Annotated in this window: 46 protein-coding genes (1 of these 46 running past the window's edge); 15 read left to right on the top strand and 31 right to left on the bottom strand. The window is 67.4% G+C overall.

What is annotated here, in order from left to right:
* The 4 genes from N1028_RS18610 to N1028_RS18595 form a co-directional block, all read right to left on the bottom strand.
* Nucleotides 1–1255 carry the beginning of a cutinase family protein gene (locus N1028_RS18610; RefSeq protein WP_259531012.1) on the bottom strand. 2414 nt of this gene lie to the left of the window's left edge, so 1255 of the gene's 3669 nt are visible here — the first part of the coding sequence; its start codon is at nucleotides 1253–1255; its stop codon lies beyond the left edge, outside the window.
* Between the two features lie 264 nt (nucleotides 1256–1519).
* A complete protein-coding gene (locus N1028_RS18605; protein WP_259531011.1) occupies nucleotides 1520–2350 on the bottom strand; it encodes a glycoside hydrolase family 26 protein in 831 nt (276 codons plus the stop codon).
* Between the two features lie 391 nt (nucleotides 2351–2741).
* Entirely contained in the window at nucleotides 2742–3275 is a 534-nt protein-coding gene (locus N1028_RS18600; protein WP_259531010.1) for an LPXTG cell wall anchor domain-containing protein, read from the bottom strand.
* Between the two features lie 106 nt (nucleotides 3276–3381).
* The gene (locus N1028_RS18595; protein WP_259531008.1) at nucleotides 3382–4980 is read right to left on the bottom strand and encodes a DUF4012 domain-containing protein; all 1599 of its coding nucleotides are present in this window, start codon (nucleotides 4978–4980) and stop codon (nucleotides 3382–3384) included.
* Between the two features lie 199 nt (nucleotides 4981–5179).
* On the opposite strand from N1028_RS18595, the gene N1028_RS18590 reads away from it, so the two are divergent.
* Nucleotides 5180–5476, top strand: a complete 297-nt coding sequence (locus tag N1028_RS18590) for a hypothetical protein (RefSeq protein WP_259531007.1) — start codon at nucleotides 5180–5182, stop codon at nucleotides 5474–5476.
* Nucleotides 5477–5479: 3 nt separating this feature from the next.
* Here the strand turns inward: N1028_RS18590 and N1028_RS18585 are convergent, their stop codons facing one another.
* From N1028_RS18585 to N1028_RS18570, 4 genes are read right to left on the bottom strand one after another with little or no spacing between them, the layout of a single operon-like run.
* Nucleotides 5480–6787: a UDP-glucose dehydrogenase family protein gene (locus N1028_RS18585; protein WP_259531005.1), complete on the bottom strand. Its 1308-nt coding sequence runs from the start codon at nucleotides 6785–6787 to the stop codon at nucleotides 5480–5482.
* A 12-nt stretch (nucleotides 6788–6799) separates the two neighbouring features.
* On the bottom strand, nucleotides 6800–7780 hold the full coding sequence (locus N1028_RS18580; RefSeq protein ID WP_259531003.1) for a GDP-L-fucose synthase family protein: 981 nt from the start codon (nucleotides 7778–7780) through the stop codon (nucleotides 6800–6802).
* Nucleotides 7777–8808 (bottom strand): GDP-mannose 4,6-dehydratase, encoded by a 1032-nt coding sequence (gene gmd / locus N1028_RS18575; protein WP_259531001.1) that lies wholly within the window; start codon nucleotides 8806–8808, stop codon nucleotides 7777–7779. The genes N1028_RS18580 and gmd overlap by 4 nt, the downstream gene beginning before the upstream one ends.
* 33 nt (nucleotides 8809–8841) lie before the next feature.
* Complete coding sequence (locus tag N1028_RS18570) at nucleotides 8842–10086, bottom strand: glycosyltransferase (protein WP_259531000.1); 1245 nt, start codon at nucleotides 10084–10086, stop codon at nucleotides 8842–8844.
* Between the two features lie 153 nt (nucleotides 10087–10239).
* Here N1028_RS18570 and N1028_RS18565 point away from each other — a divergent pair, with 153 nt between their 5' ends.
* The 7 genes from N1028_RS18565 to N1028_RS18535 all read left to right on the top strand — a co-directional run bounded on the left by N1028_RS18565 (nucleotide 10240) and on the right by N1028_RS18535 (nucleotide 17916).
* Nucleotides 10240–10737, top strand: a complete 498-nt coding sequence (locus tag N1028_RS18565; RefSeq protein WP_310795623.1) for an LbetaH domain-containing protein — start codon at nucleotides 10240–10242, stop codon at nucleotides 10735–10737.
* Nucleotides 10738–10744: 7 nt separating this feature from the next.
* Nucleotides 10745–11887, top strand: coding sequence for a glycosyltransferase (locus N1028_RS18560; protein WP_259530996.1), 1143 nt, complete (start codon nucleotides 10745–10747; stop codon nucleotides 11885–11887).
* On the top strand, nucleotides 11884–13077 hold the full coding sequence (locus tag N1028_RS18555) for a glycosyltransferase family 4 protein (protein WP_259530995.1): 1194 nt from the start codon (nucleotides 11884–11886) through the stop codon (nucleotides 13075–13077). Before N1028_RS18560 ends, N1028_RS18555 begins: the two co-directional genes overlap by 4 nt.
* A complete protein-coding gene (locus tag N1028_RS18550; RefSeq protein ID WP_259530994.1) occupies nucleotides 13070–14296 on the top strand; it encodes an oligosaccharide flippase family protein in 1227 nt (408 codons plus the stop codon). Before N1028_RS18555 ends, N1028_RS18550 begins: the two co-directional genes overlap by 8 nt.
* Nucleotides 14293–15357 (top strand): polysaccharide pyruvyl transferase family protein, encoded by a 1065-nt coding sequence (locus N1028_RS18545; protein ID WP_259530993.1) that lies wholly within the window; start codon nucleotides 14293–14295, stop codon nucleotides 15355–15357. Before N1028_RS18550 ends, N1028_RS18545 begins: the two co-directional genes overlap by 4 nt.
* 141 nt (nucleotides 15358–15498) lie before the next feature.
* The gene (locus N1028_RS18540) at nucleotides 15499–16800 is read left to right on the top strand and encodes a Coenzyme F420 hydrogenase/dehydrogenase, beta subunit C-terminal domain (protein WP_259530991.1); all 1302 of its coding nucleotides are present in this window, start codon (nucleotides 15499–15501) and stop codon (nucleotides 16798–16800) included.
* A gap of 45 nt (nucleotides 16801–16845) precedes the next feature.
* Nucleotides 16846–17916, top strand: a complete 1071-nt coding sequence (locus tag N1028_RS18535) for a polysaccharide pyruvyl transferase family protein (protein WP_259530989.1) — start codon at nucleotides 16846–16848, stop codon at nucleotides 17914–17916.
* 38 nt (nucleotides 17917–17954) lie between these two features.
* On the opposite strand, the gene N1028_RS18530 is transcribed toward N1028_RS18535, so the two are convergent.
* From N1028_RS18530 to N1028_RS18500, 7 genes are all read right to left on the bottom strand, one after another.
* Nucleotides 17955–20138 (bottom strand): cell wall-binding repeat-containing protein, encoded by a 2184-nt coding sequence (locus N1028_RS18530; protein ID WP_259530987.1) that lies wholly within the window; start codon nucleotides 20136–20138, stop codon nucleotides 17955–17957.
* Nucleotides 20139–20373: 235 nt separating this feature from the next.
* The gene (locus N1028_RS18525) at nucleotides 20374–21438 is read right to left on the bottom strand and encodes a glycosyltransferase family 2 protein (protein WP_259530985.1); all 1065 of its coding nucleotides are present in this window, start codon (nucleotides 21436–21438) and stop codon (nucleotides 20374–20376) included.
* A 27-nt stretch (nucleotides 21439–21465) separates the two neighbouring features.
* Nucleotides 21466–22788: a hypothetical protein gene (locus N1028_RS18520; RefSeq protein WP_259530983.1), complete on the bottom strand. Its 1323-nt coding sequence runs from the start codon at nucleotides 22786–22788 to the stop codon at nucleotides 21466–21468.
* Between the two features lie 83 nt (nucleotides 22789–22871).
* Nucleotides 22872–24323, bottom strand: coding sequence for a sugar transferase (locus tag N1028_RS18515; protein WP_259530981.1), 1452 nt, complete (start codon nucleotides 24321–24323; stop codon nucleotides 22872–22874).
* 79 nt (nucleotides 24324–24402) lie between these two features.
* Nucleotides 24403–25326: a hypothetical protein gene (locus tag N1028_RS18510; RefSeq protein WP_259530979.1), complete on the bottom strand. Its 924-nt coding sequence runs from the start codon at nucleotides 25324–25326 to the stop codon at nucleotides 24403–24405.
* Between the two features lie 3 nt (nucleotides 25327–25329).
* Nucleotides 25330–26745: a tyrosine-protein kinase domain-containing protein gene (locus tag N1028_RS18505; RefSeq protein WP_259530978.1), complete on the bottom strand. Its 1416-nt coding sequence runs from the start codon at nucleotides 26743–26745 to the stop codon at nucleotides 25330–25332.
* A gap of 198 nt (nucleotides 26746–26943) precedes the next feature.
* On the bottom strand, nucleotides 26944–28062 hold the full coding sequence (locus N1028_RS18500) for an acyltransferase family protein (protein ID WP_259530977.1): 1119 nt from the start codon (nucleotides 28060–28062) through the stop codon (nucleotides 26944–26946).
* A gap of 288 nt (nucleotides 28063–28350) precedes the next feature.
* Here N1028_RS18500 and N1028_RS18495 point away from each other — a divergent pair, with 288 nt between their 5' ends.
* Nucleotides 28351–29139 carry an SGNH/GDSL hydrolase family protein gene (locus tag N1028_RS18495; protein ID WP_259530975.1) on the top strand — a complete coding sequence of 263 codons (789 nt, stop codon included), beginning with the start codon at nucleotides 28351–28353 and terminating at the stop codon, nucleotides 29137–29139.
* Between the two features lie 59 nt (nucleotides 29140–29198).
* Nucleotides 29199–31214 carry an acyltransferase family protein gene (locus N1028_RS18490; protein WP_259530973.1) on the top strand — a complete coding sequence of 672 codons (2016 nt, stop codon included), beginning with the start codon at nucleotides 29199–29201 and terminating at the stop codon, nucleotides 31212–31214.
* A gap of 11 nt (nucleotides 31215–31225) precedes the next feature.
* On the opposite strand, the gene N1028_RS18485 is transcribed toward N1028_RS18490, so the two are convergent.
* Both N1028_RS18485 and N1028_RS18480 read right to left on the bottom strand, forming a co-directional pair.
* On the bottom strand, nucleotides 31226–31786 hold the full coding sequence (locus N1028_RS18485) for an SGNH/GDSL hydrolase family protein (protein WP_259530971.1): 561 nt from the start codon (nucleotides 31784–31786) through the stop codon (nucleotides 31226–31228).
* 1070 nt (nucleotides 31787–32856) lie between these two features.
* On the bottom strand, nucleotides 32857–38016 hold the full coding sequence (locus N1028_RS18480) for a cell wall-binding repeat-containing protein (RefSeq protein ID WP_259530965.1): 5160 nt from the start codon (nucleotides 38014–38016) through the stop codon (nucleotides 32857–32859).
* A gap of 829 nt (nucleotides 38017–38845) precedes the next feature.
* Between N1028_RS18480 and N1028_RS18475 the strand changes: the two genes are divergently transcribed.
* Nucleotides 38846–39031 carry a hypothetical protein gene (locus N1028_RS18475; RefSeq protein ID WP_259530963.1) on the top strand — a complete coding sequence of 62 codons (186 nt, stop codon included), beginning with the start codon at nucleotides 38846–38848 and terminating at the stop codon, nucleotides 39029–39031.
* A 55-nt stretch (nucleotides 39032–39086) separates the two neighbouring features.
* Here the strand turns inward: N1028_RS18475 and N1028_RS18470 are convergent, their stop codons facing one another.
* Nucleotides 39087–40136, bottom strand: a complete 1050-nt coding sequence (locus N1028_RS18470; protein ID WP_259530962.1) for a hypothetical protein — start codon at nucleotides 40134–40136, stop codon at nucleotides 39087–39089.
* A 200-nt stretch (nucleotides 40137–40336) separates the two neighbouring features.
* Between N1028_RS18470 and N1028_RS18465 the strand changes: the two genes are divergently transcribed.
* Together N1028_RS18465 and N1028_RS18460 are read left to right on the top strand one after the other, a co-directional pair.
* Nucleotides 40337–42193 (top strand): O-antigen ligase family protein, encoded by a 1857-nt coding sequence (locus N1028_RS18465; RefSeq protein ID WP_259530961.1) that lies wholly within the window; start codon nucleotides 40337–40339, stop codon nucleotides 42191–42193.
* 130 nt (nucleotides 42194–42323) lie between these two features.
* Nucleotides 42324–43406, top strand: coding sequence for a cell wall-binding repeat-containing protein (locus N1028_RS18460; RefSeq protein ID WP_259530960.1), 1083 nt, complete (start codon nucleotides 42324–42326; stop codon nucleotides 43404–43406).
* Nucleotides 43407–43520: 114 nt separating this feature from the next.
* Here N1028_RS18460 and N1028_RS18455 read toward each other — a convergent pair whose 3' ends face one another.
* From N1028_RS18455 to N1028_RS18420, 8 genes are read right to left on the bottom strand one after another with little or no spacing between them, the layout of a single operon-like run.
* On the bottom strand, nucleotides 43521–44057 hold the full coding sequence (locus N1028_RS18455) for a cupin domain-containing protein (protein ID WP_259530959.1): 537 nt from the start codon (nucleotides 44055–44057) through the stop codon (nucleotides 43521–43523).
* Nucleotides 44054–45247, bottom strand: a complete 1194-nt coding sequence (locus N1028_RS18450; RefSeq protein ID WP_259530958.1) for a fumarylacetoacetate hydrolase family protein — start codon at nucleotides 45245–45247, stop codon at nucleotides 44054–44056. Before N1028_RS18450 ends, N1028_RS18455 begins: the two co-directional genes overlap by 4 nt.
* Nucleotides 45244–46632: an amidohydrolase family protein gene (locus N1028_RS18445; RefSeq protein ID WP_259530957.1), complete on the bottom strand. Its 1389-nt coding sequence runs from the start codon at nucleotides 46630–46632 to the stop codon at nucleotides 45244–45246. The genes N1028_RS18450 and N1028_RS18445 overlap by 4 nt, the downstream gene beginning before the upstream one ends.
* Nucleotides 46629–47981: an ABC transporter substrate-binding protein gene (locus tag N1028_RS18440; protein ID WP_259530956.1), complete on the bottom strand. Its 1353-nt coding sequence runs from the start codon at nucleotides 47979–47981 to the stop codon at nucleotides 46629–46631. Before N1028_RS18440 ends, N1028_RS18445 begins: the two co-directional genes overlap by 4 nt.
* Nucleotides 47978–49021: a branched-chain amino acid ABC transporter permease gene (locus N1028_RS18435; RefSeq protein WP_259530954.1), complete on the bottom strand. Its 1044-nt coding sequence runs from the start codon at nucleotides 49019–49021 to the stop codon at nucleotides 47978–47980. The genes N1028_RS18440 and N1028_RS18435 overlap by 4 nt, the downstream gene beginning before the upstream one ends.
* Nucleotides 49014–49895 carry a branched-chain amino acid ABC transporter permease gene (locus tag N1028_RS18430; protein WP_259530953.1) on the bottom strand — a complete coding sequence of 294 codons (882 nt, stop codon included), beginning with the start codon at nucleotides 49893–49895 and terminating at the stop codon, nucleotides 49014–49016. The genes N1028_RS18435 and N1028_RS18430 overlap by 8 nt, the downstream gene beginning before the upstream one ends.
* A 9-nt stretch (nucleotides 49896–49904) precedes the next feature.
* Entirely contained in the window at nucleotides 49905–50642 is a 738-nt protein-coding gene (locus N1028_RS18425) for an ABC transporter ATP-binding protein (RefSeq protein ID WP_259530952.1), read from the bottom strand.
* Between the two features lie 2 nt (nucleotides 50643–50644).
* A complete protein-coding gene (locus N1028_RS18420; RefSeq protein ID WP_259530951.1) occupies nucleotides 50645–51355 on the bottom strand; it encodes an ABC transporter ATP-binding protein in 711 nt (236 codons plus the stop codon).
* Nucleotides 51356–51438: 83 nt separating this feature from the next.
* Here N1028_RS18420 and N1028_RS18415 point away from each other — a divergent pair, with 83 nt between their 5' ends.
* The gene (locus N1028_RS18415) at nucleotides 51439–52065 is read left to right on the top strand and encodes a TetR/AcrR family transcriptional regulator (protein WP_259530950.1); all 627 of its coding nucleotides are present in this window, start codon (nucleotides 51439–51441) and stop codon (nucleotides 52063–52065) included.
* A 21-nt stretch (nucleotides 52066–52086) separates the two neighbouring features.
* On the opposite strand, the gene N1028_RS18410 is transcribed toward N1028_RS18415, so the two are convergent.
* The 4 genes from N1028_RS18410 to N1028_RS18395 are packed head-to-tail and all read right to left on the bottom strand — an operon-like array spanning nucleotide 52087 to nucleotide 56769.
* Entirely contained in the window at nucleotides 52087–53088 is a 1002-nt protein-coding gene (locus N1028_RS18410) for a helix-turn-helix domain-containing protein (RefSeq protein ID WP_259530948.1), read from the bottom strand.
* A 38-nt stretch (nucleotides 53089–53126) separates the two neighbouring features.
* Nucleotides 53127–53600 carry a (2Fe-2S)-binding protein gene (locus N1028_RS18405; RefSeq protein WP_259530946.1) on the bottom strand — a complete coding sequence of 158 codons (474 nt, stop codon included), beginning with the start codon at nucleotides 53598–53600 and terminating at the stop codon, nucleotides 53127–53129.
* Nucleotides 53597–54409 carry an FAD binding domain-containing protein gene (locus N1028_RS18400; protein WP_259530943.1) on the bottom strand — a complete coding sequence of 271 codons (813 nt, stop codon included), beginning with the start codon at nucleotides 54407–54409 and terminating at the stop codon, nucleotides 53597–53599. The genes N1028_RS18405 and N1028_RS18400 overlap by 4 nt, the downstream gene beginning before the upstream one ends.
* Nucleotides 54406–56769 (bottom strand): xanthine dehydrogenase family protein molybdopterin-binding subunit, encoded by a 2364-nt coding sequence (locus N1028_RS18395; RefSeq protein ID WP_259530940.1) that lies wholly within the window; start codon nucleotides 56767–56769, stop codon nucleotides 54406–54408. Before N1028_RS18395 ends, N1028_RS18400 begins: the two co-directional genes overlap by 4 nt.
* A 272-nt stretch (nucleotides 56770–57041) precedes the next feature.
* Between N1028_RS18395 and N1028_RS18390 the strand changes: the two genes are divergently transcribed.
* Entirely contained in the window at nucleotides 57042–57263 is a 222-nt protein-coding gene (locus N1028_RS18390) for a hypothetical protein (protein WP_259530939.1), read from the top strand.
* 19 nt (nucleotides 57264–57282) lie between these two features.
* Here N1028_RS18390 and N1028_RS18385 read toward each other — a convergent pair whose 3' ends face one another.
* Nucleotides 57283–57459 carry a hypothetical protein gene (locus N1028_RS18385; RefSeq protein ID WP_259530937.1) on the bottom strand — a complete coding sequence of 59 codons (177 nt, stop codon included), beginning with the start codon at nucleotides 57457–57459 and terminating at the stop codon, nucleotides 57283–57285.
* Nucleotides 57460–57671: the final 212 nt, after the last annotated feature.

Below are 57671 nucleotides of genomic sequence, written 5' to 3'. Positions count from 1 at the left end.
AGCTGTACCGCAGGGACGACGGGGACCATCGGCCGAGGTTGACGCTCAGCACCTCACCCACGACGGTCTTACCGTCGATGACGAGGGGGCCGTCGGACGTCACCTCGAGGGGTTCGACCATCGCCGTGGCCACGCTGGTCGTCGTCTTGGAGGTGTAACCCGCTTTCGAACCCGTGACCGCCACCGTGACGGTCTTCCCCGCGGCCTCAGCAGGCAAGACGAAGGTCTTGTTCGTCGCACCGGACACCCCCATCCCCGCGACGATCCACTGATATGCCACGGCCACGGGCGCCGGCGCCCAGGAGCCGGCATCTGCTGTGAGGACTGATCCGACTCTCGCCGTTCCGGTGACGATCGGCACCGGCGTAGCGGTCAGCGACTTGTCGGCCGTCACCACGGGCGCGGTCGCCGCACTCGTTTTGGATGTCGTCGTCACACCCGTCTTCTGACCGGTGACCGTCACCGTGAGCGTCTTCCCGACGTCAGCCGCCACGGGCACATACGTGCTCTTCGTCGCACCACTGATCCCGACCCCAGCCCGCTTCCACTGATACGAGAACGCGGGCACCGGACTCCACACACCCGGCTTCGCCGTCAGCGTCGCCCCGACCTTCACGGCGCCCGAGACAGTCGGCACCGGCGCCACCTTGAACGGCACATCCTTCGCGGCAACCGGCACAGTCGCCGCACTCGTCTTGGACGTCGTCGTCACACCGGTCTTCTTGCCCGTGACCGTCACCGTGAGCGTCTTCCCGACGTCAGCGGCCACGGGCACGTACGTGCTCTTCGTCGCACCACTGATCCCGGCCCCAGCCCGCTTCCACTGATACGAGAACGCGGGCACCGGACTCCACACACCCGGCTTCGCCGTCAGCGTCGCCCCGACCTTCACGGCGCCCGAGACAGTCGGCACCGGCGCCACCTTGAACGGCACATCCTTCGCGGCAACCGGCACAGTCGCCGCACTCGTCTTGGACGTCGTCGTCACACCGGTCTTCTTGCCCGTGACTGTGACCGTGAGCTTCTTGCCGACGTCAGCGGCCACGGGCACGTACGTGCTCTTCGTCGCGCCACTGATCCCGACCCCAGCCCGCTTCCACTGATACGAGAACGCCGGCACCGGACTCCACACACCCGGCTTCGCCGTCAGACTCGCCCCCACCTTCACCGACCCCGAAACAGTCGGCACCGGCGCCACCTTGAACGGCACGCCCGCCGATCGCGTCGTCGGGTCTGACGGAATCGAGGCTCCCACGTTGTGAGTGGACACGACTCGCGACTCTGCCGCTGCGACAGACAGAGGCGAGATCGACGAAGACACCACGATGAGGGCGGCGAGAGCAACCAGCGCGCGGCGGAGGAGCTGTGAAGACGTGTTCATTCGGCAGTGGCTTTCGGCGGGCGGTCGGAGTTCGGCGGCTGCCCCATGGGCCAGACGGTGTGGCGGCGTTCCGCCGAAGTCTGACAGACAGCCGTCGACCAGCGCCCTCCCCCAACAGAGGGCCAATGGGCAGCCGGATCAGTCGAACTGCGGGTCGGCGGCGAGCTCGCGGAAGGCGGCCAGCGCCTCCGGAGAAGAGCGGATGCGCCAATCGCGCTCCTTCTCGACGTCGAACCAGACCAGCGCCTTGATGTCAGGAAAGCGGTCCCGCAGCGTCGGAGCGATGGACCGGATCCACTCGGCCTTCGATCCCCCGTCCTCCGACGAGGCGGTCTCTCCGATGATGATGGGCTTGCCGAGGGTGTGCAGGTCGTCGTACATGTCGGCGAACACGCTCTCGACGGACTGCCAGTCGAAGCCGGGTTCGGTGGTGCCCCAGTTGTAGCCGTCGATGCCGGTCCAGTCGACGTACTCGTCTCCCGGGTAGTACTCCAGGGCGGCCGGTGCGCCCTCGCTGTCGACGTTGTTGGGCGCCCAGACCCACACCACGTTCCCGCCGTCCGAGGCGGAGACGATGTCATGGATGTGACGGTAGGCCGCGACATAGAGCTCGGGGTCATGACCACCCCAGCCCTCCTCCTCGTTCATCTCGGCGGCGAAGTCGAGGAAGATCGGCTCCTTCAGTCGGGCGACCTCCCGACCGCGTTGCGCGAGCATGTCGTCGTATTCGCCGGCGACGATGTCGGCGAAGTCGACACCGAAGGGCTCCCAGTTGACCAGCGAGATCTGACCGCGATCCAGGTCCTCGCCCAGCACATCGTCCGTGGCCCACGGATCCTCCCAACCGAAGTAGGTCAGATGGAGTCGCGGAGTGCGGCCGATCGCCGCGTCGGTGTCGGAGACGCTGCCGTCGCCGTAATAGACACCGAGGTAGGCGCCCGACGCAGGGAGAAGCGGCGCCTCGCTCATGGACGATGCGGCAGCGGACGGCGCTCGAGGGGCCGGGGCCGAGACGCACCCGGATACCAGCACGAGCACCGCGCAAAGCGAGGCCAGAAGCACGGCAGTCGGCGGGCGGACGTTCGGGCGGGTGATCATCGGTCTCAGAATCCTCAAGGGTGACCCAACGGGTGAAATAGGTCGAGACCGCAGAAACGGCCTTGAACACCTGCTTACGGTGTCGTCATGCCATTCAAGTCATCCGCTCGCCTGCTGGTCCCCGCCCTCAGCGTAGCGGTGACCGTGACTGCATTCCTCGCAATGATCGCGGTCCTCCGCATGTAGGAATGCGAGCCCGTTAAACGCCAAGGCCCCCGCCTTTCGGCGAGGGCCCCGGAACGTCGGGTGATCGGGAGGGTACTTAGACGGAAGCCTTCTGACGACGGACGACGGTCAGGACGACGACGAACGCAGCACCGAGGGCGAGGAGTCCGCCACCGGCCCAGAGGCCGAGAGCCGGGTCCATCGCACCCGTGTTGGGCAGGCCACCGGTCGCACCGGTTCCGCCGCCACCGGAGGTGACGGTGATGAAGGCGTTGGCCACAGCACCCGAGCTGAGGCCGGTCGCGGTCAGCGTGTAGCTGCCCGAAGCGTTCTTCGGCAGGGTCACGGTGACAGAGACGGCGCCTTCGGCGTTGGCCTGCTTGATGAGGGCCGGGCTGGTCTCGACAGCGGCCACAACCGAGGCGAGCGTTGCCGAAGCGGCGCTCTCACCGGTGAGCGTGAAGGACACGTCTTCGTTCGGAGCGAAGCCCGTGAAGTTGACGGTGACGGTGCCACCGGGGCCGACGGTCACGCCGGGCGGCGGAGTCGGGACGTAGGCCTGTGCCGCAGCCGGAACTGCGAAGACGGCCAGAACAGCGAGCACAACGCCCGCAAGAGCCTTTTTGATCATGATTAGAGTTCCCCACCCTTGGTTGTTTTGAAGAGGTTCACCGCATGCAAACCGCGACATGCGAATGACAGTCGCTGTCGGTGACGCAGATGAATCCTTAGCAATGCTAGCCGAATTCACAGCCTGCGAAACCCCCGCGTGTTTCCGTTGAGTAAACAGTCGGGTGCACACCAGGTGTGATATCGGCGAAGAAATCGGCCGAAGAGCCCGTCTGAGCGACGAATTCGGCGGCAACGGTTCGCGTCTCGCCCGGCGCCAATTCGATCGGGAACCCAGCAACCAGGCGGTTCTGGTCCCGCCCACTGAAGAACTCCGCGCCTTCGAGGCCTGGATCGACGTCGGTGATGAGAACAGGCTCGTCGGGGTTCGCCCCATCCGGTCCGTAGACGAAAACAATCGTCTTCACGTTGCCCGGCGTGACGCCGAAGTTGCCGCCACCGGTCACATAGGCCGGAAGCACGGCGCCGGCATCGGCCGGTGCGGTGCTGGTGAGAGTGACCTCGACCCGCACCGTGGGCCGACCATCCGCTCGACACGACGTGCCCTGCACGGCGACCGCCGTATCCAGGTAGTAGTCCATCTTCGCGCCGGTTCCGTCGTTGAGGTAGACCCCGACACCGGACGAGTTCGGCCCGCTGATCGGAAGCCCACCGGCCAGGGTCGTGTCTGCGAGCACGGCCTGGTCCTCCGGATGCGAACTCCAGATCTTGAAGCGCCCCTCGTCGCCCGCCTGAGTCAGCGCACTCACGAGCTTCCCCGCGTCGAGATCACCGGACGAGACCCGGTCGAAGACCGCCTTGGCAGCCTCCGCGAACACGGCGTCCTGAACCGAAGGCTCCTCGAACTGCGCGTACACGTCGCTCAGCAGGAACTGCACCGCGTTCTCGCTCGTGAGCTCCACGCCGCTGGTCGGCAGCGTGATCGGTCCGGTGGCCTCGAGGAGGTAGCTGAGTGCCACCGGATCGAAGGCGATGGCACCGTCGGTCTGCACGCCGAAGCGATCGGCCCACATCGTGGCCGCGATCTGCCCGCTGAGCTCGAACTGCGGCACGAGAGTCGTGTTCTGCACGTAGCGTGCCGCCCGGTCGCCGTACAAAGCCAGCGACTCCGGCGGCAGCGGGAGCACGGGGTCGGCGTAGCGGAAGTCGGAACCCGACGCCTGCTGCGTGAGGCTGACCGAGCCGGCCGTGGTGGAGATCTGCGCCAGCGCACTCGTGATGCCCCCGCCCGACCGCAGCTCGGCCGGGTTCTGGAAGAGCAGCAGGTAGTTGCGATCGCCCTCGGCGCCGAGCATCCGAGGAATGAGCGTGACCGCGCGATCGACACCCTGGATCAGGCCGTCGGCTTCGATGACGGAGTCTCGGAGCTTGCCGACCGCCTCCGAGATCAGGTCGACCGTCCCGTCGGTCTCGATACCGCGCGCATCGGCGGCTGCGCTCGAGAGAACGGTGCGCGCCGTCGCGACCGTCGGCTGAGCGGCCACGAGCGGTGCGAGGTCGATGGCGCCGTTCACCGGCTGGAAGCTGTCGACCCCGATGTCGGACACGTTGGAGACGAGCGGATAGATGGCGTCGCTCGCCACGGAATCCGTGATGGACGCCGCCTGTCGAACAGCTGCCAGGTTCGGGCCAGCGAAGGGCACGAACTCACCGAGGCGCCAGACCGGGTCGCCCGTCAGATCGGCCGCCTGCCGGGCGTGGTCCACCAGTTCGGCCGACGTCGTCTTCGCCTTCTCGACGTCGCCGGAGGCGAACTCGCTCTGGATCCGGCTCGCAAGCGGAACCGCAGCCTGCAGCTCCTGCGCGGCCAGGAATCCGCGGACGCCGATCCAGGCGACACCGGCGACCAGCAGGATCGCGAGGCCCCCGAGGGACCAGCCGACGATCCGGCGCGTTCGACGCGACTTGCTGCGGCTCTTCCGCCGCTTCGACGATCCGCTCCGCGATCGAGAAGATCCGGAGCGGGAGGAACGCGAGCTCGACGACCTCGACGAACCTGACCGAGAGGATCGCGAACTCGACCGAGAGCTCGAGCTCGACGAGCGGCCGCCCGACGTCGAGGACTCGGACGACTCCGAGGGCTCCGACGACCGCGAACTGCTGCTCCTCGACCGGGATCGAGGGCGCTCCCCCGGCTCCCAGTGCCGCATCCAGTCGTCGTTGTCGTCACTCACGAGGGCAATTCAACCAGAGCCGACCTGAAAGTCAGGGTCGCCCCATTCCCTTGTAGGTCCAGCCGGCCGCGCGCCAAGCAACCGCATCGAGGCAGTTTCGCCCATCGACGACGATCTTGCCGCGGGTCAGCTCTGCCACTCGCACCGGATCGAGAGCCCGGAATTCCTTCCACTCGGTCACCACCACGACGACGTCGGCATCCTGGAGCGCAGCGTCGACCGACTCGGCGAAGTTCAGCTGGGGATGCAGCCGCGCCGAGTTCGCCATCGCCTCGGGATCGTAGGCGAGCACGTCGGCGCCCCGACCGTGGAGCTGCACGGCGACGTCGAGCGCCGGGGAGTCCCGCACGTCGTCCGAGTCCGGTTTGAAGGCGAGCCCGAGGACCGCGACCTTCTTCTGGAACGGCTGGCCGCCGAGGGTCTCGATCACGAGGTCGACGACGCGCTGGCGACGACGCAGGTTGATCGCATCGACCTCCTTGAGGAACGCGACCGACTCACCTCGACCGAGCTCTTCGGCACGGGCCGAGAACGCCCGGATGTCCTTCGGCAGGCATCCACCACCGAACCCGACACCGGCATTGAGGAACCGCCGCCCGATCCGGGCGTCGTGCCCGATGGCGTCGGCCAGCTGCGTCACATCGGCACCCGACACCTCGGCGATCTCGGCCATCGCGTTGATGAACGAGATCTTCGTAGCGAGGAACGCGTTGGCGGCGACCTTGACGAGCTCTGCCGTGGCGTAGTCCGTCACGACCAGCGGGGTGTCCTCCGACAGGGCCTTGGCGTAGATCTCGTCTAGTTGCGCTTTTGCTCGCTGCCCGGGCTCACCCGCGGCGACGCCGTAGACGAGCCGGTCGGGGCTGATCGTGTCCTGCACCGCGAAGCCCTCCCGGAGGAACTCGGGGTTCCAGGCGAGCGAGGCGCCGACGGTCTCGACTCGAGCGGCGAGATCCGCCGCAGTGCCTACGGGCACCGTCGACTTGCCCACCACGAGGTCGCCCTCGGCGAGGAACGGGATGAGCGCATCGACGGCGCCGTTCACATAGGTGAGATCGGCCGCGTACTCGCCCTTCTTCTGCGGTGTTCCCACCGCGATGAAGTGAACGGCGGCACCCGCGGCATCAGCCATGTCGGTGGAGAAGGTGAGCCGCCCCGATTCCCGTGCAGACGTCAGGATCTCCGGCAGCCCAGGCTCGTAGAACGGGGCCCGACCCGCCGACAGCATCTCGATCTTCGCGGCGTCGACGTCGATGCCGACGACCTCGTGCCCGAGTTCCGCCATCGAAGCCGCGTGCACGGCCCCGAGGTAGCCACAGCCGATAACTGAGATCTTCATGCGTTCCCTGCCCTATTCGCGGATGGAGTCGACGTGCGTGCGGTACCACTCGACGGTCGAGCGCAGGCCCGACTCGAGGTCGATCTTCGAGGTCCAGCCTGCGTCGGCGAGCTTCGAGACGTCGAGCAGCTTCTGCGGAGTGCCGTCGGGCTTCGTCGTGTCCCACTCGGTTCGGCCTTCGAAGCCGACGACCTGCCCGATCGTCTCGGCGATCTCCTTGATAGTCACGTCGGTCCCCGTGCCCACGTTCACCTGGGCGGGCCCGTCGTAGTGCTCCATCAGGTGCAGGCAGGCGGCCGCCATGTCGTCGACGTGCAGGAATTCGCGCCGAGGGGTGCCGGTTCCCCAGTTGGTCACGACCTCGGCACCGGATTTCGCCGCCTCGTCGTAGCGCCGGATAAGGGCGGGCAGCACGTGCGAGCCCTTCGGCGAGAAGTTGTCGCCGGGCCCGTACAGGTTGGTCGGCATCGCGGAGATCCACGGCTTGCCGTACTGGCGTCGCACCGCCTGGATCTGGAGGATGCCCGCGATCTTGGCGATCGCGTAGGCGTCGTTCGTCTCCTCGAGGTGCCCGGTGAGGAGCGAGTCCTCGCGGATCGGCTGCTCGGCGAACTTCGGGTAGATGCAGGACGAGCCGAGGAAGAGGAGCCGGTCGACTCCGGCCTCGAGGGCTGCGTCGAGCACGTTGACCTGGATCTGCATGTTCTCGCTGAGGAAGTCCACGGGGTAGGTGGAGTTGGCGAGGATGCCGCCGACCTTGGCCGCGGCGAGCACGACGTTCGTGGGCTTGGTCTCGCGGAAGAAGTCGAAGACCGCCGAGCGGTCCTTGAGATCGAGCTCGCTCGACGTGCGGCCGACGAGGTTGTCGAAGCCCTCGGCCTCGAGCTTGCGCCAGATCGCAGAACCGACGAGTCCCCGGTGCCCCGCGACGTAGAAGGGCGCGTGCCGGTCGAGCTCGCGAGCGGTGAACTCGACCGAATCGGTGGCGGTCACGCGGTGCCCCAGCTCGCGAGCTTCACCTGATCGATCCACGGCTTGCCGGCGTGCTCGAGAGCGGCGATATCGGCGTCGACCATGATGCGCGCGAGCTCGGCCGTGTCGACGGTGGCCTTCCAGCCGAGCTTCTCCTTGGCCTTGGAGGCGTCCCCCACGAGGGCGTCGACCTCGGTGGGCCGGAGGTAGCGCTCGTCGAACCGCACGTGCTTCTCCCAGTCGAGCCCGGCGTGCGAGAACGCGGTCTCGAGGAAGTGGCGCACCGTGAAGTTGCCGCCCGTCGCCAGCACGAAGTCGTCGGGCTCGTCGGCCTGCAGCATCCGCCACATGCCCTCGACGTACTCGGCCGCATAGCCCCAGTCACGAATGGCGTCGAGGTTGCCGAGGTACACGTGGTCCTGGGTGCCCGCCTTGATGGCGGCGACGGCCCGCGTGATCTTGCGCGTCACGAACGTCTCGCCGCGGCGAGGGGACTCGTGGTTGAACAGGATCCCGTTCACCGCGAACATGTCGTACGCCTCGCGGTAGTTCTTGGTGATCCAGAAGCTGTAGAGCTTGGCCGCGCCGTACGGCGACCGGGGGTAGAAGGGGGTCTGCTCGTTCTGCGGCGGGGGCGTCGCACCGTAGAGCTCCGACGACGACGCCTGGTAGAACTTGGTGTCGATCCCGGCGAGCCGGACCGCCTCGAGAAGGCGGATCGTGCCCGTGCCGGTGGTGTCGGCCGTGTGCTCCGGCTCGTCGAACGAGACCCGGACGTGCGACTGAGCGGCGAGGTTGTAGACCTCGTCCGGACGGATCTGCGAGAGCAGCGTCACGAGGCGGGCTCCGTCGCTGAGATCGCCGTAGTGCAGGAAGAGCTTTGCCGACGGATCATGCGGGTCGACGTAGAGGTGGTCGATCCGAGACGTGTTGAAGGTCGATGCCCGGCGAATGAGGCCATGGACCTCATAGCCCTTGGCCAGAAGCAGTTCGGCCAAGTACGAGCCGTCCTGGCCCGTGATGCCCGTAATGAATGCTCGTTTCGTCACAGTGTCCCCAATGTGTGTCGCAACAAGCGGAGCCTAACGGCTACGCTCCGTCGCCAGGCCAACAATCCATTCAGCATAGTGATCAAGCGCCGACTCAGAGGAAAGCACCTCGTGGCGGTACTTCATTCCCCGCTCGCCCATCTCGTCGGCCGTCGACGGGTCGCTTCCGAGCCGTATCGCCGCGTCCAGGAGCTGAGCCGGCGCACCCGCGTCGACCCTCTCTCCTCCTCCCGACGCCGTGATCTCGCCCGCGGTGACGCTTCCTTCGTCCGTCGCAGCGACCACCGGACGTCCGGTGCTGAAGTACGACGTCAGCTTGCTCGGAACGGCCATCTCGGCGAGCCCGGGCAGTTCGTTGACGAGCAGGACATCCGCTGCGGCGAGCGCCGCCTGGAACTCGTCGTTGGGGAGCGGCTCGATGAACTGGATGCGCTCCACGCCGTTCGCGGCCTCCTGAAGCATCTCCTTCTGATTTCCACCGCCCATCAGCACGAAACGCACGTTCTCCCCACGGCTGTCCGCCAGCCGAGCACTGTCGACGACGTTGCGGAGGCCCTGCTTCTTGCCCATGTTCCCGGCGTGCAGCACGATCGTCTCGGAATCGCTCCAGCCGAGTGCTCTCCGGGTGGCGGCGCGGTCGATCACAGGAGCAGGCGGGAGATGGGTCCAGTTGCGGATGACCTCGACGGATTCCGGGGCCGCTCCGAGCCGCCGCGCGGCGTGGTCGGCGAAACGTTGGTGGATCACAGCGACGCCGTCGACGCGGCGGAAGGTGTTCGACTCGATGGCCGTGAGCACCCGCTCGGCCACACCTCCACCGTCACCGGTCTCGGCGATCCCGAGACTGTAGAGGTCCTGCACCCAGATCGCCACGGCGGGGCGCCGGCGACCGATCCGGATGCGGTTGAGTGCGATCCACGACGACACGAGCGCCGGCGACACGAGGAGGACGACATCGGGCCGGCCCCAGCGCGCGAAGAGCAGGCGCGCGCCGAAAGACAGCTCGGAGATGAGCCGCTGGACGCCGTTCGGCTTGCGGGGGACGTAGTGCCGGAGACGCGTGACGGGGACCCCGTTCATGGCTTCGCTGTTCGACCACTGCCCGTACCCCTCACGGATCCTCCACTCGGGGTAGTGGGGGTGCGATGTGACGACGCGCACGGCGTGGCCGCGCTGCACGAGGCCCTCGGCAAGTGATGCCGTGTACGGGGCGTTGCCCGTTGGCTCAGGTGCGTAGTTGAGCCCTAGGATGGCGATACGCAGTGCACTTTCAGTCACGCGACGACCATAGCGCTACCGTGTTTCCAACTTGCAACGGAGAATGCAGTGACGAGCGACAACACTGGTCGAAACCTAGACGCTGACGTCCCGGTCATCGATCTATCAGCAGCTCCGGGTGAGCGCGCGGCCTGGGATCGCCCGAAATTCGTCGTGTATCTGTGGGCGATCGCGGAGCTCGTCTTCGTGACCAATGCCTGGCAGATCAGCTCCGGTCTCCGCGTTAAGGTCCTCCGCGCCTTCGGCGCCGACATTGGCGAGAACGTGGTCTTCCGGCCTCGCACGAGGGTGAAGTTCCCGTGGAAGCTCCACATCGGCGATCGCAGCTGGATCGGCGAGGGAGTCTGGTTCCACAATCAGGACCACATCCACATCGGTTCCGACGTCGTGGTCTCACAGGAGACGATGCTCACCACCGGCAGCCACGCACACCGCCGCGACATGGCTCTCATCACGAAGCCGATCACGATCGAGGACGGAGCCTGGGTGACGTCGAGGTGCATGGTGCTCGGCGGAGTGACCATCGGCCGATCAGCGCTCGTCGGCCCGATGACTGTCGTGAACGAGGACATCGCGCCCAACACCGTGGTGGGAAAGGCCCCCACCCGAAAGCTCGGTTCGCGGTTCCCCTCGTCACGCGAAGGCATCTGACCGGCGGATGAGGATTCTCCACGTCGCGACTATCGTCACTCCTGATGGCGCCTACGGGGGCCCCATCCGTGTCGCGCTGAACCAATTGGCGGAACTGGCTCACCAAGGGCACGAGGTCGAGCTGATCGCCGGCGCCCGAGGGTTCGACGGCGCGCCTCCGACCGAGATCCAGGGGGTGCCGGTCAGGCTCTTCCCCGTCCGGTCGATCGTTCCGAAGACGGGCTTCGCAGGTCTCGCCTCACCCGGTCTGCAGAGCTACCTGAAGTCGAGGCTGCCCTCGGCCGATGTCGTGCACGTGCACATGGCCCGCGATCTCATCACGCTCCCCGCAGCGGCGCTCGTCGTGCGCCAGAAGGTCGCCCTGGTCGTGCAGCCCCACGGCATGATCGACGAGTCGGGGAATCCCCTAGCCGGGATCATCGATCGTGTCTTTACCCGTCGTCTGCTGCGCGCTGCCGCCCGCGTCCTCCCCCTCACGCCGCTCGAGTCCGAGAGTCTCGATGCGGTGGCCGGGGTGCGCCTGCCTCTGACGCCGATCACGAACGGGGTGGATGTCCCCGAGCCCCGAGACCCGACGGGGCCTTCGATCGAGGTGCTCTTCCTAGCTCGGCTCCACCCCCGAAAGCGTGCGCCGCAGTTCGTGGAGATGGCGCGAGAGCTGCGTGCAGCCGGTTTCAACGCGACCTTCACCATCGTGGGTCCCGATGAGGGCGATGGGCCCGAGGTGACGAGGCTCATCGCCGAGCACGGCCTCGCCGGCACGGTGGCGTGGGAGGGCGCACTCCCCCCGGAGCAGACCCTCGACAGGATGCGGCGAGCGTCGGTCTACGTGCTGCCGTCGGTGGGCGAGATCGTCTCGATGTCGATCCTCGAAGCGATGTCCCTGGCTCTCCCGGTCGTAATCACGTCCAGCAACGGTTTGGCAGATGCCGTCACCGAGGCAAACGCCGGTCTCGTGACCGACGGCTCGCTCGACGCCCTGACCGCCGCCACGTCCCGCCTCCTGTCGAACACAGCTCTCCGCGAGGAGATGGGCGCCAACGCGAGGCGCACCGTGACCGAGACGTTCTCGATCGTCGCGGTCGTGCGCCAGCTCGAATCCGTGTACAGAACCGCCGCAGGCGCCCCCGCAGCCCAGGAGAGACCGTGAAGCGAGACACCAGCCGGCCGAACGTGATCGCGTTCATCCAACCCTTCGTCCCGTCATACCGGCGCGGACTCTTCGACGCCATCGCCCGGAGACTCAAACAGGAAGGCCTGGAGCTCGAGGTCTGGCACGCTCAGCCCAAGGGCATCGTCGCGTCCCGGCGCAACTCGGTGACCGGCTCCTGGAGCGTTCCCATCAAGCAGCACCGTCTCTCGATCCGTCGTCGAAACGTCACCTTCCGGCCGGTCTACCGGGATGCGAAGCGCGTGCGAGCGGTCGTCACCGGGCTGGCGAGCTCGAGCCTCGAGACGTACCAGCTGGCGGCGGACAAGAACATCAACATGATGCTGTGGGGCCACGGCCGCAACTACACCGCGGGCAACAACGCGGTGGACGGGCGCCTGGAGGGCTGGCTCTGCACGCGCGCCACGCACGTCTTCACCTACACCCAGCAGGGTGCCGAGCATCTCGTGGAGGCGGGCGTGCCGCGCGAGAAGCTCTCGACCGTCGTGAACACGACGGACACCGTGCGCCTCCGAGAGGGGAGGTCGGGCGCGAGCCCCGCCGACATCGAAGCCTTCCGCCGGCGACTCGACATCAGCGATGACGCTGAGGTCGCGCTCTTCGTGGGCGCCTTCGATGTCCCGAAGCGACTGCCCTTCCTGTTCGAGGCAGCCGACCTGATCAAGAAGTCCCGGCCGGGTTTCGTCCTGCTCCTGGCAGGAGCAGGCCCCTTGGACGAGTACGTCGCCGCCGAGGCCGCGAAGCGCGACTATGTGCGTCTTGCAGGACGGCTCGAGATCGACGAGCTGGCGCTCGCCTCGAACCTCGTGGACCTCATCCTGATTCCCGGTCGTGTCGGTCTCGTCGCCGTCGATTCCCTGGCTCTGGGCATCCCCCTCGTGACGACGGACTACCCCTTCCATGCCCCGGAAGCCGAGTACCTCGACAAGGAGAACTCCGTCTGGACGGCCGACGACGAGGCGAGCTACGCAGCCGGGATCGTCGAGATCCTGGCCGACAAGGGCAGGCTCGACGCCCTGAAGGCCCGCGCCGCCGCGGACGGGCTGCTCTACTCCGCCGAGCGGAGTGCGGAGAACTTCGTCACCGGCATCCTGGCGGGCCTGGAACTGCACGAGCGCCGCACCGGCGCACGCCCGGTCGCGCGCGCCCAGGGAACCGCCGGTGAGTGAGCCCCGCCCGTTCCTCGGTCAGTTCGCGTGGGTGTCGGCCGGAAGGATCGTCGCCGCACTCCTCCAGGCGCTCTCCCTGATCCTGATCGCGCGGAATCTCGCTCCGGCCGAGTTCGGTCTGCTTTCCGCGGTGCTCGGGCTCGCCACCGTTGCCCAGACCGGCATCGACATGGGGGTGTCGACGTTCACCACGCGGGAGCGCGCGGCCAACCGGGAGAGCGGGGCGGTGGCCACGGCACTGCGCTTCAACACGATCTCGTCGATCGTGCTCACGATCATCGCACTGGGTGCGCTCGCACTCGCGGGCGCCGCACTCAGCCCCGTGTACTTCCTCATGCTCCCCCTCGCCTTCTGGGTGAGCGGAGAGCGCAACGCGGACACCCGCCTGACCGTCGCCTTCGCCGACGGCGACGCCAAGATCAACGTGTTCAACCTGCTCGTGCGCCGAGCCGCCGCGATCGTGCTTTTCCTCGGGCTGCTCGTTCTGAGCGTCGAGCCCGTCCTGGCATACTGCACATCGGTCGCGATCGCCGCGCTGGGCTCCAGTTTCTTCGCGAACCGGTACGTCAAGCGCCACGTGACGGTCCCCAGCTCCATCACCTACCGCGAGCTCCTCCACCAGAGCTGGCCGTACTGGCTGCACTCCGTCGCCACACAGGCCCGAAACCTCGACGTCGTCGTCACCGGCGCGATCGCGGGGGCCGCCCAGGCCGGTTTCTACTCCGCGGCGAGCCGGCTCACGAGCCCGCTGCGGATCCTGCCGACCTCCCTCTCGACGGTTCTGCTTCCGGCTGCGTCGCGAGCGAGCGCCCACTCCCACTCGATCAAGCCGTTGGTCAAGGCCGTAGTGGTGGTCGTGGCGATCATGACCGTGCTCTACGGGATCCTCTTCGTCCTGATGCCATGGCTCGTACCGTTCGCCCTCGGCTCCGCCTATTCGCCCGCGGTGCCGGTCATCCAGATCGTCCTCGTGGGACTCCCCTTCGCCGCCGCGGTCTCCTTGATCGCCTCCCTGCTCCAGGGGCAGGGCCACAAGCACCTCGTAGCCACGACCTCGACGATCACGACCATCAGCTGCCTGGTGGGAGTGGCGGTCGGATCGATCTTCGCCGGAGCGATCGGCGCTGCGATCGCTCTCGCGGGCTCGTTCGTGCTCCAGTGTGCCATCCTGACCACCAGTTTCCTGGTGTTCAACAAGCGCAACCGGAGGCAAGCGTGACGAACGATCGCAGTCGGCAGAGAACCGTGTTCTGCAGCATCTCGGCCCAACCCGACAATCTCGGGGACATCGCCATCCGGCAGGCCCTTCTCGACCTTTTCAAACGAGCCGGGAATCCGATCGTGGTCTTCACGGGCGGGATGCCCGCGTCGTACCTGGGTGCATTCGATCTGCCGAGCACAGCGACAGTCGTCACCTCCCAAGGTGCGTTCATCCGCTCGTTCCTCGGTGCGTGTCTCCGTCGGCGCGCGCACCTCGTCTTCGCACCCGGCCCGTTCGCCGCAAAGGGCGGCCGCAATCTCGTCAAGTCGCTCGCGAGCCTCGGGAATGTCGTCCTCACCCGCGCATCTGGAGGCGCGGTCGTCTCGCTCGGCCGTGCCATCCGGGGATCGAATCGACTCGACCTCCGGATCCTGCGGTCGTCCGTGCGACTGATGAACCTATTCGTCGCTCGCGACGTGCTGAGCCCCGGGATCTTGCGGCTCCCCGTCGAAGTAGCGCCCGACCTGGCGCTCTCGGGCATCCCCGCTTCTCCCGCGCACACCGAGCGGAGTTACGTCGTCATCTCCCTCCGCGGCGATCGGCCCATCAACCGAGACGTCCTCGCCGACGTCGTCGACCAGACACGCGAAGCGGGACTCGTCCCGGTCTTCGTGACTCAGGTGAGGCGAGACGACGAGAACCACCGGATGCTCGCGGCCGAGTTCGACGCCGAGATCTGCGACTGGACGACGGAGTCCCACGCGGAGCAGTTCGAACGGATCGAACGGATCTACTCAAAGGCGCACACGGTTTTCAGCGACCGCCTGCACGCGGTGATCTTCGGTTTGCGCCACGTCGCGTTCCCGATCGCCTACCGGCACGATGGCGCCGACAAGATCACGCCGACGCTGGCGCATCTGCTCCCGCTGAAGGTTCAGGACAGTCACGAGAAGCACCTCTCCGTGCGGATCTCCGAGCCCGAGTCGAGTCGGAACCGCCTCGAGGCCGCGGTTCTCAAGTCCTCGGCCGACCTCGAGCGGGTCTTCGAACGAGTGATTCGACTCCTGACGTCGAGATGAATAGCGTTTCTCAATGAGGGCAGCACCCGCACGGACCATCAGCAGAGGGGGAACACCATGACATCGATCGATCAGGTCGTCGCAAGTGGATCGTGCGTGGGATGTGGAGGCTGCGGGGCGGCCACAAGTGGCCGCATTCCGGTGACGTTGACGCGTCGCGGCATCTACCAGGCAGACCTCACCGACGTGTCGGAGGCGGACAAGGCCATTGGCTCGAGGGTCTGTCCGTTCGCCGACGAGTCGAAGAACGAGGACGAGGTCGCCGCCGAGGTCTTCGAACCCTCGATGCCCCACGACTCCCGGATCGGCAAGTACAAGGGGATGTACGCGGGCCGCGTGACGGATGACCTCGTCATCCCCGGCAGCAGTTCCGGAGGCATCACGAGCTGGCTGCTCACCCGGTTGCTGGAGCGCGACGAGATCGACGGCGTCGTGCACGTCGGACCCGCGGAGTCTCAGCTCTTCGGATACGTGGTCTCGCGGAGCGTCGACGAGGTGATGGGTCGCCGCAAGTCCCAGTACCATCCCGCGAGCTTCGCCGAGACCCTGAAGCAGATCCGCGGCGACGGCCTCCGGTACGCGATCGTCGGAGTCCCCTGCGCCATCAAGAGCGCTCGCCACGTGGCCGCGGAGGACGAGGTCATCGCCGCTCAGCTGAAGTACTTCGTGGGCATCGTGTGCGGTCACCTCAAGTCGACCGCCTACGCCGAGTCGTTCGCCTGGCAGGTGGGCGTGGCTCCTGACGACCTCGCGACCGTCGACTTCCGCATCAAGAACCCCGAGAAGACGTCTCGCCAGTACAGCTTCGGGGCCAAGTCGAAGCAGACCGGAGAGTGGCGCGAGGCCGAGACCCTGTCGCTCGTCGGAGGCAACTGGGGGCACGCGGTCTTCCAGCTCGAGGCCTGCAACTACTGCGACGACATCTTCGCCGAGACCGCGGACGTGGTGATCGGCGATGCCTGGCTCTCCAAGTACGAGATCGACTGGCGGGGCACGAACGTCGTCATCACCCGCAACGCGGTCATCGACGAGATCCTCGCCGAAGGCGTGGAGAGCAAGGCGGTCGGGCTCGACGTCCTCGACACCGATTCCGTCGCTCGCACCCAGGGCGGCAACTTCCGTCATCGCCGGGAGGGCCTCGCCGTTCGGCTGGCGGACGACGACGCGGAGGGCCGCTGGCACCCCGCCAAACGTGTGGAGCCCGGATACTCCCACGTCACGCCCGATCGGGTCGAGATCATCCGCAAGCGGCGCAGCCTCTCTGCCCAGAGCCACGGGATGTTCGCGGCGGCGAAGGAGGCGGACGAGCTCGACGTCTACCTCGACGCCATCCGCCCTCTGATCTCCGACTACCAGCAGGAGACCAAGATGGCCTTCGGCACCCGGCTCCGGAACAAGGCCCAGCGGGAGTTCTGGAAGCTCGCCGGCAAGTTCAAGCGCTGACTTCCCCACCTTTCTGCCCGATCGCGGCCCCCACACGGAGACCTCATGCCTGCCAAGAAGCGCCAACTGTTCATCGTCCTCACCGGAGTCAGCGGCAACCTGGGTGACGCGGTCATCCGCCGTCGCATCCTGAACTGGGTGCGCGGCACCGGCGAGGTGCACGCGTATCTCGGGCGCACGACGCCGGGCTGGGTCGAGCAGATCGCGCTCACCCCTGACGAGCACTCCTACGATGCGCAGAGCCGCAAGGCGTGGCTCAAGAAGCTCGTCTTCGGCCGCGGGCCGCGCGCATGGATCTTCGACCCCGGAGAGGTCCCCCTCGGCCGGGCCCACCTCAAGTCCGAGCTCGTCTTCCTTGTGATCGCGGCGCTGGTGCGCATTCGGGGGGGCAAGATCATCCGCCCACCGCGCGCGGTCGGAGAGTACGACCGTCTCGTCGGCGCTCTCTACCGCTGGTCGGCCCGGCTCTCGCAGGAGGTGCTGTGGCGCGACAAGGCGAGCCTCGCGCTGATGAAGGTCGGCAAGCTCGTGCCCGACACGGCATTCAGTGAGCCGCGTGTCGCCGGGGAGCCGTTCGCCGAGCGGAAGATCATCATCGTGAGCCTCCGCGGCAAGCGGCCTTACCCCGATGCGGCGTGGTTCGACGCCGTGCGAGCGGTCGCGGCGGAGACCGGATTCCGCGTGAACGTCGTCAGCCAGGTCGATGAGGACGAGACGCGCTCAGCCGAGATCGCGGCCCAGCTGGGCGAGGAGATCGCCGACTACCTGCCCTGGGGCACTCGATCCGATGCGGAGCAGGAGCAGTACGTCCGCGATCTCTACCAGCGCACCGCCCTCGTCATCAGCGACCGCCTGCACGTCCTCATCCTCGCGGCGCTCGCGGGCGCGATCCCCTCCGAAGCGGTCTCCAAGCCCAAGCCGAAGGTCGAACAGCACTTCGGTGTGGCCGGTTACCCCGGAACCACCCTCGACACCTCAGGTGCGAGCGCCGCCGAGATCGCCGACTTCCTCACCCGCCAGCTCGACCGCTCCGCCGAACTCGACGCCGCCCTCACCAGCGCCAACGCGCGCCTGGCCACGGAGATCGCCCGAATCCGCTCCCTCCTCGAGCACTGACCTACGCGGCAGGCGTCGCGAACGAGTCGAGCTCGGCGTCAGCAGGACACGAGGTCTCGCACTCCGGCTCCGAGCGACGCCGCACCGCCGATCAGAGTCACGTCGACCACTCCTTGGGCCTTCAACTGCGCGATGACCGATTTCGGCACGCACTCGGTCTTCGAGAGGTAGAGGGGGGTGTTCGATGCACCCGCCCAGGCTCCGCCCGACAGGGCGTCTGGATAGTTGAGGCCGGTCACCAACAAAGCGTCTCGGCTGCCCGAGAACGCGCTCGCGTTGATGGCGGCCGAGGCCTCGTATCGGTCTGCACCGCCGAACCTGGTCGTCGGCGCTATGGCCGCGAGGGCCGCCTCCGTACCGGAGCTCACCGAAGCCGGTCCGCCCGCGATCGAGATGCTCTGCGGTTGCAGGGACCGGAGATCCGCCGCGGTCGCCGCATCCAGCGAACCGGCCGTCCCCCGCACGAGAACCACGGGCGAGTTCTTCGCGCCTGCAGCGGCGCCAGCGCTGAGTGCGTCGGGGAAACTGAGGCCTGTGGCGACGTAGACGGTGGCGGGAGTCGTATCCGCCCACCTGTCGGCCACGCTTCGGGACACGGCGTAGCGGTCTGACCCACTGATGCGCTCTACTGAGAACTCGGGGCGAAGCTGCGCAACGATCTCGTCGGACACGGAGTTCGGACCACCCACCACCACGATGTTCGTCGGCGCCAGTCGTGTGAGTTCCTGGCGAATCGACGAGGGCAGCGTGGCGGCCGACGTCAGCAGAAGCGGGGCCTCGAGGCGAGTGGCCAACGGCGCCGCCGAGAGAGCATCGGAGAAGTTCTGACCACTGACGATTACCGCGGTGTCGGCACCCTCTGGGTACGAGCGCTTGGACACGGCGGCGGCGACCTCGTAGCGGTCGGAGCCGTCCACCCTGTCGGCGGGAACGGAGAACCCGGCCGGAGGGATGACCTGATCGAGAATCGTGACTCCGTCGACCTCGACGCTGATTCGCGAGCCATTCGTCGCCGACGTCAGCGGGACGCGAAGGGTCGCACCACCCTTCAGCGAGTATTCCGTCCTCGCATCATCGACAGTCACGTCGAACTGCCGCGACAGGGTCTCGCCGGTGAACCGGTTCTGGCCGAACTGATTCCGGTTGTCCAGATACAAATTGCTCCGCTCGGGGCGCAGCTCGTCGATGACGGTCTTCGCCAGCGCCTGACCCGGAGGCGAATACTCTCCGACGATCGTCGTCGCCTGCTGGTCGCCCCCCTGTTCGACGATCCTGAAGACCGTCAGCCGATTAGGAAACCCGGCTGAACTGAAGGGAACGTCGAGTGTCGCACCGGCGGCCACAGTGCGGAGCTCGCTCGACACCGCGGGACCGCTTCGCGGGGCGACCACGATCGAGTACGTCTCAGCAGCCACGGGGCTGGCACTCAGCGACACGATTCCGCTCGGCGAGTCGACATCATCGGGCACGATGGCCGCCGAGGACGCCGGGGGCTCGTTGCCCATGGTCACAGCGACCACATGCTCGATCAGCTCCGAACCCGCATAGCCACCGAGCGAGAGCAGAGCGCCCCCAGCCGTCCCCGTCGAGAAGTAGTCGAGCGGAACGGTGACGACGGCGACGCGCGAGTCCCCCGTCCGGCTCACCCCGGCCTCGACCGCGTTTCCCGTCGGAGTCGACGCGATCCGGGCCCGCAGATCCGAGATGCTCGTCAGGTCGGTCGGCACCGTCATGAGGACGGTGTCGCCAGGGCCTGTCGCCATCGGCGGTTGCGTGGATGTGAACCTGGTCTTCTCCGAACCCGTGAATGTTCGTGAGGCCAGCGGAATCGGTGCGTCGGAAGGCGGACCGGCTGCGTACACGGAGAAGAAGCCCGACGCCGTGAAGAGCTCGCCGACATCGCCGGCCGCACCGGGCGGTGGTTCTGGCGCTCCCTGCGGCGACGGACCGCGAGCGGTCACCGACAGGAACAGCTCCGACCGTGTCAACGCTCCTGCCAGCGGGACGGTAAAGGAGTCAGTGGCGGGGTCGATCGCGACCGTTCCCGTCGCGACGACCTCGGTGGCGGAGAACTGGAGCCGATAGTCGACCTCGTTGAGATCTTGATCGGCGGCGGTCGGTGGCAGAAGCAGTTGAACCGCTGCGGTATCAGATCGGAGTCCCGGGCGGCCCTCGAGCGCTCCCGCAGTGGAATGAAAGTAATTCGGCGCCACCACGTCCACGCTGTGCTCTTGTGGCTCCCATGCCGCTCGGGCAACGTGACCGACAGCGTGCTTGCTCGCCCCGGCAGCGGGACCGGCTACCGACATCCCCGTCAGAACGACGAGGGCGACTGCACCCGTCGTCACCGCGGCGAACCGCTGACGTACCGTTTTCATGTGCAGGCCCCCACCTTGTGCTCCCCAGACCTTCCTGCCGGACAGTCAAGGCCATGGTCGCACACGGCGCCGGCGGCGCCTAGCGCGGAATAGTGGTCGATTCGGAACCCGGTGTGGCAGCGAATGAATCCAGTTCCGCCCAGTTCTTGGCGCGGTGTCGCTTGTAGATCCCTCGGTAGACCGGGAACGCCAGCTTGATCAGCAGGGCTCGGGCAGCAGCATCTCGCTGGCCCCAGAGGGCCAGCCTAACGGCCTCGGAGATCGATGTGGCGCTTCGGGCACGCTTTCGAGCCCGGTCGATGTCCGATGCCTCAGCGACAGTCTCCCGACGGATCGACTCGTTGACCGTCGGAACGATGACGTTGCGATACTTGAAGGTCGTGAGCGGCCGTCCGCCCGCGACATCATCGGCTCCCGCACGAGCAAGCTGAAGGCAGTCCCACAGATCGTCCCAGCGGTACTGCCGCCGGTTCAGCACCGAGCCCTCGTGGACGTAGTAGGTGTAGAGGACTTCGGGCAGCGCGGCCACGACCGATGCTGCTGAGAAGAGCCCGAACATGCCGCCCAGGTCCGAGTGCGCTCGGGTGGCCGGGAACGGCGCGGACGAGAACAGCGTCCGGCGGAAGAGCTTATTCCAGAGGTGGCCCTCGATCTCTCCGAGCAGCAGACGCGAGAACGCTTCCTGTCCCGTGATGACGTCCCGCGACGCCGCATCCTCGATCACGCTCGTCTCGCCGGAGGGCTGGGAGACCTTCTCCGCGTTGCTCAGCACGATGTCTGCGCCTGTCTGCCGCGCGAGGTCGACCATGTGCTTCACGATCTCTGGGCGCCAGTCGTCGTCGCAGTCGACGAACCACACGAAGTCGCCCGTGGCCCTCGAGACAGCCAGATTCCGCGCCGCAGCCACGCCACGGCCTTCGTTGGCGATGACCACGACACGGCCCGGGAGGTGCTCGGCCCATCGCTGCACTTTCTCCCAGGAATCGTCGGTCGAGTGGTCGTCGACGATGACGAGCTCCGTGTCGTCTCCGAGTGTCGCTCTCACATTCTCGAACGCTCGGTCGAGGTAGCTCGAAGCGTTGTGGATCGGCAGGATGACAGTTGCGATCACGGTATCTTCCCCGTCCGGGATGTGAGCTGACATGGATGTATTGACGTGTCGATCCCTTCGTCAGCCTCGAACTTCGTGCCGCTGCCGCGACCAGTCACGGAGGCGGATGATGACCACGGCTGCGATCTGGATCAGCAGCATGAGGTACAGGTACCGCATGTTGGAGCGCAGGTTGTACTGCGCGAACTGGATCACGAAGACGAACGTGAGACCGAGGGCGGCGACCCCGACGAGCTTCCACAGCTGCTCGCGGAAGAGCAGATCGTTGAGCCTTTGTGCGACACCCAGCAGGAGCCCGATCCCTGCGAAGACAGCGGCGAACACGGGCGGACCGTAGTTCCCCAACTCGCCGATCGCTGAATAGGGCGTGAATTGGTTGAGTCTGAGCGTACGGGCGATCTCGTACCAGCCCGCGGTGTTCCCGGTCACGGGGTTGATGGAGATCCATAGCGCATCCAGCGGAATCGTCGGTTGCGTGAACGCGGTCAGCGTGGAGATCTTGAATCCGGCGAGCACGTTGTTGGCGGAGGTCGCGAACACCTGAAGGTCCCAGACGAATGTGCCGAGGCCCTCGAGGTGGGGCAGGAGCCCATGCATGGGCAAACCCCTGAAGTACAAGGGCAGCGACAAGGAGATGAGAGCGAGGAGCCCTGTCGCTACAGCTCCAATCACGGGGATCTTCCCTCGGCGAGCCAGGATGTACCCGATCAAGATCAGCAGCGGGACCAAGGCGAGTCGACGTGTCCCGAGTGAGATGAAGTACGCGACGTATCCGGCGAGGAGCACGACCGCGAAGAACTTCACACCGCCCCGTCGAGAGAAGACCACGATCGCGAGGGCCACGACGGCTCCCAGCGCCACCATCTGGAAGACCGCCTCGAAGCTCGAGTCCCGGCCGACCAGACGGTCGGGTCTCGACAGGAATTCGGCCGGCCCGAGGAACCCGATGAGGATCGCGAACTCGACCAGCCCGATGATCAGGATCGGTGCGCTGAAGCGCCCGAGGTCGCCGAGGTCGAGGAGGCCCTCAGCACCTCCCGGCTCCGAGCCCTTCTGCCGCCCTCGGGATATCGCTGCGAAGATCAGGACGACAGTCGAGCCTGAGAAGAACATGATCGATCCCGCCACGAGCAGGTCGTCCTCGAGCGCCACGTCCACTCCTCCGGTGCCACCGGACCCGACCAGCACATTCGTGAAGGCGAAACCGGCGAGACCGATGACGGAGAGATACGCGGCGAAGTAGACGGCGGGCGATGCTCCGAGGGGTGCAAGCCGCCGCATCAGGAGAGCGAAGACGATCACATTTATGAGCCCCACCGGGAACACGCTGATGAATGACGGATTGGTGATCACGACGAGCAGCAGGAGCAGCGTTCCGCCCATAGCTACCGCCGCCCTGGGCCCGACTGTCTTCTTCGGATTCACCATCGTCTTGTGCAGCCGACTCTGTGGCATATTGTCAGCCATCAGTATGCGCCGTCCCTCGCCAGCACGGCCTTCAGGGTGCGCCAGAGGATGACGACATCACCTGTCAGAGACCAGTTCTCCACGTAGTAGAGATCCAGTCTCACGGAGTCCTCCCACGAGAGGTTTGATCGGCCGCTCACCTGCCAGAGACCGGTGATTCCGGGCTTGACGAGGAATCGTCTGTGGACATGGGTCTCGTAGAGGTCGACTTCCTTCTGCAGCGGAGGTCGGGGACCGATCAGAGACATCGAACCCATGAAGACATTGAAGAGCTGCGGGAGCTCATCCAGACTGAAGCGGCGCAGGAAGCGTCCCACCGGAGTGACACGCGGGTCCTCCCTCATCTTGAACAGGACGGAGTTCCCGATCTCTCCGGTGTCACTCGTCAGAGCCTGCAGTCTCTCTTCGGCGTCGACCACCATCGACCGGAACTTGAGCATGTTGAACTGCTCGCCCTTGTAACCGATCCGGCTCTGCCTGAAGAGCACCGGCCCCGGCGTGCTCAGCCGCACCACCATGGCGATCAGCGCCAGTATCGGAGACAGCAACAGGATTCCGACACCTGCAGCGATCACGTCGAACGTCCTCTTCGCGAAACGCTTGGTGCCGTCGTACCTGGGTGTCTCGACGTGGATGAGAGGCAGACCCGCTACTGGTCGTGTGTGGATCCGCGGACCACCGATGTCGACGAGGCTCGGCGCCACAACCAGGTGCTGCCGGCCCGGCTCGAGACTCCAGCTGAGTTCACGGACGCGCTGAGGCGGTAGTTCATCCGCACTGGTGATGACGACGGTGTCCGCCTCCGCCGTCTGCAGGACGGCCAAGACATCGCCGAGACCACCCAGGATCGGCACCTGGGTGCCGGCCAGATGCTCCTCACCCTCGGACCACACGGGCACGCACGCGCCGACGACCATGTATCCCGCCTCGGGCCTCCGGTTCAGCTCACGGGCGATATGGCTCGCTGACGCCGGCGAGCCGATGAGGACGACCCTGGAGACGTATTGTCCACGCGCCCGCTTCATCCCGAGCCATTGCCGCCACATCCAGCGCGAGAAGATCAGGACGGCGAGTCCGAGGGGGAACGCAATGAGCACGTAGCCGCGCGCGAAGCTGATCTGGAAGAGAAAGGCCACGATGGCGACCATGCCGAACAGCCGGAGCGTCGCATCCGCGATAAGGCGATACTCCTGCGTTCCGGTTCCCACCACGCGGTAGCCACGGGTTCCGTAGACATGCAGGATCAGAAGCCAGGCGATGAGGATGATCACGGAGATCGTGGAGTAGCTCACGGCGAGTGCCGCGTTCTCGCGGACCGCCACAGTACTCGAGTCGAGCCCGAACCAGGCGATCTGAACACCGAAGATGACCCACACGAGCACAAGGAGGTCGGTGACGAAGAGCCGCCGAGCATAGATCTCGCGCCACTGGTCGACCTTCGTGGACGTCACTCTCGACTTCGTTCCCAAGTTCATCAGCCATCCCCACAGCGTGCTCTAGACGAATACTTGATGTGCCGGCAATGCGTGTTCACGACGACCATGTGAGTCCCCCGTCGTCGCTCTGTTGGACCTGGGCGCCGTCCCACCGGTAGATGCGCTGATCGACAGACGCGATCGCCGAGTTCTCCGCCGGGACGTGAGACACATCGCACACCGAACCCAGCGCTGCCCCGTCCGGCCCGAACTCGCTGAAGCGGACGCCGGCGCAGTCCTCCGTCGACGATTCCAGCACGAGCGTCCCCGACAGGGACGAATCGAGACCGAGGAACCGGCCGGGGGCCAACACCGACCAGGTCAACTGCTCCGTCGAGTAGGTGAAGGCGCCCTCTTGGCAGATCGTTGCGGCACCCGATGCGGAAGGAGTCACGGCGAGGGGACGGCCACACGGGGTCGGGATCACAGCGCCCAGGTGATGGATGACCGTGGGGTCGCTGGGATCCAGCCAGGTCGTCTCCGCGAGTCGCTCAGGGTTCGACTGCCAGAACTGACCAGCGGTGTACGACGTGAGCAGAGAAGGGGTGCAATCCGGGCCGAGACCAGCGACCACGTCGAGCTGGTCGGATGAGACGACCCGGACTTCGTAGATCGCCTGTACCCCCAGCGGTCCGAAATCCACAGGAGACCACGTGCGGCCGGAGTCCTCGGTCACGGACACACTCGAGGTCTGGTCGCCGCACGAAGAGGGCGCTGAGACGAGTCCGATTCCGCTCGCATCGATGTCGAAGACCGGGAACAACGCCACCGCGGCCGAGGTCGGCGTCGGCGTCGCCGCGGAGTCGGTCCCGCTCGTCTCATCCCAGGTCGGAATCGGACCCGGCACCGTTCCGTTGCTTGCGACATCACCTTGGCGAAGCGCAGACACCGAGAGCAGGATGGCGACGAGCGCGAGTATGGCGACGAGCAGCGCGGGAGCAAGTCGCCAAAAGATCCCTGAATCGCTCGTCCCGGACATGTCTTACTTGGATCTTTTGCTCTTCGCCGGAACCGGCGCCTCGTCTGCTTCGAACTCTCCGTAACCGTAACCGTAGGCGTAGCCGTATCGGCCGTAGCCGTAGGAGTCGGGCCCCTTGGTGGGCAACATGGTGATGACGATGCCCGCGACCTTCGCGCCGACGTTCGCGAGTGTGGTGATGGCACCGCGCACGTGCGCTTTGTGCGCCCTGCCGGCCGCAACCATGAGGAGAGCTCCGCTGGTGTTGTTCGTGAGGATGGCAGCGTCGGTCACGGGGAGCAGCGGTGGAGCATCGAAGAGGACCGTATCGAACGAGTTCTCGAAGGACGCGATCAGAGCCACCATGGCCTTCGAGCCGAGCAGTTCGCTCGGGTTCGGCGGAATCCGGCCGGCCGGCAGCACATAGAGGTTGGTCTCCCCCCACCGCTGAATGACGTCGTTGGGCTGGGCACGCCCGACGAGGACATCGGTCAGGCCCGCCGCGCCCTCCAGCCCGAGGTAGGAAGCCACCTTCGGTTTGCGTAGGTCTGCATCAACCAGCAGGACCCTCTGGCCTGAGAGCGCGACGACGATGGCGAGATTCGCTGCCGACGTGCTCTTGCCTTCTCCGGGGATCGAGGACGTGACGACGAAGCTCCGACTCTCACCGACGTTGACGAACTGCAGATTGGTTCGGAGCGTTCTGAACGACTCCGCCCTCGGACTGCGTGGATCGTCCTTCACAATGAGCGGATTCTGCGGCGTCCGCGCGTCGTAGGCAATCCCTCCGATGATCGGAGCGTCCGTGATCGCTTCGACGTCCCGCTCGTTGTGGATCCGGTTGTCTAGAGTCTCTCGCAGCACCGCCGCCGCGATCCCGAGGGCAAGTCCGATGAGACCACCGAAGGCGATGTTGAGCGGAACGTTCGGCGTGTATGCCGAACCCGGAATGACCGCCTGCTGCAGGACGGTCACCTTTACGGGCTCGATCCCCTCGGCGTTCGGGGGTACGAGTTCCGCGACGGTACTCTGGAAGCTCGACGCCACGGCGTTGGCGATCTCTGCTGCGCGGCGGGGATCCGTGTCGGATGCGCTGATCTCGACGATCACGGTGTCCACGGGCGATGAGGCGGTCACCTGACGCGCGAGTTTGTTCACGTCCCCGGTCAGACCGAGCGAGGCGATGACCGGCTGTAGGACCACAGGGGTGGTCACGATGTCGGCATAGGACTTGACCTGGTTCTGGACGAAGCTCCCGCCCTGCGTCAGATCACTCACGGATCCGGACGACTGCACGGAGACGAAGACCTTCGACGACGCTTGGTACTCAGGGGTCTTGAGAAGGGAATAGGCGGCGCCGAGGGCGACACCGAGGAGGGTGAGGGTGACGATGAAGATCCACCCCTTCTGCAGCACCCTGATGTAATCGCGTAGTTCCACGCAGGCTTTCCCTCTCCCCGATGACCTTGAGCAGTACCGTCACCATGTTCTCACACCGCTGTGCGCCCGAATCTTCGGCGACAGACCTGATGAACCTCTCTAAACGTAGGCCACGGAATTCCCTCGATCGTCCGAGGACGGAGGCTGTAACGCGCTCGAGATCAACTGTTTACGTCGTCGACATGGTCGAGATTCGTCTCAGACCGTTCTCGAGGCCATCCCGGCCTCGAGCCGTTTGCGGAGCACGCCGCACGGCCGCTCCACGGCCCAGTAGACGAGTTGTGCCACGACCAACGTGAGAACGAGGGATACGCCGTCTCCTACCCACGGCTCACCGATCACGTTCTCGACCAGGTTGAGAATCAGCCGGTGGAACAGGTAGACGGAGAACGAGAGTATGCCGAGGCGCACCAGGACACGGCTGTTGAGCACCCTGCCCGCAAAGCTGCCCGGCCGGGTGATGACGAACCAGAAGATCGGGATCAGGCAGAGGCACTGGATCGTGTCCGCGACACTCAACCGGAAGGCCTGCGATGGTACGAGAGCGGAGGCGACGAACACGATGACCGCAAACGACGCGATGAACCCCAGCCGCCGGTTCAGCCACTTCGTGATCCGCGCAGAGCCTCCGTTGCGAGCAAGCACTGGATTGAAGAGGAGAGCCATCGCGGTACCGAACAGCAGACTGTCGATCCGGGTGTCGGTCGAGACGTAGAGGCGATCGAATCCGGCCCCCGTCAGGCCCAGGAGCACCCGCCATACAGGCACGAGGAGCGCCAGAGCGGCAAGCGACCAACCGATGGTCCGAAGAGACGCGCGCGAGCGGAACAGCACCAGCAGGACGACCGGAACCACCAGGTAGTAGTGCTCTTCCACCGCCAACGACCAGAACTGGGTCGTATCTGGTGGGAGGCCCTCCCGTCCGGCGATCACGATGTAGTAGTTCGTGTAGCTCAGCAGCTCAGCGAGCACACCCCAAGGTGTGGTCGTGGCTGCGACCCACCCCAGCGCGCCGACCACCACGGCCACAGCGATAGCGATATAGGCAGGCGGCAGGATCCGGAGTGCACGGCGGAGGTAGAACTTCCGCAGGGAGATCCGGCCGGTGCGATCGTACTCCCGGCGCAGGAGAGTGGTGATCAGGTAGCCGCTGAGGAAGAAGAAAATCGTCACACCCACGTGACCGGGCCAGAAACCTGTGCTGATCCCGACGGCGCCGTGACCTATGAAGACTGTGAGGACCGCCACGGCCCTGAGTCCGTCGAGCGATGGGATCGTGAAGGCGCCGTGCGTCTGGCTCCCGGGAGTGGCTGGCACAGATTCGCCTAGCTGTTCCGGCGCGGCATCAGAATTGTGGCCATGATTCTCGCTCCTGGAAGTTCATCATCAGCACTGTCGTTGCTTGTGCCGGACCGCCAAAGGTGGTCTTCCGCGCCGAGCAATGGTTCGAAGATTACGTCAGTTTTGTTTCGGCGGAGTGAACATTCGCTCAAACAGTGGTCACCACGCGAGATCGCGATGGACGATTGACTTGCACAGGGGGTCGACGCCGATGCCTGGAATACTCGTGAGCGCTACTCCGCACGACGACGGAACGGATGATCGATGGTCGGCAAATCGCAACGGCGGCACCGATCCAAGGTGACCTCCCGAACATGGATGACGGTGGCATTGGTCGCTAGCCTCGGGCTGCTCGCGATCGCGATCACGACCGTTGCTCTCAGCCAGGAGAGCACGCCGGTCGAGGCTTCGGGCACGGTCCCGTCGACTTCTCCGGTCGCCGGCGTGCTGGACGCCGGCAACGCGGAGTCGGAGATCACCGACATCAACACCGACTCCGACCGACCGATGGTGACCTTCCTCGGCGACTCCTACACGAGTGGCTCCCGTCAGGACTCCGGAGTGGAATCGCGCTATCCGCACCTCCTCGGGGAGGCTCTCGATGTGAGTGTGCATTCCGCCGGACTCGGCGGGGCAGGATACGTGGCTCAGGGGACATCCAAGAAGGCTCTCCCCTCGCTGGTCAGCAAGATCCATGTGGACTCGGACGTGGTGGTTGTCTTCGGTGGTCGCAACGACAAGGTCGGGTATCAGCCGGTTCATGACGCGGCGGGGGCCATGTTCACGCAGATTCGTGATCGTTTCCCGAACGCTCGCCTGATCGTCGTGGGCCCGACCTGGCCGACCTCCGGGACACCCGACTTCGTAGCCGAAAGCAACCGGGCGATCCACGATGCCGCCGTCGCTCAAGGAGCCACGTTCGTCGACGCCGTGGACTGGCTGAAGGCCGACCCAGGACTGGTCGGGGACGACAAGGTGCACCCGAGCGATGCGGGGCACGCCCGTCTGGCTGAGCTGTTGGAGCCTGTGGTGCAATCTGCACTGCAGCCCTGAGCCCGCCCGCTTCCGGCAGCGATCGCGCGATGGTTGACGTCGGCGGTTATCATCGCGACATGGGGGATCAACAGACGACCGTCCGGCGGCAGCCATTCCGTCCGGACATCCAAGGGCTGCGCGCTGTCGCCGTCCTCCTGGTCGTCCTGTATCACGCCGGGACGCCGTTCCTCACCGGCGGCTACATCGGTGTGGACGTGTTCTTCGTGATCTCAGGCTTCCTGATCACGAACCATCTTCTTTCGAGCCTCCTGAACACCGGGAAGATCTCCTTCGCGTCCTTCTACGCCAAGCGAGCGCGCCGGATTCTGCCGGCATCCCTCCTCATCGTCGTGCTCACGACGATCGCGGCGGCGATCTGGATCGCTCCCCTGCAACTTCGAGGCGTCTTCCAGGACGCCATCGCCACGGCGCTCTATGTGCCGAACCTCCTCTTCGCCTACCAGAACACCGACTACCTTGCCGAGGGCACACCCTCGCTGTTCCAGCACTTCTGGTCGCTCGGAGTCGAGGAGCAGTTCTATCTCGTGTGGCCCGCCCTGATCGCTCTCGGCTTCGTGCTCGCGAGACGGTCGAAGCGAGGGCTGTTCTGGATGCTCGTGGTGATCGTCGCCGCATCGTTCGCCGCCGGATTCGTACTGACCACGATCTCGCAGCCCTGGGCGTTCTTCTCGCTTCCGACCCGCGCGTGGGAGCTCGGCGTGGGCGGCCTGCTGGCGTTCGCTGTGGAGTCGCCCCGGTGGCGACCTCGTCAGGCTGTCGCCCGCGTCGGCACCTGGGCGGGCCTTGCCGCACTCGTCGCCATTGGAGTCGGCTACACCAGCGACACCGTCTTCCCCGGCATCGCGGCGGCCGCCCCGGTGGCGGCGACGGCCGCGATCATCTACTTCGGCAACTGGCGGAGCTCGGCCGATGCCGGTGTGCTGCTCAGCACGCGCGGCATGGTCTTCATCGGGACCATCTCGTATTCGCTCTACCTCGTGCACTGGCCGGCCTTGGTCATCCCGGCACAGGCGGGCGGAGTCGATCGGGACCTGCCGTTGTGGCTCACACTTGGGATCGCCGTGCTGTGCGTGCCTGCCGCCTGGCTGCTGTACCGGTTCGTAGAGCGAGCAGCGCAGCAGTGGACTCCGATCGCCGTCGGGCGACCCCGTCGATCGCTCCTCGCCGCTCTCGCCGCGTCCGTTCTCATCGTGGGAGCCGCCGGTGCCGGAATCTATGTCACGAACTCGTCGCCACTCGCAAGCGCGGCGGAGGCCGATGCGGTCGAGGCGACGAACCCGCCCGCCTTCAGCGACTTCGTGCCTTCGAATCTCAAACCCAGCCTGCGCGCTGCGGCGGGCAGCAACCCGACGATCTATGCCGACGGCTGCCATGTGAACGAGGGCGCCGTGGACCCGAAGGGCTGCCTGTTCGGCGACAACGCCGACGCGCCGCTGGTGGAGCTCTTCGGCGACTCGCACGCCGCGCAGTGGTTCCCGCCGCTCCACGAACTCGCAGAGCAGGGAGAGATCCAGCTGCGGGTCGACACCAAGAGCTCCTGCCCGTCGGTGGACATCGCCAAGCTCGAGGATGGCGTTCCCTACGTCGCCTGCGATCAGTGGCGTGCAGCCGTGGTCGACGAGCTCGGCTCGCTCGAGCCGGACATGATCATCCTGGCGAACTACGCTCGAAGTGACGGATTCACCCAGGATTCCGGGCACACGGCACGCTGGGGGTCCGGGATCGAATCGACGATCGACCAGCTGCCCGACGACTCCCAGGTGTACGTGATGGCGGACTCGCCGACCCTTCCCGCCACGCCCGCGGTATGCCTGTCGGCCCACCTGACCGATGCGAAGGTCTGCGGCGCATCGCGCGATGAGGCTGTCTCCGAAGAGCTCAATGCTTCGGAATCTCGTGCAGCGTCTGCGTCGGGGGCCGAGTACGTCGATCTGACGGACTACGTCTGCTCCTCGAAGGAGTGCTCGCCGATCTCAGGAGATGTCCTGATCTACCGCGACAGCAACCACCTCACTCCTCAGTTCGCGACCCTCCTCGCTCCGGTGCTCTCCACGGCGCTCGGACTCGACTGAGACTGGAAGGCCTACGAAGCCGGTGGCTTCTCCTCCAAAGCGGCCCTGACGATCTGTTCGAACTGCGCTGCCAGATACGCGTGGCCGGCATCGTTGGGGTGCACGTTGTCGGCTCCGATCAACGCCGGGTCACCCTTGAGCCATTCGAGGGCGCTCACATAGGTGGCTCCGTTCTCGGCCGCCGCATCGCGCACGGCGTTGTCGCTCTCGATCACGAAATCAGGGGTGACGGAGGCGGGCCAGGCAGGACCGACGGCGACGAGCTTCGCATCGGGAAAGCGCTCGCGAATCCGGCCGTACATCCCTGAGGCGGCGTCGTAGACAGCCTGGTAGCCGGCTTTATCGTTGCGAGAGCCGAAGACGACGACGACATCCGAGTCGACGTGGATCTTGTTGACGAGGGTGGGAAGCGCCTTGTTCGCTGTTCCGACCGCCACATAGCCGGATCCACCGAGACCCGCGGAATGGACACTGATGTCGAGTGCCTCACCGACGAGCTTTGGGTAGCGAGCATCTTCTCCCGAGTCCTGACGAGAACCGCCGGTGTAGGAATCCCCGAGGAACGTCACCATCGATCGCCCGGGTGCTGCCTCGACGTCGGTCGATTCGACCTCGACGTTCCCCGCATCCGTCGATCCTGCGATAGGCGGCGACGACGGAACCGTGCCGGCAGCCTCGATCGCCGACCCTCGCGGGTCTATTGCGATAACTACTATCGCCACGACTAGCAGAGCGAGCGCCCCGACCAAGGCAATCGACCACCAGGCGCGAGACGTCTGGCCGGGCCGCATCGACCTCGGGCGATGGTTGCTACTCGGCATTCTGCTCCACCATCTGACGAACGGCCGAGGTGACGAAAGCCTCGATCGTCTCTCCGCGACCCCTGGCAATGGCCCTCGCACGCTCGAGCAACGCCGGGTCGATCTCCACTGTCGGCATTCGACCTCCTTGTTTAACAAAAAAGCGTATCGGGTGTTTAACACAGATGTTCTACAGTCGTACCCCCTGTTCGGGTCAGCACTTGGTGGAATGATCGATGGTGTGCCGAATCAGCCGAAGAACCCCGTTCGAGGGTTCCGCATCCCCGACGATGTCTGGCACGACCTGCAGCGCATTTCGCAGAAGCGAGGGTGCACTCCGAGCGACGTGGTCCGAGACCTTATCCAGCACTACGTGGACGACAACGTCTGGTCAGAGGAGGAAGCGCAAGCTGCTCAGCGGCCGCAGGCGTAGGCGCTAGCCGACGTCTGGCTAGCTATTCGCGCGTAGTGCCACCCTGACAGGGTGGAGGCCCATTCCACTCCGGGGATGCGCGGGATCTCGCGAATCGGCCGGGCCTCGTTGTTCCTTTGCGTTCTGGCTGATGCCGGGCTTGCGACCTCGCCCCTGGAGGACCGGCGCGACGCGGGGTGGGTCTTTCGGGCGAGTTATTGGCTCGGGTCTGGCGGGCGTCCGCGGAGCGGACGCGGGAGATAACTCGCCCGAAAGATCCACCCCGCGGCGTGCCACCACGAGGGCGTCGGGTTGTGGAGCTGGCGCTAGCTGGTGGCCGGAGCGACCCTGGGAGGCGGTAGCGCGGTCGGCCACGTGGATCGCGGTGGAGCGCTTGGTGAGGAACCTGGGGAGGCGATACTCACCTTCGTCAGAACGTGCAGGCCTTCAGTCGCTCGACGTTCGACGACAGAGATGCCGGCCCGCCGAGCAAGGTGACCCGCGTGGCGCCGAGGCTCTTGATCTGAGTGAGGACGGCCTTGGGAACGCAGTCGGCTGGGACCACGAACAGTGGCGCTGCGACCTTGCCAGCCCACGCCGAGCCCGCCAAGGCATCCGGGAACTTGGTGCCTGTGGCCAGGAAGACTCGAGCGCTGCTGGTATAGGCGCTGGCATTGACGTTCGCGGACGCTTCGTACCGATCGGCGCCCGAGAGGCGCTTCGTGGGGGCTACGGATGCAAGATCGGTCCGGATTCCCTCGGAGACGGAATTGGGGCCACCCGCAACGAAGAGTGAGGTCACGCCGAGCTTCTTCAGGAGAGCCTTCGTGGCGGCGTCCACGGTCGAGGATTTTCCGTTGACGAGGATGACCGGCGCGCCCTTCGACCCGCCGGCGCCACCAGCGCTCAGTGCGTCAGGGAAGTTGGCCCCGGTGGCCACATAGGCGGTCTTCGCTCCGGAAGTGCCGAAGGCGTAGTCCACAAGATTCTGCGACGCTTCGTAGCGGTTGGCTCCGGCGATGCGGACGGTGTTCTTCTGCAAGCCCTTCAGCTCGGAGACGACAGCCTCTGACACGGAGTTCACTCCGCCCACGACGACGATCTTGCTCGGCTTCAGGCGCTTCACCTCTGCCTTCACCTCGGGTGGCAGTGATGCACCGCTCGTGAGGAGGAGGGGGCCACCCTCCTTGACGGCGGCGGGGCCGGCGGAGAGAGCGTCAGGGTAGTTCGCGCCCGTCGCGATGTACACGACCGGCGCGGTGTTCGGGAAAGCCGACTTCGAGACGGCCACCGCAACGGCGTATCGGTTCGCACCTGCGATCCGGTCGACGGTCGTCTTGCTCGGAGTGGTGGGTGTCGGAGTCGGAGTCGTCGGAGGGGAGGTGACGGTGGTCGTCACCGCGTGGGGTTTCGAAGGGAACGCGGAACCATTGGCGGCCAGGTCGCGGGCCAGCACGACGAACGAGTACTTCTTGCCGATGACTCCCGTGTAAGTGGCCGAGGTCTCCTCCAGGTGACCCCTCCACAGTTCGTAGTCACCACCGCCGATTGCGACGTAGACGTCGTAGTAGGCCACCGCCGACGTTGCGTCCGAACCCGACCAGGACAGCTTCACGTCTCGACCGACGGTCTTGGCAGGAAGAGCCGTGACCGACACCGCGGGCAGGTCTCGATCGACGAGGTTGTTCCAGGTGTTGGTGACGATGGGCTCGTTGAGGTCGAAGACGATCGAGGCCTTGTTGCTGATGATCGACTTCGATTTGGGGCTCTTCGGCGTGACCGTGAAGTAGACGACGCCCTGACCCTCGCTCCCGTCGACGTTGGGCGGCAGGAAGCCCTGATCGGGGTTCTGCGGCAGCTCACCCGTCACGGGATCGAGAGAGAGCAGATCCCACGACACCACGCCCGACGAGTCGACGGAAGCAGCGACGTCGAGGTTGACGTTCGCCGTGTCCCGCAAATCGATCACGTGGTCGAGAGCCGTCGTGCCGGCAGCCGGGGTGTACCGGGTGTCGCCGAATGCCACCGCGCCGAACCGCACCGTCGAGAGGTCGAAGACGGCAGGATCGAGCTGGTCGGTGATGCGGACTTCTTGGGCAGGTGCTGTGGCGTCAGCCATGTTCTCGAAGTAGATGGCGTAGGTGAAGTCGCCCTCGGCGCGAGTGGCGTGATCGTCTCCTCCGCCGCCCGGGCCCACGATCTCATTGGGGTCGAGAGACGTCACCCATTCGTTCTCGGCCGTCGCCTCCTCGTTGAAGCACTTCGTACCGACGCTCACCGCACCCTTCACGAGGTTGTAGACGCCAACGACCTTGTCGAGACCGGGCACGGCGCATCCGGCGATGTCGAGAATGGAGTGGAAGGCCTCGGAGCCCGAACCCACGGAGAAGGGCGGCGCCTTCTGCACCACGTTGCGGGACACCGCGAGGGTGGTGCTCTCGACCACTGTGCGCAAGCAGCCGCCGCCGGGAACCGCCAGGCCGAGGGCACTCAAGCCGGTGTCGACGAGTGCGTCCATGCAGCCGCCGCTCCCCCACGTTCCCCAGTCGACCGCACGCGTGGAGTTCGGCGCGGTGGAGCTGGCGGAGAGACCTGGGCCGTTGTCGAACATGCACCCGCTGAGTGAAGCGCTGAGGCTGTAGTCAGCCGTCGCCGGGACGTTCACCGTGAAGTCGAGCTGGCCGGATGCTCCGGCCGGAATGCTCGAGATCGTCAGCGGGATTCCGAGACCGCGGTCCCCGGAGAACACCATGCCCTCCTGCTGCCAGCCCACCTCGTGGATGGCTGACGTGTCGCCATCCCAGCCGATCAGATCGAAGTCGGGCACGATCTCGGAGCCGGCAGGGAAACCCTCGAGGATGAGCGGAACACCGAGCGCATCGACGTTGCCCACGTTCTGGTAGGTCACCGTCACGGTCTGAGGTCGGCCCGCGACGAAGCGCCCTTGAGTGATGATCTCGAGATTCACGCTGGCGGGATCGATGGACTCGGTGCGGAAGGCGCCCGCCACTCGAGATTGCGCTCCTGTCGCCGATGTCACGACGAGGTCCCACGCTCCGATGGATGCGCGGGTCAGGTTCGCGGTCACGAGCATGGTGCGGCGGTCGTTGCTGACCGAGGTCGGGACCGCGGGGATCGAGGCGGATCCGCGTTGCAGTGCGACCATGTCTTTCATCGAGAGAGCTTTGCCGGTGACCGAAAGGGTCACCTGACCGCCCACCCCGGCCGACGATGGGGAGACCGACGCGACGGCGAAGCCATCCGTGCCGCAGACGGGGTTCACGCAGGTGGACTGCAAGGAGTAGGCGCCGAGTGTGGAGGGGTTCGCGCTGGCGACGATGGCGTACGAGCCGTTCGAGGGCAGGGTGCACGACGGGCTCGACACCCAGCTGCCGAGGGAGCAGAGCGTGTGACCCGAGGGGTCGAGCATGATGAGGTCGGGCTCCTGCCCCGGGAGGTCGAGGTTGCTGATCGAGGCATCGAACTGATCTCCGGTTGCGCCGACGAAGCTGTAGCAGTGCTGCTGGCCACCCTCCGTGAACTCGCCCTCCACGGGACCGAACCCGAATCCCACCGATTCGATCGGCGTGCACCCGGCGGGGTCGTTGAGTTTGCGGATGCGCAGCTCGTACTCACCGGCCGGCGACTGGTCGTCGCCCTGCACGAGAACCCGGAAGGGCCCAGGACCACTGATGTCGCACGAGCTCCAGTTCGCCGAGCAGATGCCTTCACCACGACCGTCGATGACCACTGTCGAGAAGGAGAAGCCTGCGGAGAGGGAATCGAGAGCGAGGGAGATGCGGTCGCTCGCCTTCGCCCCGAACGTGAAGCAATCGACCTCCCCGCCGGCCGAGATCGACCCCCGGGTCGCCGGTGCGTTGAACGGCAGCGAGCCCAGATCTGTGCAGCCCACCTCCGTCGTCGCGAGGGGTGTGCGGCCGACGGCCCAGGTGAGGGAGCCTTCGGTCGTGGCCTTCACCGCAAAGGTATAGGTGCCGGAGGAGCGGTATGTGCAGGCCTTCGACAAGAACCAGTACGAGAACGAGCACTCGACGTCGCCATCGGGCGCGATGACGTCGAGGTAGGAGAGATCTCCCACACCCACGAGCTGTTTGAGCGCGAAGAAGTCGGTGGTGTTCGCCACCGTCGACGGCAGGGAGAAGCAGGCGAAAGGATCGGCCTGGGTCAGCGTGGCGCGGGACTTCGGAGCGGAGCCGAACGCGGTCGCGGGCAGTGCAGGGCATCCGCTCGCCCCGTTCAGTCGGGGAGTGGAGAGCTGGTAGTCGAACTCACCGGCAGAGGTGGATTCGACGATGATCTGGAATGGTGCAGCGCCCGAAAGACGGCAGTCCGTGTGGCTTCTGGTGCGGCACAGTTCGCTGCCGGCCTTGTTGAACACTCTCGTGACGACCTCGTACTCGTCGCCCCCGTCGACGCGCAGGGTGTCGCCCGATTTGGCCGGGACGGTGTAGCAGTCGGCGCCGCCTAGGCCGCTGATGGTGCCGACCTGGGGAAGCGCGTCGAAGGAGAGGGATGGAATGGACTCGCACCCCAGCGCATCCGTGATGCTCCGCGCTGCCACGGCGTAAACCGCTTCGCTGTGCTCATCGAATTCGGCGTTGCGGAAGATCAGTCTGTGGGTTCCTGTTGCGGACGTCGTGCAGGTGACGGCCTCGGTCCAACCACTGCTGCAGACTTCGTCCCCCGTGGGCCCGTGGAGGACCCAGGTGCCGCTGTGGTATTCGCCGTCGGCATTGGGAGCATTGATGATCACGCTCTCGAGTCGCGACAGGTCCAGAGTCAAGCACTCGACACCGAGGCCGGCTGAGACGTCTGCGCTGACGACGGCGGGACTTCCGAAGGCGAGGTCGCCGTAGGCCTGGCATCCGGTGCTCGAACGCAGATTCTGCACGCGCAGACCGAAATCCACAGCGGTGGCACCCGCCGCGAAGACCGCCACCCGGACTTTGCCGGAGCTCGACGTCGTGCAGTATGCGGTGTAGCTGGCGGTGACCTGGCACCCGGGATCGCCCGTCGTGCTGAACTGCAGGGCGCGAGCGTCTTCTCCCGGAGAGCTGCCGAGCATCAGCTGCAACGGCGTGCCCACCGCGACGGAGTACTCGAAACAGAGTGCCGCAACGTCGGCACCGAGCTGACCGGTGAGGGCATCCGTCGACCAGGAAGGGATCGCCGTGGTCGTGCAACCGGCCGGAGCGGAGAGATTGAAGAGCGAGAGGCCGAAGTCGCCACCCTGCTCAGGTGAGTAGGCGGTCACCTCGACCGTGTACGTGGATTGTGCGGCCAGAAGGCACGCCTCGAGGCTGCTGCTCCAGCTGACGTCATCGGAGCACTCGGTGCCGAATTCAGAGGTGACGCTGTAGTAGAGGTGCTGAGAGGGAGCGTCGAGGACGAACGCAGGAAGGTAGTTGCCGCGAACCTGGGGGGTGATGGTGAAGCAGACGGATGGGATCTCGTCTGTCAGCGTGCTTCGGGCGGCAGGTGCGCTGCCGAAGGCAGAGGGTGCGATGGTGACGCAGGGAGAAGCGGCACGTTCGAGGGAAGGAGCCGGTGGCTCTGCGCCTTCTGGCACCCGGGGCTCCACTGGCTCGACGGGCTGCGGCTCAGGGCTCGGAGTGGGGGGAGGTGTCGTCGCCGGGGAGGGCGAAGGGGTCTCGTGACTCGGCTGCTCTTCGAGCGGCGGCTCTGCGGGAGCGGAGGGCTCGGGAGTGGCGGGCGTGGCCGGAGCGGGCGTCGAACTCACCGCCGTGGGGGCAGGATCAGGCGTAGGGGTACTCGCGACCGCCGGCGTCGCAACGAGGAGGGACGCTACGACGGCGACCGATGCCAGAGCAGCCACGATGGGGCGACGGCGGGGCGCGAGGCGCAGGCCGCGGGCGAGAAGTCGCCGACCGTGGCGCGCTCCCGCAGAGATCGAGTCCGGCAACGTGTCCTCCTGAATCGGAGGCACTGCATCGGCGGCCCCCTGACCGCACGACAGATGCTCGCACTTCCCCCGCGGTCATGCTATTGGCGCGTTGCATCGCCCTGAAAGGCCGAGCACCACCCCACTTCGGGGGTGCGCGAGATCTCGCGTGATGCCCGGGCCCCGCGTTCGCGGCTGCATCCGCAATGATGGCGAATGCTCGTCCCAGCCCCCAAGCGACCGGCGCGACGCGGGGTGGGTCTTTTGGGCGAGTTATTGGCTCGGGACTGGCGGGCGGCCGCGGAGCGGACGCGGGAGATAACTCGCCCGAAAGATCCACCCCGCGGCGTGCCACCCCGAGGATCACCAGGGAACGATTCGTGAGCGCTCATCGCCTCTGCAGGCGCCCGCTCTTTCTGCTCACCGGGATTCTCGCGGGGTCTTCGTGAGCGACGCACCGAAGCGTCGGCCTCGACTTCCGACGGTAGCGCTCGTCATGAACCTCGTGATGTGTGGCGCATTCGCGGTCATCGCTGTGGTCATCGCCATCACCCAGCAGCTGCCGTTCTTCTTCATCATCGCCGTCGTCGCCGCGGGCATGGAGATCCGCTTCGCGCTGATGCTTCGCACGAATCGGCGCGCGGTCGACGAGAAGTCGTCGACCGCGGATTCCGACTCGTAGCAGCCGTGGTCTCATCAAGCGTCTGGTCGACGTGGCCACGCACTTGGGCCTGGGGCTAGCGCTTCCACCAGGGTTTGCGGCTCGGCGGTGGGGTTTCGGGGGGCTGGATGTTGCGCTCGGAGGGGTTCAGGGCCCAGGGGAGTCTCATGGGGCTGACGTGTTCGCGGAACTCCAGGCGGCCGCCGTGCTCGAGCAGTTCTCGGTGCACGTCGGAGAGCAGCAGGGGCTTGCCGATGACGACGCCGGGGACTTCTTCGCCGGCGATGAGGGTCCAGTAGGTGCCGAGGTGGAACTTCTCGAAGACCCAGCCGTTCTCGAGCACGAGGCGCGTGCCTTCCGCAGCGGGGTGACGGAAGTCGTGCAGCCACGACGCGTAGTCGTCGTAGGTCTCTGGGTACCCGGGGTCGAAGACGTGCTGGGTGACCTGTCCCGGTGCTTGCGGCACCGAGGAGCGATCCACCCAGTCCTGGAAGAGTTGCTGCTTTCGGCGCCACACGGCTTGCGCCTGGTCCGGCCCGTCGAAATGGAAGTCGGGGGCCGCGAAGGGGCATCCGGTGATGCTGAAGGTGCAGAGGTGCGCGCTTCCCGTTCGCGGGTCGATGTGGAACGTGTCGGTCTCCCACCTCGGATCGACTGCAGCCACTCGATCGGGTGACTTCCTCGGCTCGATGGGTGTCCTGGTGGCGGCGACCTCGACATCCTCCTTGCCCTGACCCCGTGCGCCTTGGAGACGGAGGCGGAGGTCGCGAGCTCTCTGGCGGGCCTCCTCCTGCTCCTGCTCCTGCTCCTGCCGCTCCTGGTCGACTCGGCGCTGACGCGCGGCCTGCGCCTTTCGCTCGGAGCCGCTCTCGTCGATCGCCCGGATCGCGGCACGGTGTTCGGCCTCACGCACTACGTCGAGGATGTCCACCCTCTCGCCGTAGGCATTGATCATGTAGCCGGCCGCCTTCGTGGCGTTGAACAGCCTGGTCTGCACGAGGTAGTTCTCGGCTTCGCCGGGATCCATGTGCGAGAGCTTCTCGATCAGCCGGTCGTGCTGCTCATCCAGGCGAGCCTTCGCCGCCTGCTGCTCCTGCACGAATTTCTTTGAGGGACCCCAGATCATGGACTCAATCTATTGCTTCGCCGCGGCATCGATCAGGAGATCAGACACCTGCGCTCGGGCAGACCGGTGCGGCGCGGGGTGCCACCCGAGGAGGTCCGGAGTGGCGGGCGGCGGGTGGGCGCTAGCCTGGCGGCGGGGAGCGACACCGCCGTGGGCAGGAGCGATCCGACGGCGGTGGGCCGGTGCACGGAGGGGGACAGGTGGGGACGAAGAAGAAGAGCGGTGCGGCGGCGCGGTCTGCGGTGTCAGCGCGGTCTGCGGTGTCGGCGCGACCTGCAGCGGAGAGCGCGCGGTCGCTGGCGTGGGCTCGGGCCGCGGTGTGGTTGGCCGCGGCCGCGCTCGTGGTGTTTCTGCCGGAGGGGATGATCCGGTGGTTCCTGCCGAAGGAGGCGGTGTTCGCTCTGGCCGTGTTCGCTGCGGCGGTGGCGAGTGGGCGGGGGCGGGTTCCTCGGTGGATAGTCGTCGCGATCGGGGCTGCCGTGGTGCTGCTGGTGCTGGGGGTCGCGTTCTCTGCGAGTCCGTGGGCTGCCACGTGGGGGCGGTGGCCTAGGTACGAGGGGCTCGTGTCGCTGCCCATGTACGTGGCCGCGGTGTTCGTGGGGGCGCGACTGCTCGGGCCGGGGAGCAGCGAGAGCCGGGTGGGGTCGTGGTGGGCGGCGATGTCGACCGCGAGCATCGCGCTCGGCGTGGTGGGACTGCTCGAGCTGGCCGAACTCGACCCGATCGCGTCCGACCTCGAGCGGCCCGGTGCGCTGCTCGGCAACGCCACCGACCAGGGCATCCTCGGCGCCGCCTTCTTCGCGATGCTCCTGGCCCCCGCTGTCGCGCGGGGGCGGCACTCCCCCGGGCCGCGTCCGTGGCTCATCACGGCCGGAGCTCTCGCCGGGTTCGTGTCGGTCGTGGTCTCCGCCTCGCGGGCGGCGTTCGTGGCCGTGGCGCTCGCGCTGGTCGTGCTCGCGGTGTTCGCTCTCGTGCGCTCGGCACAGCGACGTCGGGAGGCCGGCGTGCCGTTGTCGCTCGGTCGGCGCATCCGGGTGCCCGTGATCGCTGTCGCCGGGGTCGCCGGGCTCGCGGCCGTGGCGCTGGCCGTGCCGCTCACGCGGGAGCGGCTGCTGGGGCTCAGCCCCCTGTCGTCGCGCACCGTCGCCGACCGGGTGCAGATGTGGGGCGAGACGCTTCGGCTCATCGGCGGCGACCCTGTCACGGGCGCCGGGCCGAGCGGCTTCGTCGATGCCATCCCCCGCTTTCACACCGCCGACTGGTACGAGGTGGTGGGGTCGCAGACCGTGCTCGACTCCCCGCACAACGTGCTGCTGCAGGCGGCGGTGGCGGGAGGCGTGCTGCTGCCGCTGGTGCTCGTGGCGGCCGGTGTGGTGGCCGTCGTGTGCGGCGCCCGGGCCTGGGGGCGTGGGGCGGGGCTTGAGTCGGCGCGTGTCGCGGGCGTCGCATCCGCTCATGGCCCGCTGCTGGCCGGGAGTGCCGCGGCGCTGATCGGGATCGCCGGGGCCCTGCTGACCACCTTCACCGTGGCGGCCACCGGGATTCTCGCGTGTCTGCTGGTGGGCATCCTGGTGGCGGTGCCGGCTTCGTCGTCACCCGACGCTGCGTCTGGGCGGGCGCCCTTGCGACGGCGCGTGCTGCAGGGTGGCATCGCGCTCTGGGCGGTGGCGCTCGTGGTGACGGCGGCGGCTGAGGTTCCGATGCAGCGGGGTGTGGTGGCTGCTCGGGCGGGAGAGATCGTCGTGGCGCAGGAGGCGTTCGAGGTGGCGCAGGTGCTTCGGCCATGGGATGCGGATGTGGCGTCTATCGCGGCGCAGACGCTCGCCGCGGCGGCTCTCGAGGGTCGGATGGAGGCCGCGCCGCTCGCGCAGCGCTGGGCCGCCTCGGCGCTCGACAGAGTGCCCGACTCGATCGCGACGCTGCGAGCGCTGGCCGCCGCACAGGATGCCGTGGGAGACATCGACGGCGAGCTCGCGACCCTCGATCGCATCGTCGAGCTCTCGCCGAACGATCCCGATGCGGTCGCGCTCCGCGCCGAGGTGGCGGCGGGACGCTGACCCCTTCGGCGTGTGCCCCCGAACGAGGGGGCGCACCGGCGTGCCCGCAACCAATACGTTGGCACTGGTGGGGTCAGGGGACGACCCGCCAGGCGATGCCGCCGACCAGACAGAAGTCGAAGGGGAATCCATGCTGAACCACGCACACTCCACGGGGTCGCTGAGCGACCAGACCACGCGGCGGCGGTGGAAGGTGGCCATCCTGGGTCTGATGGCCTTCCTGCTCGCGTTCGGTTCGCTGCTCGCGCAGGCGCCGGCTTCGGCGACGGAGGCCGATGCGGCCGCCGCGCCGGGTGTGACGGTCGACCGGGTGGCGGGGGCCGACCGCTACGAGGTGGCGGTGAACATCTCGAAGCAGCAGTTCCCGGAGCGGGCCGCCTTCGCGTTCGTGGCGTCCGGCGCCAACTACCCCGACGCCCTGAGTGCAGGCCCGGCCGCGGCGAGCAACGCGGGCGGTTCGCTCCTGCTCACCACGCCGGATGCGCTGCCGCCGGTCGTGCAGGCCGAGCTCACGCGACTCGTGCCGTCGGTGGTCTTCATCGTGGGTGGGCCGAACTCGGTCTCGCCGGCGGTCGAGGCCGCCATCGAGAATCTGCCCAACAAGCCCACCGTGACCCGCATCTCGGGTGCCGACCGCTACGAGGTCTCGCGCAACCTGGCTTCGTACGAGTGGTACTCGACTCCGTCGTCGACGGCGTACGTGGCGACGGGTCAGAAGTTCCCGGATGCGCTGTCGGCGGGTTCGGCGGCGGCGGTCGCGCAGGCGCCGGTGGTGCTGGTCTACGGCCCGGCCACGACGGTCGATCAGCCCACGGAGCAGCTGCTGGTGGACGAGGGCAAGTCGACGGTCAAGATCGCGGGTGGGCCGAACTCGGTCTCCGCCGGCATCGAGACCGACCTGAAGTCGTTCAGCGACTCGGTGCTGAGGCTGGGTGGCGCGGATCGATTCGAGGCCTCGCAGTCGATCAACGACGACGCCTTCAGCAGTTCGGGCCGGGTGTTCCTGGCGACGGGGCTGAAGTTCCCGGATGCGCTGGCCGGCGGTTCGTGGGCGGGCAAGCTCGCGGCGCCGCTGTTCGTGGTGCCGAGCGACTGCGTGCCGCAGGGTGTGCTCGACTCCATCGAGGATCTCGGGGCCACGCAGGTGACGCTGCTCGGCGGCGAGGCGTCGCTGAGCCCGGCAGTGGCGGCGCTGACGCCGTGCGCGACCTGATCGTCCGTGTGATCTGAGGGCCGGCACTTCGCCGCCCGGCCGCGGCCCCGCGCTTCTCCCTTGGAGTGCGGGGCCGTTGTTCGTGGCACCCGCCCAGGCCCTCACCCACCCGGTTCACTCCGAGGCATCCACCAGGATGAAGGCGATAACCGCCGTGCTGTCGCCGTGGTTCTCCCAGGCGTGGTTGGTGGCCTTCTGCACGATGACGTCGCCCGCGCTCACCTCCACCCGCCCGCTGTCGAGCACCATCGTGATGGAACCCTGCAGCACGATGCCGAAGTCCACCGTCGACGTGCGGTGCATCACCGGGCTGAGCTCGCCGCCGACGTGGTCGTCGGAGGCGTTCATCGACTCGAACACCTCGCGGCTGTCGAGTCGGGCCCAGTCGTCGGCCGTCATCGGATCGAACTGCACGATCCGGAACGCGACGCCGTCTTTCTGCGGCGACAGCGTGAACGGCCGGTCGGCCGAGGCCGAGCCGTCCGCTGCCGGGTCGGTCGGCACCTGGGCCATGTGCCAGATGTCGGTGAGCGCGGTGGGGCGGTTCGGTTGCACGTGGGTGCCGGTGGCCGCGCCGTCGGAGCCGATGTAGGAGCGACCCCCGCCGTCATTCTCGGTGACGATCACCCGGATGGGCAGAACGTGGTTCATGAGTGTTCTTCCTTCGATTGGAGGGTGGGATGCGGGGCGGATGCGGGCACGATGCGCCCGCGCACGTCGCCGAGCGAGAATCGTCCTCCACCCGGCGCGGGCGCGGTGGCCGTGATGACCACCTCGTCGCCGTCGAGCAGGAACGCACGGGTCTCGCCGGAGGAGATCTTCACCGGCTGCTCCCCGTTGCGCGTGAGCTCGATGAGCGATCCGTAACCCTCGGGCGACGCCGACGACACGGTGCCCGAGGCGAAGAGATCGCCCGGGCGGATGCTCGCCCCGTTAACGGTGAGGTGCGCGAGCTGCTGGTCGGGGGTCCAGTACATCTCGCGGAAGCGGGGTCTCGACACGACGGTGCCGTTCACGGCCAGTTCGAGCTCGATGTCGAGCCCCCACTCCTGGTCGCTCTGAAGATACGGATGCATCGGCCTCTCCCGAGCAGGAGGTGCCACACGGGCCGCCTCCAGTGCCGCGAGCGGGTAGACCCACGCCGAGAGCGAGGTGGCGAACGACTTCGCGAGCATCGGGCCCAGTGGCACGTACTCGAAGGCCTGGATGTCGCGCGCCGACCAGTCGTTCACCAGCACGACGCCGAACACCGCGTCTTCGAAGGCCGACGTGGGGACGGCGCTGCCGAGTGCGCTCGAACCACCCACTACGAACCCCACCTCGACCTCGACGTCGAGCTTGCGACTCGGGCCGAACGACGATTCGCCCGCAGCAGCGAGAGGGCCGCCTGGACGTTGACCGCTCGGTCGCACCACGGGGGTGCCGGAGGCCACCACCGTGCCGGCCCGGCCGTGGTAGCCGACGGGCAGGCTCAGCCAGTTGGGTTGCAGGGCGGGCTGGCCGGGGCGCAGGATGCGGCCGAGGTTCTCGGCATGCTCGCGCGACGAGAAGAAGTCGACGTAGTCGGCGACGGTGAAGGGCAGCCGGGCGTCGACCTCGTCGATCGGATGGCCGAACCGCTCCACCAGCTCTGCGTCGTCGAACCACGCCTCGACCGACTCGCGGACGGCGTCCCAGGTGGGCCGGCCGGCCGCGAGCAGTGCGTCGAGCGTCGGCCCGGCGAGCACCGCCTCGTGCGGAGACGACAGGTGCCTGGCCACACGGCCGAGGTCGAGTACGGTGTCACCGCGACGGGCTGCGACGCCGTGTCCGGTCGACCCGAAGGCGATGGGCACGCTCATGACGGCAGCACGACCTGTCGTCCGAGCCCGCCGTCGGCGTCGACGGCCGCCATGATGCGGTCATGTGACTGGGCGAGCCGGGAGGAGAGCATGCGCTGATCGACGTCGAGCACTCCACCGCGTTTCACCACGAGGCCGTCGACGACGACATCCGTCACATCGTTGCGGTTCGACTGCACCACGACCGTGCTCCACGGATTGATCACCGGCTGGGCGAAGACGCCGGGGCGGATGACGATCACGTCGCCCTTCAGGCCGGGTGCGAGTGATCCCGTCACACCCTCGAGCAGCGCAGCGTGGGCGCCGTCTCCCGTGGCCCAGCGCACGGCGTCGCGCGCGGTGAGCCGCACCTGCTCGGGCCAGGTTCCGGTGCGCGCCATCTCGTCTTCGTGGTCGAGGGCGCGCATGGTCTGCAGGGCGAGCCGCATAGGCCCGAACAGGTCGCCGGAGGCGGCGGTCACCACCGACACCCCGAGCGCGGGCCGGCCCCCGAGGGCCTCCCACTCGCGGATCTTCGGCATTCCCATTCCCATCTGCAGCTCGTCTTCGGGCGCGGCCACGACACGCCCTCCCGAGTCAGCGACCAGGGTGAGCTCCTCGGTGTCGGCCTGGGCGAGGTGAGCCCAGAGCAGGTCGTCGCCGAGCAGGCCGGCATCGGCCAGCGCCCTGATCTCGGAGACCGGGGTGCGCAGCATCTTGGTGCGGCCGTGCAAGGTCATCGGCACGCCGACGTCCCGCACCGCCCGCACCTCCTCGAGGAGGCGAGCGGTGCCCGCCTGAGTCACATCGGAGAGACTCATCCACAACGACGTCCGCTCGGGCAGACCGGAGTCGGCGAGCAGTGCCCGGAAGTCATCGATGCGTGCCTGGAGCGATGCGAAGCCCCCCACCTTGCCCGGCACGTCGTTGAGGCCCACCGCGAACTGCGCCCGGATGGGCACCTCTGCGAGGGCTGTAGCGGCCGCCCGCACGTGGTCGGGGCTGTTGAGGCAGTGCGAGAAGTCGACCATCGTGGTCACCCCGGCGTCGAGCGCGTCCCAGTAGCCCACGAGGTTGCCCACGTACACGTCGTCGGGCGTGTAGTGCGGCATCACCAGGTTGCGGGTGGTGCGGACGTAGCCGTGCAGGGTCATGTCGCCGTTGAGGGTGCGCAGCGCCGGCATCCAGGCGTGGCGGTGCGCGTCGACGAATCCTGGGAGAACGAGCGCGCCCCGGGCGTCGATGACGTCGGCGCCGGCGGGCGGCTCGAGCCGGGGGCCGACGGCGTCGATGACCCCGTCGGCTCCGATCAGCACGTCGCCTGTCGCCGGGTCGCCGCCGTGGGCGGGGTCGAGAAGGGTTCCCCCGACGATCGCCACCGGCCGGCGGGGCGCGCCCGCCGTCACTCGCCCGACCCCGCGATGCCGCTCGTGAGCATCGTCTCGCCGGAGGGCAGGTCTTCGGCCGTCTCGGGGTCGATGAACACCATCGACTTGCCGTCGGCGTCGTAGCGCTGCAGCTGCACCGAATCGATCGGCTCGAAAGTGTCGGCGTTCGTCACGAACTGGATGCCGTCGAGCATGGTGTCGACGTGCAGGTCGGCGTTGCGCGCCGCCTCCATCACTCCGGCCCGGTCGAGCGTGTCCGACGACTCGAGGATGTCGACGAACACCTGGCCGAGCAGCCACCCGTCGAGCACGAAGTCCTCGTTGGGGTCGGCCTCGGGAGTGTACTTCGCGATGGCGTCGCGGTAGGTCTGCATCCCTTCGTCGTCGGTCCAGGCCGGATCGCTGGGGCTCTTGTACCAGGCGGTCGAGATCATGTTCGCGCCGGCGCCCGGCTCGAGCAGGGTGAGCAGGCCTTTCGTGGTGCAGAGCGTGCCGGCGAGCAGCTGCGGTGTCCAGCCGGAGGCGTTGATGCCGTTGAAGATCTGCGGGCACTTCGTTCCGAGGGCCGCCACGAGCACCGCGTCGGCTCCGTCGTCGGCCAGCTGGGTGATCTGCGAGTCGATCGACGGGGCGCCCACGTCGTAGGTCAGCTGCTTGGTGACGGTGATGTCGGTGCCCTCGAGCGCTCCGGTGAGGCCCTCGACGTAGGCCTTACCGAAGTCGTCGTTCTGCGAGATGATCGACACCGTCTTCACGCCGGAGGCCTCCGCGGCGGCCGCGAGCGCCTCGGCCTCGAGGGTGTAGGTGGGGAACTGCGGAACGGTCCAGGTCTGCTCGGGCGTCGACACCACGGGCGCACCGGTCTGCACCAGCAGGTTGGGGATGCAATTGTCCTGGAGGTCCTGCTGCACTGCGAGCACGTTGGCGGTGCCGAGCAGCGACACCATGGCGAACACCTTCTCGTCGTTCACGAGCTCGTTCACGTTGGTGGTGGTCTTCGACGGGTCGTACGCGTCGTCGCGCACGACGAAGTCGATCGTGCGCCCGTCGATCCCGCCGTTGTCGTTGACGTAGTCGAAATAGGCCTGGGTGCCGAAGCGCGAGGTGCCCGCGGTGGCGAGGGGGCCGGTGATGGGGAGGCTGGTGCCGACCTTGATCGAGTCGTCGGTGATGCCGGTGGTGGGCTCGTACTGCAGGCAGTCGGCGGTGAGGTCGCTCGTGGCGCCTTCCGTCGCTCCGTCGGTCGCCGTGTCGGTGCCGACGCGGGCCGAGCAGCCGGCGAGCAGGATTCCGATGGTGGTGATGCCGGCGAGCGTCATGGCGACGCGTCGGGAACCGCCGTTGGTTCCGCGCGATGGTGCGTTCATGCGGTGCTTCCTTTCGTGGGAGGTGCTGTGGTGGGGAGGGGAGGGAGCTCGGGGCCGCGCGACCGGAACCAGGTGCTCGGGCGAAGGCCGGTGAGACCGCCGGGGGCGAGCAGGAGGATGACGATGAGCACGACGCCGTACACCAGGTGCGCCAGTTCAGGCGACTCCTGGCCGAGCTGGGCGGGCAGCAGCTGGGCGATGGCGGCGCCGAGCAGCGGCCCGATCAGGATGGCCCGCCCGCCGATGACGAGGGCGGTGAGGAACTCGATCGATCCGAGGATGGTGACGAAGCTCGTGCCCGAGGAGATGAACCCGTTGGTGACGGCGAACAGCCCTCCCGCGAGAGCGGTGATGGCCGCGCTGGCGGTGAACACCCCGATGCGCAGGCGCGGCGCGTTCACCCCGAAGGTGACGGCGGCGATCTCGTTGTCGCCGAGCGCCCGCAGCTCGCGGCCCGTTCGGCTGCGGTCGAGCAGCAGCACGCAGGCCGCCACCACGAGCACGGCACACAGCACCACGTAATAGCGGGTCTGATCGGCGGCGAACGGGAAGTCCTCGGCCGGCGAGATGCGCTCGACCCGCAGCCCCTGCGTTCCTCCGGTCAGACCTGTGAACATGTTCACCAGGGCGGGGAACGACGCTCCGAACACGAGGGTGACGATGGCGAGCGAGGTGTCTTTGATGCGCAGCGAGGGCAGTCCGATCACGGCCCCGGCGAGAGCGCCGATCGCTGTGCCGGCGGCGAGGGCGACGGGCATCGGCGCATCCGTGTTCGCCATGATGACCCCGACGGAGTAGGCGCCGAAGCCGAAGAACGCGGAGTGACCCACCGAGATCTGCCCGGTGAACCCGGTGAGCAGGTTGAGGCCCATCACGGCGAGGGCGACCACGAGTATCTGGGTGAACTGGGTGACCCGGAACGGTTCGAAGAACAGCGGGATCGCCACCAGCGCCGCGATGACGATGAGGTTGACGACGGCTGCGCCGATGGCGCGCCGACCGGATGGTCGCAGCCTGGTGGAACGGGTGGGCTCAGACACGGGCGACCCGCTCCCGGCCGAAGATGCCCTGGGGCCGCACCAGCAGGATGGCCACGATCACCACGAGCGACACGAGCATGCCCGCGTCGCCGGAGAGACCCGGGATGAGGCTCGTGGCGAACGTCTCCACGACACCCATCACCACGCCTCCCACGATCGCGCCGATCGCCGAGTCGAAACCTCCAATGGTCACGGCGGCGAGAGAGAAGACGAGAACAGGGGTCATCATCGAGGGCTCCACATACACTCCGAGGTTGGTGAGGCTCACGCCCGCTACGGCGCCGAGGGCGGCGGCGATGCCCCAGCCGACCATGTGCATCCGCTCCACCCGGATGCCCACCACCCGGCTGGCGGCCGGCGCGGTGGCCACGGCACGGAAGCCGAGACCCGCCTTGGTGCGCGAGAAGAACAGGGTGAGAGCGGTGATGACGAGGGCCTGCAGCAGCACGACTCCCACCAGGTCCCATGAGATGCGGATGCCCACGAGGGAGAAGCCGCCCGCCGGGAAGAGGGGGTCGAGCGGTCTCGGCGTGGGTCCGAACACGATCTGCCCCACGGCGTTCGCGCAGATGTAGAGGCCGATGGTGATCATGATCTGCACCAGGTGGGGGCGCTTGAGGGTGGGCCGCACCACGACGAACTGGATGAGCGCACCGCCGATGAAGGAGACCACCACGGCGATGCCGAGCGAGAACCAGACCGGGATGCCGGAGGCGGTGAGCACGGCCGTGAGCATGGCGGAGAGGGTGGCGAACTCGCCCTGGGCGAAGTTGATGAGGCCGGTGCTGCGATGGCACACGACGATCGCGAGAGCGAGGGCCGCGTAGATGGCGCCCTTGCCGACCCCGTCGACGAGAAGTTGCATGATGAGCATCGGGCGGCCTCAGTATCCCAGGTAGGCGCGACGAAGGCCTTCGTTGTCGCGGATAGAACGGGCCGGGCCATCCACGCGGATGAGACCCGCCTCGATGACGTAGGCGTAGTCGGCGATGCCGAGGCTCAGCTCGGCGTTCTGTTCGACGATCAGGAGACTCAGACCTCTCTCTTCGTGGAGCGTGCGCAGGGTCTCGAACACGCTTTTCGTGACAGCGGGGGCGAGCCCGAGCGATGGCTCGTCGAGCAGCAGCATGCGCGGCCTCGCCATGAGAGCCCGACCGATGGCGAGCATCTGCTGCTCTCCCCCGCTCAGCAGGCCGGCGCGCTGGGTCGAGCGCTCCCCCAGGATGGGGAACATCGTCATGATCTCGTCGCTCGAGGCGGCGACCTCGGAGCGGGTGGCCGCCGTGGGGTAGGCGCCGAGGCGGAGATTCTCCTCCACCGTCAGATCAGCGAAGGTGCCCCGCCCTTCCGGCACCAGCACGAGCCCGCGGCGCACGATGCGGGCGCTCGGTTCGCCCGAGATGTCGGCGCCGTCGAACGTCACTCCGCCGCTGCGGTCGACGAGCCCGCTGAGCGCCTTGAGGAGCGTGCTCTTGCCTGCTCCGTTCGCGCCGAGCAGCACCACCACCTCGCCCTCGGCGACGCGCAGGCTCACGCCGTGCAGCACCCGAGCGTCGCCGTAGCGCGCGTGCAGGTCGTTCACCTCGAGCAGGGTGGGTGCGGAATCGCGAGTCGTCGTCATGGTCAGCTCCCCAGATAGGCGCTGATCACGCGCGGGTCGGAGCGCACCTCGGCGGGAAGGCCGTCGGCGATGACCTCGCCCGACGACATCACCACCACGTGGTCGCTCATCGTCATCACCATGGTCACGTGGTGCTCCACGAGCAGGATGGTGAGGCCGAGCTCGTCCTTCACCGTGATGAGCAGCTGCCGCATCTCATCCACCTCTTCGTGGGTCAACCCGCCGGCGGGCTCGTCGAGCAGCAGCATGCGCGGTGCGCTGGCGAGGGCACGAGCGATCTCGACGCGCTTCTTGGTGCCGAGGGGGAGGCCATCGGTCGACCGGTCGGCCACGTCGCCCAGATCGAGCAGGGCGAGCGTATCATCGACGCTCGGAGCGGATTCGACCCGGCCTGCCCGGCGGGCCAGGTCACGACCGGCGCGCACGTTCCCCGCGACCGTGAGCGATGAGAAGAGGGCGGCGTGCTGGAAGGTGCGGGCGACGCCGAGACGCGCCAGCTGCGGAGCGCGGGCCCGCGTGACGTCGTGCCCGTCCAAGAAGATGGCCCCCGAGTCGGAGTCGACGATGCGGTTGACGCAGTTGAACAGCGTGGTCTTGCCGGCGCCGTTCGGGCCGATGAGCGCGGTGATGCTGCCGCCCGCCACGTCGAAGCTGACATCGCGCAAGGCTCGGACGCCCCGGAAGGCGAGGGAGAGGTGCTCGACTCTGAGCATGGGATGCGGCTCCAGGGGATCGTTGTTCGGGATCAATATGTTTACTACACCGTATCGTAATTGATTTCCATTACAGTAGATGCATGGACGGGCAGACGTCAAGCGAGACGCAGACGAATTCGGGCAGGCGTGGGCCGGGGCGGCCGCGCGACGCCGAGGTGGGCGACCGCATTCTGCACGCCGCCCTTGCAGTGCTCTCCTCCGAGGGCTACGCGGCGATGAGCATGGATGCCGTGGCGGAGCGTGCCGGGGTGAGCAAGCCCACCATCTACCGCCGCTGGCGCACCAAGATCGAGCTCGCCACGGCGAGCATCGCCACGATGGCGAGCGACGATCCGCCCACCACGGAGCCGGATGTCTGGAAGGCGCTGCTGGCCGAGCTGAAGCTGTTCGACCACGCGCTCAGCCGCGGCCACGGCATCAGCATCATCGGCACGCTCCTGGCGCACGAGGAGCAAGAGCCGGCGATGATCGCGCTCTACCGCGAGCACGTCGCCAAGGCGCGACGCGATCGCATCCGTGCCGTGTTCGCCCGGGGCATCGACGAGGGCGTGCTGCCGGCCGGCATCGACGTCGACCTGCTGCTCAATATGATGGTGGGCTACTACTACGCGAGCTACATCGGCGGTGAGGGCCAGCCGGGCGATTGGCCCGAACGATGCATCGGAGTCGTCCGACGCTCGGTGGAGAACCCGAGCCGGAGCCGGTAGAGCACCCGGCCCCGCCCGGTGTCAGCGCACGATGCTCCGCGCTCGCGCCTCGGCGGGCGACAGGCCGAACTCGGCCTTGAACTGAGCGCTGAACACGCCGGCGCTGCCGAAGCCGCTGGCGTGCGCGACCCCGGCGATCGTGGCCGGCGCGGAACCCGGCGACTCGAGCAGACGGCGTGCCCGCTCCAGTCGCCTGCGGCGGATCTCCGCGCGCACGGTGGTGCCGTTCTCCCGGAACACGAGCTGCACATAGCGCGGCGACGCTCGCACCACGCGGGCGACCTCGTCGAGGGAGAGTGTCATCTCGTCGAGATGAGCGTCGATGTAGGCGAGCGCCGCGCGGTAGGCGGCCGCCCGGCCGGGCGAGGATCCCGGCATCCGCTCGGGCTGCACGAAGGCGCCCGTGAGCTCTGTGAGCTGGCGGCACACGAGGTCGAACTGTGCCTCGGTCATCGTGGTGTCGGAGGAGGCGGCCACCAGGGTGCGCACGAAGAGCCGGCCTATCCCCGACCGCACGTCGACGGTGGTCGCGGTGGGCGGGTCGCCGCCGACCGCGGCGCGCAGGCGGTCGCTCGGCACGGTGAGCATCACGGCTGTGAGCGGTTCGCGCTGGTCGTAGACGTAGGGTCGGGCCTGGTCGATGACGGTGAGCTGCCCCGGGGAGCAGAAGGCCTCGTTCGAGCCCTGCCCCTTGAAGAGACTGCCGCGCAGGGGAACGAGCACCTGGTGGAGCGGGCGCTCGTCGTCGGTGTCGGTGCGCACCAGGTTGAGGGGCTCCCGGGCCGACCAGCGCGCGATCTGACCGGAGCGCGAGCGGGTGTAGGTGAGCCGGCCGTGGTAGTCGCGGCGGTCGCCGCCCGATCCGGCGAACGTGGCGTTCAGGCGCGTGTGGGCGGAGGTCACGATCTCGTGCCAGTACTCCGCGCGGGCCGCCGGGTCGATCCCCACCGTGTCGGCCCGAAAGCGTTCGGGCTCCCTCGGGCCGCCCCCGGCGGGCCGTGCGGCGAAGGTCGGCATCGACATGCCCCGATGCTAGACCACGCGGCCTCCCGCCGGCCTCGTCACACCCGGCCGAGCCTGCGGTCGCGCACGAGCCGAACCGCCTTCAGGATGTTGACGTAGCCGGTGCACCGGCAGAGGTTGCCGGCGAGCCCACGTGTGATCTCGTCGTCGTCGGGGTCGGCGATGCGGTCGAGCAGGTTGCGCACCGACACCACCATGCCGGGGGTGCAGTAGCCGCACTGCATGCCCTGAGCCTCCGCGAACGCCACCTGCACGTCGTCGAGCTCGCCCGGTTCGGCTCCGTTCTCGACGGTGCGCACGGCGCGGCCGTCGGCTTCGGCCGCGAGCACGCAGCACGACTTGACCGTGTTGCCGTCGAGTTCCACCGTGCAGGCCCCGCAGCTCGCCGTGCGGCAGCCGACGTGCGCACCGGTGAGGCGTGCTCGTTCGCGCAGGGCGTCGACGAGAGACTCCCGGGGGTCGACGGCGAGCCGGCGCGGCCGGCCGTTGAGGGTGAGTTCGATGTCGATCATGCTGCTGCCTCCTCGAGCACGCGGCGGGTGTGGACCGCGGCCATCGCGCGGCGGTAGTCGGGCGGGTTGTGCGCGTCGCCGAGAGGGTTCGCCGCACAGGCGGCATCGACCGCGGCGAGTGCCTGCTCGACGCTCGAGACGCGCACCACGGTCGGCGTGGGCGTCGCTCCACCGATGGCGAGCACGGTGCGATCGTCACGGATGACGGCCGCTGCCGTGATGGTGGGGGCGGCGCCCTGCACCCGGTGGTACCTCAGGAACGCCGCGGCATCCGGAGCGCTCCCGTCGACCTCCACAGCCGTCACCACCTCGCCGTGCCGCAGGTCGGTGGAGCGCAGACCGAGCACGAAGTCGCCGAGCGCGGCACGGCGCTCCCCCGCCGAACCACCGATCACCACCGTCGCCTCGAGGGCGCTGAGCACCGTGAGGTAGTCGGCACCGGCGTTGCCGTGGGCCACGGCTCCGCCGATGGTGCCGCGGTTGCGCACCTGGAGGTCGCCGATGCCGCCGGCCGCCGTGGCGAGCACCCCGGCGCTGCGGGCCACGAGGGGATGCCGGGCGATGGCGGTGTGCGTGGCGGTCGCCCCGATGCTGAGTCGACCGCCCCTCAGCGTGACCTCGGCGAGACCGTCGACGCGGCCGAGCGACACGATGGCATCGCGGGGGCCGATCCCCCGGTTGAGCATCGGCATCAGGCTCATCCCACCGCTCAGCAGCGTCGCCGCCGGACCCAACGCCTCCAGTGCCGTGTAGACCTCGGGGAGGGTGCGCGGGGCGACGAACACGGCCTCGGCGGTGAGGGGGCTCATCGCGCCTCCTGGATGGCGGCCCACACCCGGGCGGGCGTGAAAGGCACCTCGGTGAGCCGCACGCCGAGGTCGCTGAGTGCGTCTTCGATCGCCGAGGCGATGGCCGGCGCAGGTGCGCTGATGCCGGATTCGCCCACGCCCTTCATTCCCATCATGGTGAACGGCGACGGCGTGCTCTGGTGGCCGAGCACGATGTCGACGCTCTCGCGCATGCCGGGGAGGGTGTACTCGCGCAGGGTGAGGTTCTGCGGAAGACCCGCATCGTCGTAGCGGATCTCCTCGTAGAGACTGGCGCCGATGCCCTGGGTGATGGCGCCGTGCAGCTGGGCCTCGGCCAGTAGCGGGTTCACCACCATGCCCGAATCGTGCACGAGGGCGAACTTCTCGATGCGCACCACCCCCGTCTCCTCGTCGACCTCCACGATGCAGGCCGCGGTCGAGAACGACCACGTGGGGTACTGGTTGTACCTGCCGTCCTTCTCGGGCTGGTGGTGCACGTTGTCCATCTTGAACGTGCGCGTCACCTCGAGCCCTGGCTCGACGCCCTCCATGTGCCGGGCATGAGGTGAGCGGTAGATGGTGGCGGCGACCGCCCCGAAACCCACCTCGGCGCCCGAGGGTGCGATCACCCGGTGACCGTCGAGGCGCACCTCGCCCGGAGCGACGTCGAGCATGCTCGCGCCCACTCGACGGATCTTGTCGTGCACCACGAGTGCCGCGAGGTGCGCCGAGCTGCCGCCGAAGGTGAGGCTGCGCGAGCTGTAGTTGCCGTTGCCGTGCGGGCACAGCTCGGTGTCGCCCTGCACCACCCGCACCCGGTCGAGCGAGGCGCCGAGGCAGTCGGCCACGATCTGCGCGATCCCCGTCTCGTTGCCCGTGCCGGGCGAAGTCACCCCGGTGAGCACCGTCACGTCGCCGTGCGGACTCATCTTCACCGTCGCCGAGTCGGTTCCGCTCAGCAGGCTGTCGGGTCGCGACGAGCCCTCGGGGGTGAGCTCGTGGCCGATGCCGATGCCGAGGCGGCGGCCCCCGGCGCGGGCCGCTGCCTTGCGTGCGGCGAACCCCTCCCAGCCGATCAGATCCTTCACTTTGGCCAGGGTGCCGGAGTAGTCGCCGGAGTCGGTGATCCAGCCCGACGGCTGCTCGTAGGGGAACACGTCGGGGGTGAGGAAGTTGCGCTCCCGCACCTCGTCGCGCGGCCTGCCCACGGCATCCGCCACCTCGTCGAGGATGCGCTCGAGGAAGAACGCCGACACCTCCTTGCCGTAGCCGCGATAGGCCTGCCACGGCCCGCGATTGCTCACCACGCAGCGCAGCCGCACCCGCACGTCGTCGACCTTGTAGGAGCCGGGGATGCAGCCTGCGCTCACGATGGCCATGAGCCACCCCAGGAACGTCGACTGGGCGCCGATGTCGGCGATGAGCTCGGTGGTGAGAGCCGTGATGCGGCCGTCGGCGGCGAACGCCACCTCGTAGTCGCAGCGCACGTCGCGCGAGTGGCCGCCCGCGGGGAGGTACTCGTGGCGCTGCTCGATCCACTTCACGGGTCGCTTGAGCACGATGGCCGCATGAGCGGTGACGATGTCTTCGGGGAACATCGGGATCTTGCCGCCGAAGGCACCCCCGACGTTCGGCTGGATGACCCGGATCGACGAGTCGGGCAGGTCGAGCGCACCGGCCAGCAGCGTGCGCAGGATGTGCGGCGACTGGGTCGACGCCCAGCAGGTGAGGTAGCGCCGGTGCGGATCGTAGTCGGCCACGAGCCCGCGCCCCTCGAGCGGGGTCGAGGCGATGCGGTTGCACACGAGGGTGCCCCGGCGGATGCGGGAGGGCTCCGTGGCACCCAGCACCGCGGCCGGGTCGCCCTTCTCGAACGGGTACTCCACCATCACGTTGTCGGGCCACTCGTCTTCGACCCGCGGGGCACCGGGCTCCAGCGCGAGCAGGGCGTTGCCCACCGACGGGAGCACCTCGTAGTCGACCATGAGGGCATCGAGCGCGGCCCGTGCCCCTACGAGGTCGTGCGCCACCACCGCGGCGACGGGCTCGCCCACGTAGCGCACCTTGCCCACCGCGAGCGGGTGCTTCACGGTCATGCGGGGCGTGAAGTTGGCGTAGGAGCCGCTCGGGGGGATGGCGATTCCCGCGGCGAGCAGGCTCTCGCCGGTGAGCACCAACTCGACATCGTCGCGCCCTTCGGCCGCCGTGACGTCGATGCGGCGGATGCGGGCGTGCGGGTGCGGGCTTCGCAGGATGGCCAGCACGAGGCATCCCTCAGGGCGCACGTCGTCGACGTAGGTGCCGGCTCCCGCCACGACGAGCCTGTTGTTGCGCCCTTCGACGCGCTCTCCGATGTACATCCCCGCACGCTACGGCCGCCCCGGCGCCCGGCCGACCGCATTCGCGCACGGGCAGGTCGGAGTTCGCGCACGGGGGGTTGCACCTGCCGCAGCGTCATGTGGTGCAGTGGACCTATTCCGCCCACCGAGAAAGGCCCGCACATGTTCTCGTCCGTCACCCCGTCGAGCCACGACACCTGAGATCGACCGCCACATCGCGCGTGTCACCTGCTCCGGGTCCGGCTCTATCTGAGGAGCTCGTCGAGGACGGCCGTCCGCCCTACACTGACCGCATGATGAGCTTCGACACCAGTGGCCCGAATCCCGACCTGTTCCGAGCGTCGATCGCCGCGATCGACGCCGAGCACCCGCTGCGGTCGCCGTGGCACTACGACCAGAGCATCACCGGCCCCCGTCTTGACCGACTCGACGCCAAGACCGCCTACTTCGTCGACTACATCCAGTATCTCGAGCAGCGCCTGGCCGCCCTGGAGGCCCGTCTCGCCCAGGGGTGAGCCGGAGCGACGAGCACGGTCAGGGTTTCCGGGCGGCCGCCGGCCACACACTGAGCCCCGCGATCCCTATGACCGCGAACACGCCCAGGACCGCCCAGTTCTGGATGACGAGCCCGAAGATCATGAAGGCGACGGCGACGACGACCGTCATGGCGGCCGCGACGCGGTACAGGGTCGAGATCGATGCACTGGTCACACGGATTCCCCTCCGCTTCTGAGTGGTTCTGCTTAGAGGCTAGGGAGCCCGCCGGCTCGGCACATCCGTCTGGCGACGGAGAGCCGAGACTCCCCCTCCGCGCAGACCGGCGCGACGCGGGGTGGGTCTTTCGGGCGAGTTATTGGCTCGGATGCTCCTATGGATGTCTAGTGGTGATGACGTAGTAGATTTCGCGGGCGATGAGGCGTTTG

Origin of the sequence: Herbiconiux oxytropis, assembly GCF_024979315.1 — a bacterium.
Lineage (GTDB): Bacteria > Actinomycetota > Actinomycetes > Actinomycetales > Microbacteriaceae > Herbiconiux > Herbiconiux oxytropis.
The sequence above is the reverse complement of the archived record's forward strand: the minus strand, read 5'-3'. Positions and strand labels throughout refer to the sequence as shown.

Coding starts and splice junctions, on each gene's coding strand:
- N1028_RS18405 (WP_259530946.1), bottom strand. CDS start 53,600: ATGATCGACATCGAACTCACCCTCAACGGCCGGCCGCGCCGGCTCGCC.
- N1028_RS18460 (WP_259530960.1), top strand. CDS start 42,324: ATGCTGAACCACGCACACTCCACGGGGTCGCTGAGCGACCAGACCACG.
- N1028_RS18535 (WP_259530989.1), top strand. CDS start 16,846: ATGCCTGCCAAGAAGCGCCAACTGTTCATCGTCCTCACCGGAGTCAGC.
- N1028_RS18470 (WP_259530962.1), bottom strand. CDS start 40,136: ATGATCTGGGGTCCCTCAAAGAAATTCGTGCAGGAGCAGCAGGCGGCG.
- N1028_RS18525 (WP_259530985.1), bottom strand. CDS start 21,438: ATGTCAGCTCACATCCCGGACGGGGAAGATACCGTGATCGCAACTGTC.
- N1028_RS18490 (WP_259530973.1), top strand. CDS start 29,199: ATGGGGGATCAACAGACGACCGTCCGGCGGCAGCCATTCCGTCCGGAC.
- N1028_RS18395 (WP_259530940.1), bottom strand. CDS start 56,769: ATGTACATCGGAGAGCGCGTCGAAGGGCGCAACAACAGGCTCGTCGTG.
- N1028_RS18520 (WP_259530983.1), bottom strand. CDS start 22,788: ATGGGCGGAACGCTGCTCCTGCTGCTCGTCGTGATCACCAATCCGTCA.
- N1028_RS18585 (WP_259531005.1), bottom strand. CDS start 6,787: ATGAAGATCTCAGTTATCGGCTGTGGCTACCTCGGGGCCGTGCACGCG.
- N1028_RS18485 (WP_259530971.1), bottom strand. CDS start 31,786: ATGGTGACGTTCCTCGGGGATTCCTACACCGGCGGTTCTCGTCAGGAC.
- N1028_RS18440 (WP_259530956.1), bottom strand. CDS start 47,981: ATGAACGCACCATCGCGCGGAACCAACGGCGGTTCCCGACGCGTCGCC.
- N1028_RS18390 (WP_259530939.1), top strand. CDS start 57,042: ATGATGAGCTTCGACACCAGTGGCCCGAATCCCGACCTGTTCCGAGCG.
- N1028_RS18455 (WP_259530959.1), bottom strand. CDS start 44,057: ATGAACCACGTTCTGCCCATCCGGGTGATCGTCACCGAGAATGACGGC.
- N1028_RS18420 (WP_259530951.1), bottom strand. CDS start 51,355: ATGCTCAGAGTCGAGCACCTCTCCCTCGCCTTCCGGGGCGTCCGAGCC.
- N1028_RS18400 (WP_259530943.1), bottom strand. CDS start 54,409: ATGAGCCCCCTCACCGCCGAGGCCGTGTTCGTCGCCCCGCGCACCCTC.
- N1028_RS18475 (WP_259530963.1), top strand. CDS start 38,846: ATGAACCTCGTGATGTGTGGCGCATTCGCGGTCATCGCTGTGGTCATC.
- N1028_RS18510 (WP_259530979.1), bottom strand. CDS start 25,326: ATGTCCGGGACGAGCGATTCAGGGATCTTTTGGCGACTTGCTCCCGCG.
- N1028_RS18415 (WP_259530950.1), top strand. CDS start 51,439: ATGGACGGGCAGACGTCAAGCGAGACGCAGACGAATTCGGGCAGGCGT.
- N1028_RS18450 (WP_259530958.1), bottom strand. CDS start 45,247: ATGAGCGTGCCCATCGCCTTCGGGTCGACCGGACACGGCGTCGCAGCC.
- N1028_RS18495 (WP_259530975.1), top strand. CDS start 28,351: ATGGTCGGCAAATCGCAACGGCGGCACCGATCCAAGGTGACCTCCCGA.
- N1028_RS18560 (WP_259530996.1), top strand. CDS start 10,745: ATGAGGATTCTCCACGTCGCGACTATCGTCACTCCTGATGGCGCCTAC.
- N1028_RS18430 (WP_259530953.1), bottom strand. CDS start 49,895: ATGCTCATCATGCAACTTCTCGTCGACGGGGTCGGCAAGGGCGCCATC.
- N1028_RS18410 (WP_259530948.1), bottom strand. CDS start 53,088: ATGTCGATGCCGACCTTCGCCGCACGGCCCGCCGGGGGCGGCCCGAGG.
- N1028_RS18600 (WP_259531010.1), bottom strand. CDS start 3,275: ATGATCAAAAAGGCTCTTGCGGGCGTTGTGCTCGCTGTTCTGGCCGTC.
- N1028_RS18605 (WP_259531011.1), bottom strand. CDS start 2,350: ATGAGCGAGGCGCCGCTTCTCCCTGCGTCGGGCGCCTACCTCGGTGTC.
- N1028_RS18425 (WP_259530952.1), bottom strand. CDS start 50,642: ATGACGACGACTCGCGATTCCGCACCCACCCTGCTCGAGGTGAACGAC.